At 71.4% G+C, this 46,620-nt stretch carries 36 protein-coding genes, 1 pseudogene and 1 riboswitch; of the genes and pseudogenes, 13 read left to right on the top strand and 24 right to left on the bottom strand.

Features of this window, described 5'->3' with window-relative positions; translation table 11 throughout:
• A partial coding sequence (locus KDM41_05440) for a hypothetical protein (GenBank protein ID MCB1182856.1) occupies positions 1-408 on the bottom strand: 408 nt, incomplete at its 3' end.
• A 139-nt stretch (positions 409-547) separates the two neighbouring features.
• Between KDM41_05440 and KDM41_05435 the strand changes: the two genes are divergently transcribed.
• The gene (locus tag KDM41_05435; GenBank protein ID MCB1182855.1) at positions 548-1,000 is read left to right on the top strand and encodes a YaiI/YqxD family protein; all 453 of its coding nucleotides are present in this window, start codon (positions 548-550) and stop codon (positions 998-1,000) included.
• Between the two features lie 27 nt (positions 1,001-1,027).
• Here KDM41_05435 and KDM41_05430 read toward each other — a convergent pair whose 3' ends face one another.
• Complete coding sequence (locus tag KDM41_05430; protein MCB1182854.1) at positions 1,028-1,735, bottom strand: phosphatase PAP2 family protein; 708 nt, start codon at positions 1,733-1,735, stop codon at positions 1,028-1,030.
• 158 nt (positions 1,736-1,893) lie between these two features.
• A riboswitch (TPP riboswitch) is annotated at positions 1,894-2,010 on the top strand.
• Between the two features lie 77 nt (positions 2,011-2,087).
• On the opposite strand from KDM41_05430, the gene KDM41_05425 reads away from it, so the two are divergent.
• From KDM41_05425 to KDM41_05415, 3 genes are read left to right on the top strand one after another with little or no spacing between them, the layout of a single operon-like run.
• Positions 2,088-4,322 (top strand): TonB-dependent receptor, encoded by a 2,235-nt coding sequence (locus KDM41_05425; GenBank protein ID MCB1182853.1) that lies wholly within the window; start codon positions 2,088-2,090, stop codon positions 4,320-4,322.
• Entirely contained in the window at positions 4,322-5,050 is a 729-nt protein-coding gene (locus tag KDM41_05420) for a thiamine diphosphokinase (GenBank protein ID MCB1182852.1), read from the top strand. Before KDM41_05425 ends, KDM41_05420 begins: the two co-directional genes overlap by 1 nt.
• Position 5,051: 1 nt before the next feature.
• Positions 5,052-6,434 (top strand): sodium:solute symporter family protein, encoded by a 1,383-nt coding sequence (locus tag KDM41_05415; GenBank protein ID MCB1182851.1) that lies wholly within the window; start codon positions 5,052-5,054, stop codon positions 6,432-6,434.
• Positions 6,435-6,857: 423 nt separating this feature from the next.
• Here the strand turns inward: KDM41_05415 and KDM41_05410 are convergent, their stop codons facing one another.
• From KDM41_05410 to KDM41_05395, 4 genes are all read right to left on the bottom strand, one after another.
• Entirely contained in the window at positions 6,858-7,568 is a 711-nt protein-coding gene (locus KDM41_05410) for a hypothetical protein (GenBank protein MCB1182850.1), read from the bottom strand.
• A gap of 194 nt (positions 7,569-7,762) precedes the next feature.
• A complete protein-coding gene (locus KDM41_05405; GenBank protein ID MCB1182849.1) occupies positions 7,763-10,801 on the bottom strand; it encodes a hypothetical protein in 3,039 nt (1,012 codons plus the stop codon).
• A gap of 186 nt (positions 10,802-10,987) precedes the next feature.
• Complete coding sequence (locus KDM41_05400; GenBank protein MCB1182848.1) at positions 10,988-12,154, bottom strand: acyl-CoA dehydrogenase family protein; 1,167 nt, start codon at positions 12,152-12,154, stop codon at positions 10,988-10,990.
• A 93-nt stretch (positions 12,155-12,247) separates the two neighbouring features.
• Positions 12,248-12,976 (bottom strand): hypothetical protein, encoded by a 729-nt coding sequence (locus KDM41_05395; GenBank protein MCB1182847.1) that lies wholly within the window; start codon positions 12,974-12,976, stop codon positions 12,248-12,250.
• A 175-nt stretch (positions 12,977-13,151) separates the two neighbouring features.
• On the opposite strand from KDM41_05395, the gene KDM41_05390 reads away from it, so the two are divergent.
• Both KDM41_05390 and KDM41_05385 read left to right on the top strand, forming a co-directional pair.
• The gene (locus KDM41_05390; protein MCB1182846.1) at positions 13,152-14,474 is read left to right on the top strand and encodes an efflux RND transporter periplasmic adaptor subunit; all 1,323 of its coding nucleotides are present in this window, start codon (positions 13,152-13,154) and stop codon (positions 14,472-14,474) included.
• A complete protein-coding gene (locus KDM41_05385; GenBank protein MCB1182845.1) occupies positions 14,461-17,562 on the top strand; it encodes an efflux RND transporter permease subunit in 3,102 nt (1,033 codons plus the stop codon). The genes KDM41_05390 and KDM41_05385 overlap by 14 nt, the downstream gene beginning before the upstream one ends.
• A 21-nt stretch (positions 17,563-17,583) precedes the next feature.
• Here KDM41_05385 and KDM41_05380 read toward each other — a convergent pair whose 3' ends face one another.
• A complete protein-coding gene (locus KDM41_05380; GenBank protein ID MCB1182844.1) occupies positions 17,584-18,210 on the bottom strand; it encodes an outer membrane beta-barrel protein in 627 nt (208 codons plus the stop codon).
• A gap of 79 nt (positions 18,211-18,289) precedes the next feature.
• On the opposite strand from KDM41_05380, the gene KDM41_05375 reads away from it, so the two are divergent.
• Positions 18,290-19,729: a DUF3943 domain-containing protein gene (locus KDM41_05375; GenBank protein ID MCB1182843.1), complete on the top strand. Its 1,440-nt coding sequence runs from the start codon at positions 18,290-18,292 to the stop codon at positions 19,727-19,729.
• Between the two features lie 73 nt (positions 19,730-19,802).
• Here KDM41_05375 and KDM41_05370 read toward each other — a convergent pair whose 3' ends face one another.
• Complete coding sequence (locus tag KDM41_05370; GenBank protein ID MCB1182842.1) at positions 19,803-21,554, bottom strand: alpha/beta hydrolase; 1,752 nt, start codon at positions 21,552-21,554, stop codon at positions 19,803-19,805.
• 166 nt (positions 21,555-21,720) lie between these two features.
• Here KDM41_05370 and KDM41_05365 point away from each other — a divergent pair, with 166 nt between their 5' ends.
• The 3 genes from KDM41_05365 (at position 21,721) to KDM41_05355 (ending at position 26,484) form a co-directional block, all read left to right on the top strand.
• On the top strand, positions 21,721-22,881 hold the full coding sequence (locus tag KDM41_05365; GenBank protein ID MCB1182841.1) for a twin-arginine translocation signal domain-containing protein: 1,161 nt from the start codon (positions 21,721-21,723) through the stop codon (positions 22,879-22,881).
• Between the two features lie 199 nt (positions 22,882-23,080).
• Positions 23,081-23,659, top strand: coding sequence for an RNA polymerase subunit sigma-70 (locus KDM41_05360; protein MCB1182840.1), 579 nt, complete (start codon positions 23,081-23,083; stop codon positions 23,657-23,659).
• Positions 23,656-26,484 (top strand): serine/threonine protein kinase, encoded by a 2,829-nt coding sequence (locus KDM41_05355; protein ID MCB1182839.1) that lies wholly within the window; start codon positions 23,656-23,658, stop codon positions 26,482-26,484. Before KDM41_05360 ends, KDM41_05355 begins: the two co-directional genes overlap by 4 nt.
• 100 nt (positions 26,485-26,584) lie before the next feature.
• Here the strand turns inward: KDM41_05355 and KDM41_05350 are convergent.
• Together KDM41_05350 and KDM41_05345 are read right to left on the bottom strand one after the other, a co-directional pair.
• A pseudogene (locus tag KDM41_05350) lies at positions 26,585-27,307 on the bottom strand (isoprenylcysteine carboxylmethyltransferase family protein).
• A gap of 114 nt (positions 27,308-27,421) precedes the next feature.
• Positions 27,422-27,784 carry a hypothetical protein gene (locus tag KDM41_05345; GenBank protein ID MCB1182838.1) on the bottom strand — a complete coding sequence of 121 codons (363 nt, stop codon included), beginning with the start codon at positions 27,782-27,784 and terminating at the stop codon, positions 27,422-27,424.
• A gap of 376 nt (positions 27,785-28,160) precedes the next feature.
• On the opposite strand from KDM41_05345, the gene KDM41_05340 reads away from it, so the two are divergent.
• On the top strand, positions 28,161-28,460 hold the full coding sequence (locus KDM41_05340; GenBank protein ID MCB1182837.1) for a hypothetical protein: 300 nt from the start codon (positions 28,161-28,163) through the stop codon (positions 28,458-28,460).
• Between the two features lie 243 nt (positions 28,461-28,703).
• Complete coding sequence (locus KDM41_05335; protein MCB1182836.1) at positions 28,704-29,006, top strand: hypothetical protein; 303 nt, start codon at positions 28,704-28,706, stop codon at positions 29,004-29,006.
• An 86-nt stretch (positions 29,007-29,092) separates the two neighbouring features.
• Here KDM41_05335 and hemA read toward each other — a convergent pair whose 3' ends face one another.
• The 14 genes from hemA to KDM41_05265 form a co-directional block, all read right to left on the bottom strand.
• Positions 29,093-30,484 (bottom strand): glutamyl-tRNA reductase, encoded by a 1,392-nt coding sequence (gene hemA / locus KDM41_05330; GenBank protein MCB1182835.1) that lies wholly within the window; start codon positions 30,482-30,484, stop codon positions 29,093-29,095.
• Positions 30,481-31,413: a cytochrome c biogenesis protein CcsA gene (gene ccsA / locus KDM41_05325; protein MCB1182834.1), complete on the bottom strand. Its 933-nt coding sequence runs from the start codon at positions 31,411-31,413 to the stop codon at positions 30,481-30,483. The genes hemA and ccsA overlap by 4 nt, the downstream gene beginning before the upstream one ends.
• Positions 31,413-32,891 carry a protoporphyrinogen oxidase gene (gene hemG / locus KDM41_05320; protein ID MCB1182833.1) on the bottom strand — a complete coding sequence of 493 codons (1,479 nt, stop codon included), beginning with the start codon at positions 32,889-32,891 and terminating at the stop codon, positions 31,413-31,415. Before hemG ends, ccsA begins: the two co-directional genes overlap by 1 nt.
• Positions 32,875-33,990, bottom strand: coding sequence for a ferrochelatase (gene hemH / locus KDM41_05315; GenBank protein MCB1182832.1), 1,116 nt, complete (start codon positions 33,988-33,990; stop codon positions 32,875-32,877). The genes hemG and hemH overlap by 17 nt, the downstream gene beginning before the upstream one ends.
• A 51-nt stretch (positions 33,991-34,041) precedes the next feature.
• Positions 34,042-35,415 (bottom strand): oxygen-independent coproporphyrinogen III oxidase, encoded by a 1,374-nt coding sequence (gene hemN / locus KDM41_05310; GenBank protein MCB1182831.1) that lies wholly within the window; start codon positions 35,413-35,415, stop codon positions 34,042-34,044.
• Positions 35,416-35,488: 73 nt separating this feature from the next.
• Entirely contained in the window at positions 35,489-36,523 is a 1,035-nt protein-coding gene (hemE, locus tag KDM41_05305) for a uroporphyrinogen decarboxylase (GenBank protein ID MCB1182830.1), read from the bottom strand.
• A 5-nt stretch (positions 36,524-36,528) separates the two neighbouring features.
• Positions 36,529-37,806: a glutamate-1-semialdehyde 2,1-aminomutase gene (gene hemL / locus KDM41_05300; GenBank protein MCB1182829.1), complete on the bottom strand. Its 1,278-nt coding sequence runs from the start codon at positions 37,804-37,806 to the stop codon at positions 36,529-36,531.
• A 1-nt stretch (position 37,807) separates the two neighbouring features.
• Positions 37,808-38,785, bottom strand: a complete 978-nt coding sequence (gene hemB, locus KDM41_05295) for a porphobilinogen synthase (GenBank protein ID MCB1182828.1) — start codon at positions 38,783-38,785, stop codon at positions 37,808-37,810.
• A complete protein-coding gene (locus tag KDM41_05290) occupies positions 38,782-39,519 on the bottom strand; it encodes a uroporphyrinogen-III synthase (GenBank protein MCB1182827.1) in 738 nt (245 codons plus the stop codon). Before KDM41_05290 ends, hemB begins: the two co-directional genes overlap by 4 nt.
• A 5-nt stretch (positions 39,520-39,524) precedes the next feature.
• Complete coding sequence (gene hemC / locus KDM41_05285) at positions 39,525-40,463, bottom strand: hydroxymethylbilane synthase (GenBank protein ID MCB1182826.1); 939 nt, start codon at positions 40,461-40,463, stop codon at positions 39,525-39,527.
• A gap of 375 nt (positions 40,464-40,838) precedes the next feature.
• Positions 40,839-43,679, bottom strand: a complete 2,841-nt coding sequence (locus KDM41_05280) for a PKD domain-containing protein (protein ID MCB1182825.1) — start codon at positions 43,677-43,679, stop codon at positions 40,839-40,841.
• Between the two features lie 116 nt (positions 43,680-43,795).
• Positions 43,796-45,127: a hypothetical protein gene (locus KDM41_05275; GenBank protein MCB1182824.1), complete on the bottom strand. Its 1,332-nt coding sequence runs from the start codon at positions 45,125-45,127 to the stop codon at positions 43,796-43,798.
• Positions 45,124-45,414, bottom strand: a complete 291-nt coding sequence (locus KDM41_05270) for a hypothetical protein (protein ID MCB1182823.1) — start codon at positions 45,412-45,414, stop codon at positions 45,124-45,126. Before KDM41_05270 ends, KDM41_05275 begins: the two co-directional genes overlap by 4 nt.
• Before the next feature lie 39 nt (positions 45,415-45,453).
• Positions 45,454-45,678, bottom strand: a complete 225-nt coding sequence (locus KDM41_05265; GenBank protein ID MCB1182822.1) for a hypothetical protein — start codon at positions 45,676-45,678, stop codon at positions 45,454-45,456.
• A gap of 175 nt (positions 45,679-45,853) precedes the next feature.
• Here KDM41_05265 and KDM41_05260 point away from each other — a divergent pair.
• Positions 45,854-46,620 (top strand): hypothetical protein (locus KDM41_05260; protein MCB1182821.1); only part of this gene is annotated, 767 nt, incomplete at its 3' end.

Here is a 46,620-nt window from a genome sequence, read left to right as displayed (position 1 = left end):
CGCGTCGGCGACTTCCATGCGCTCGCCGGGCAGGGTGGCCGTCTCGAGGGGCACGCGGTAGGTGGTGCGCAGGCGTTCGAGCCCGGCGCGGATCTCGGCCACGGTGGCCGGGGGCAGGGCGGTTTCGCCGAAGCCGGCGGCCAATTCCTGGAGTTCGTCCTCGTAGGTCCGCTCGAAGGCCTTGCGGTCGAGTTCGAAGCCCGGATTCAGGACGGTGCGCGAATGCTCGCGGATGCGGATGCTCGCTTCCATCAGGTGGTCGGCCGTGCTCCAATAGGGCCCGACGAGCTCCTCGGTGGTGCGGGTCGTCGCCGTGATCTGGCGGTCGGCGACGAGGGTCGTCAGGGCCAGGAGGGCGACGATGGCGCCGAACGCGGCGATCAGTCGGGACTTGATGGTCGGGAGCATGCGGTGACCTCATAGCATCGAAGATGGGCATGTCATGGCGATCGTCTTGGTTATCGCGCATCGACTTTCAGAATTAAGGGAAAACTTTAGTTTGCACCGAGGGCCCGAACGGAAGGTTCAGGCAGGAAGGAAGCCGCTGTTGCTGCACGTGTACATCGATGCCGACGCCTGCCCGGTGAAGAACGAGGTCTACAAGGTGGCCGGGCGCTACGGGCTGGGCGTGACCCTGGTGGCCAACTCCTGGATGAACCACCCGGGTGGACCGTCGGTGCGCCTGGAGGTGGTACCGGACGGTCCGGACGCCGCCGACGACTGGATCGTCGCGCACGTCGAGCGCCACGACATCGTGATCACGGGCGACATTCCCCTGGCGGCGCGTTGCCTGGACAAGGGGGCGCGGGTGCTGGGACACAAGGGGCGGGAGTTCACCGACGCCAACGTGGGCGACGCCCTGGCGGGACGCCATCTGGCGACCATGCTGCGCGACCAGGGGGTCATGACCGGCGGGCCGCCGCCCTTCGCGCCGAAGGACCGCTCGCTGTTCCTGCAGAAGCTGGATGAGTTGGTGAACGCGGTCAGGCGGGAGGCCTGAGGATGGGCACCGGTCCGCGGGGCGTTCTCAGAACCGCCAGGCCAGCCCGATCACGTCGCCGCCCACGACCACATGGTCGAGGAGTTCCAACTCGCGGCGGTGGTCGATCACGGCCCAGCCCGTGACCAGGCCCAGGACCGCGCCGGCGATCACGTCGGACAGGTAGTGGCGGTTTTCCTCCATGCGGCCGATGCCGGCGAGGGTGGCCGCCACGGTGGCGCCCAGTCCCGGCCCCCAGCCGGCGTGGTGCCAGACCGGGGCGACGGTGCTGAAGGCCGACGTCGTGTGGCCGGAGGGGAACGAGTAGGGCCCGCCCGACGGCCGGGTGCGGTTCACCGAGACCTTCAGGACCCAGCAGAGCGCCGCCGAGTGCACGAAGGCGCGGGCCAGGTCGGTGCCGGTCGTCGCCATCCCCTCGTTGCCCGTGGCCCGGCCGAGTCCGATGAGCGCGGCCGAGCCGCCCCCCACCACCAGGCCGCTGCCGTAGAGGTTGCCGAAATCGAGAAAGGGGTCGAGGAAGGACTTGTCGAGGGCCTCCTTCAGGGGCGGGAAGTTCTCGTCGGTCTCCTCCCAGGCCCAGGCCGCGAGGCCGGCGCCGAGTCCGAGCGTCACCAGCGAGCGTGTCGAGGTGAACGACGAGAAGTCGAGGCCGAGGGTGTTCTCGAGGGCCGATGGCTGCGGCAGGGAATCCGCGGGGGCGGCGGCGGCCCGGGCCGAGCGAAGCGGGGCCGACACGGCGGCGAGCATCGCGACGACGAGGAGGATCCGGAGTGGGTGGCGGGTCGGGATGGGATCTCGCTTTCGTGATGGCGGCTCGCGGGCGTCGAACCTATCGGCTGCGCGGGGGATCCGCTTAAGTTTTTGACTCCCGGCCCGGCGGGAGCTATGGTCGTGGCGACCGTTAGGGGTGGCCGTCCCGCCGAGACAATGCCGGGGCATCGAAGGCCTGAGAAACACCCTTGGAACCTGAACCGGATCATGCCGGCGTAGGGAAACGGGCCGCATGCGGCGCTTCCGAATCGACGGGAGCGCCTTTTTTGTTGCCTTGCGACTCCCACCGGCTGGCGAACCTTACGAGGTGCCAGACATGACACGCAACCTGCTTTTCGCCGTGGCCGTGGCCATGGCCGCGGCGCCCTGGACCGGGGCCGCCGCCCAGGACGACCGCACCTACCGCGACGCCGACGTGGTCGTGACCGAGTCACGCTACGACGGGAACACCCGCCTCAACGTCACCGACATCTCCCACGCGGAACTGGAGCGGCGCGAGCCCGATCTCGAGCTGCCGCTCCTGCTGCAGGGCGTGCCGGGCGTCTTCGCCTACAGCGACGCCGGCAACGGGCTCGGCTACTCGTACCTGAAGATCCGCGGCTTCGACCAGCGCCGGGTCGGCGTGCTCTTCAACGGGATCCCCTTCAACGACCCCGAGGACCACCAGATCTGGTGGGTCGACCTGCCCGATCTCGGCGCCAGCATCCAGGACATCCAGGTGCAGCGGGGCGTGACCAATGCCGTGGGCGGCATGACGGCCATCGGCGGCACCGTGAACATCGTCTCGCGTGATCTGGCGGCGAAACCCGGCGGCATGGCCTCCCTGAACTTCGGCAGCTACGGCACCCAGCGGCAGATGATCCGGTACCAGACCGGCGATGTCGCCGGCAGCGGCTTCCGCTCGTCCTTCCGCCTCTCGCGCCAGGAGAGCGACGGCTACCGCGATCGCAGCGGCCACGACGGCTGGGGCTTCTTCTGGAGCGGCCAGTACGACACGGAGAACACCTCGACCCGGGCGAACATCTACACCGGGCGCGAGGTCACCCACCACGCGTGGGACGCCGTGCCCGAGTCGCTGCTGCGCGAGAACCGGCGCGCGAATCTCGAGACCTATCACAACGCCGTGGACGACTTCCGGCAGCCGCACTACGAGCTGCACAGCACGTGGTACCTGTCCGACACGGTGCAGCTGACGAACCGCGTCTATCACATCCGGGGCGAGGGGTTCTACGAGAACTACAAGTGGGGGGCCGATGCGGCGGCCTTCGCCCTGGACACGCTGCCGGGCGTGACCGACTCGACGACGCTCGACCTGATCCGGCAGAAGTGGGTGCGCAAGGAGCACACGGGCTGGGTGCCCCACCTGCAGTGGGACCAGGGCGAGGGCCGGCGCCTGCTCGTGGGCGGCGACTGGTACACGTTCCACTCGGACCACTGGGGCGAGGTGCTCTGGGCCGAGGGCTTCACGCCGGACGACTTCGTCGACGGCTTCAAGTACCACCAGTACACCGGCGACAAGGACGCCTGGTCGCTCTACGCGAACCAGCGCTGGACCGCCGGCGCCCTGACCCTGACCGGCGAACTGCACTACCAGCACAAGTCGTACGAGTTCATGCAGGAGGAGGTGGGCAACTTCACCGGCGCCGACCGCCACCAGTACACCGCCGACTGGGACTTCTTCAACCCCAAGGGAGCCATCAACTTCGATGCCGGCCCGGTGGGGGGCGGCGCGCTGCAGATGTATGGCTCGGTGGGTGTGAACCACCGCGAGCCCACCGACGGCGAGCTCTTCGACACCTGGCTGAGCGGGTCGGACCTGGGGGTGCGGCCCCTGTTCGCCGACAGCCTCCACGTGCACAGGGCCGACGGCGGCATCGACTACGTCAGGTGGTCCAACCCGGACGTGAAGGAGGAGAAGGTCGTCGACTACGAGCTGGGCGTCTCCTGGCGCACGCCGCGGGTGGCGTTCTCGCTGGGCGGCTACTTCATGGACTTCACCAACGAGATCGTGCCCTACGGCGGCGTGGGCGAGGACGGCAGCGGCATCCGCGGCAACGCCGGCCGGACGGAACACAAGGGGCTCGAGCTCGAGGTGCGGGCGGTCGCGGGCGAGCGGCACGCGTTCGTCCTGGCGGCGTCGCGCAGCTGGGACCGCTTCGAGGAGTTCATCTTCCACGACTGGGACGGGACCGTCTCCGACTACTCCGGCAACCGCATCGCGCTCTTCCCCGAGAGCCTCGTCATGGCCGACTGGTCGGCGCAGTGGTCCGGCCCGCTCCGCACCCGCGTGCGCCTGCGCCACACCGGCGAGCAGGCCCTCGACAACTCGGGCGAGCCCGGGCGGGTGATCGATCCCTGGACGACGGTCGACCTGTCGCTGTGGGCCGAACTGGGCGCCCTGACTCCGGCCCTCACCGGCTGCCGCGGCTTCGTGCACCTGCGGAATGTTGCTGACACGGAGTACGAAACGTGGGGATACTGGTACGGTGAGAACCACTACACCCCGGCCGCGGGGCGCAACTTCGTCGTCGGAGTCGACTGCAGCTTCTGATGAGCACCTACGAACCCGTCCAGGGCGGCGCCGCCTGCCCGATCTTTCCCAAGCGCGGTCCGCGGGCCGTCGTCCTGTGCGACGGCCCGCCGCCGCCCGACGAACTGCTCGCCTACTGGCTGCAGGGAGCCGAGCTCTTCGTCTGCACCGATGCGGCCGGGCACCCGTACCACCACCTGCCGCGCGTCCCGGACGTCGTCATCGGCGACTTCGATTCCCTGGCCGGACGCCTGCTCGGCGGCCGCGAAGGTCCGCGCTTCCTGCAGGTGGCCGACCAGCACACCACCGACAGCGAGAAGGCCCTGCTGTACCTGGCCGCCGAGGGCTACGAGGAGGCCGTGCTGCTCGGGGCCACCGGCTGGCGGCTCGACCACACCCTGTTCAACGTGCAGCTGCTCGAGCGCTTCGCCGACCGCCTGCGGCTCTGCGTGGCCGGTCACCACGCCGACACGGTGCGGCTGCGTCCCGGCACGAGCGTTTCGTGGGAGATCCCGCTCGGCACGAAGTTCTCGGTGCTGCCCCTGGCCGGACCGGTGCCCGGCGTGACCATCGAGGGGGCCGAGTTCCCGCTCCTGGGCGAGACCCTCGTGCCGGGCGGCATGGCCACCATCGGCAACCGGGTCACCATGAGCCCGCTGCTGATCACGGTGGGCGACGGGCCGCTGCTCGTCTCGGTCGACCGCGAAGTGGGCCCCGCGTACGTCGAGGACGAGGCGGACGGCGAGTGAGATGACCGCCGGCTCCGATTTCCTCGCGGGCCTGGTCTACCTGGCCTTCCTGCTCTTCGTGGTGCTGCGGCTCTTCCGCCGTCCGGCCACCGGCGCCACCGACTACATCGTGGCCGGACGCCGCCTCACCCTGCCCGCCTTCACCGCCTCGCTGGTCACGACCTGGTACGGCGGCATCCTCGGCGTGGGCGAGTACACCTGGTCGTACGGGGTGAGCAACTGGCTCGTGTTCGGCGTGCCCTACTACCTGTACGCCGCCGTCTTCGCCCTCGTGCTGGCCCGCCGCGCCCGGCGCAGCGGCGTGCTCACGGTGCCCGACCTGCTCGAGACGCACTACGGCCGGCCGGCGGCCCTGCTCGGCGCCGCCGTGCTCTTCGTGATGACGGCGCCGGCGGCCTACGTGCTCATGCTCGGGGTGCTGCTGGCCTTCGCCACGGGGCTGCCGGTGTGGGTGGGCGTGGTGCTGGGCACGGCCCTGTCGGTGAGCTACGTGTTCCGCGGTGGCCTGCGCGCGGTGGTGGCGACGGACATGGTGCAGTTCGTGCTCATGTTCGCGGGCTTCCTGGTGCTGGTGCCCGTGTGCGTGGCGCGCTTCGGCGGGGCGGCGTTCCTGCGCGGCGCGCTGCCGTCCGGCCATCTGGCGTGGGACGGCGGGCTGGGCTGGCAGGCCGTGGCCGTGTGGTACGTGATCGCCCTGAGCACCCTGGTGGAGCCCGCCTTCTACCAGCGCTGCTACGCGGCGCAGAGCGAGGCCACGGCCCGGCGCGGCATCCTGCTGGCCATCGGGTTCTGGATCTGCTTCGACTTCCTGACCACCACCGCCGGGCTCTACGCCCGGGCCCTGCTGCCCGACCTGGCCGATCCGGTGCAGGCCTTCCCCGCCCTGGCGGCGCACGTCCTGCCGGGGGCGTGGCACGGGCTCTTCACGGTGGGTCTGCTGGCCACGATCATGTCGACGGTCGACAGCTACGCCTTCATCGGGGCGATCACCCTGGGGCGCGACGTGATCGGGCGCTGGCGGGGCGAAACCGGCGAGGACGCCGGCCTCGGCGTGATCCGCTGGAGCCTGCTGGGCACGGCGGCGGTGGCGATCGGCCTGGCGCTGTGGTCGGGGTCGGTCATCACCCTGTGGAAGCTGCTCGGCTCGGTGGGCACGCCGGTGCTGCTGCTGCCCCTGGGCCTGGCCCAGCTGGGGCGGCCGGTGGGGGGGCGGCGCATCGTGTGGACGATGGCGGCGGCGGGCCTCGCGGCGGGAGGGTGGATGGTGCTCGGGCGGGGGTCGTCGTGGCTCGGCGTCGAGGCGATCTTCCCGGGTCTGGCGGTGTCGGTCGTCGGCGTGCTCGTGCTCGCTGGGCGCCCCGGGGACCGCGGCCCATCCGGTTGACGGGCCGCGGTCCCACCTCTCCCCCTCGGCTATTTCGATTCCAGGGACGCCGCGCGGAAATGCGGCTCGCCGGCGGCCGGACGGCCCGCGCCGCTGCGAGCGGCTCGCCGCATGTGATCGGGCGCGATGGGGCGTAAGAACCGGATGGATCCCCACAGGAACTCGGACATGACGTTCCCCTTTGAACGACACGGAGATGCGCGGGTGCAGCGAGCGGAAGGGTTCGCGGGACCGAGCGAGGTCGAGGACGAACTTCCGGATGGTGCGGCAGCCCCGGCTCGACCCTCCGGACCGCCCGGCGTGGGCGACGCCGGCTCCGGGCGAAGGGAGCCGACGGGAAGGGAGCCGCCGCCGGCGCTCCGGACGCCGGCGGCTGCATGAGAGTACGGATCCGGGGCGGGGGAGGCAATCCCCGCTGCGGGCTCAGCCCTCGAGCGCGGCGAGATAGCGGGCCAGGTTCACGGTGTTGGTGGTCATGGCCTCGCCCAGGGCGTGCTCCTCGGCCAGGGAGATGGCCATGTCGCCCGACCAGATCTCGTCCGGGTCGACGTCGGTGACCGACACCCGCGCCTGGGACGAGAACGTCACCAGTCCGGTGCGCACGTCGAGCACCATGCACTCGGCCTCGCACCACACGCGCGACTTGTCGCTGCCGAAGATCGGACTCTTGCGCAGGATCGTCGTGCGGCTGTCGAAGAGCAGCAGCCAGTCGGCCTGGTAGCGGGCCGCCGCCGCCCGCAGGGTGCCGGGCTGGCGGACGTGCGGCACGAGCATGGTGGGCAGGTACGAGACGTCGCACACGCGCGGGCTGGCCATCAGCTCGTCGAAGGCGTCGTGCACCCGCGGCATCTCGTCGGGGCGGTTCGCCAGGACGATGCGGCCGTCCCGTTCGCGGCGGTGGCTGAGGTGGATCATGCCGATGCGGATCCGGGGCGGCAGGTGCAGGTCGGTCTCGAGCATGCGGGCGATGTCGAGGTCATCGATCTCGGCGGCGTCGTCGGCGAAGAGGGGCGCCGTGGGATCGTGGGCGCGGCCGCCGGCCGGCCGTGGCGCCCGGGTGCCGACGGTGCTGCAGCCGGCGAGGGAAACGATGAGCAGGATGGGCACGAGCAGGGCCAGGACCAGACGACGCATGACGGACTCCTCGGTTGCGGGATGGGGGACGGAACGCGGTCCGTCCTGCAAGGCCCGCGCCGGGGCTCGAGTGGTTCAATCTGTTGATTGGTATGTAGTTATGTCGACCATCGTCAAAGCGTGGCCGCCCGGACACGGGGGATGTGTCCGGGCGGCCACGGGTCGGAGCCGGCGGTCGGGCGCCCGGTCGGGCGCTATTTCACCAGCGCCATCTTGTTGATCTGCACCTCGCCGCCCATGCGGGCCTCGGTGAAGTACACGCCCGAGGCGACGCCGGCGCCGCGGTCGTCGGTGCCGTCCCAGGTGACGAAGCCGCTTTGTTCGACGCGGCCGTCGACCAGGGTGCGCACCAGGCGGCCGCGGATGTCGTACACCTTCAGGCTGAGGTGGCCCGCCGCCCGGATGGTGTAGTCGACCCGGGTGGCCGGGTTGAAGGGGTTGGGGTGGTTGGCCACGTGGAAGCGTTCCCGGGCCGGGACATCGGCGATGCCCCCGAGGAGGCTGAACCTGTCGAAGACGTCGCGCAGGATCCGGTCGCGGGCCGAGAGCGGGTAGGGCGCGTAGTCGTCCGGGTCGGTCCAGACGAACATCAGGTCGTAGGGCAGGGAGATGACCAGGTCCGTCTCGTCATGACGGTTGAAGGTCGCCGCCGAGAACGAGTAGCTCCCGCTCGAGCCGTTGGGATCGGTGAATTCGGCGAGCCGTTCGGCGCCGGGGCGCGTCTGGACCGCGTCGAAGGTGTTGATGGCCGGGCAACTGCCGTAGGCGATCCAGCTCGAGACGTTCGAGAAGACCGAATTGCCGGGCACGGCGCGGACGACCGGTGTCGACTGGTTGGCGATGAAGTAGCGGAGGTCCGCAGCGTAGTTGTTCACGCCCATGACGTTCACGGCGAAGGCGAGGCCATCGGCCCCGGCGTTGTACACCAGGTCGGAGACGAGGTTGTCGCCGGTCAGGAAGAGCTGGCGTTCACCGGCGTCGAGCCAGGACATCAGCGTGCCGATGTCGTCGCCGGCATCGCGGAGGAAGTCCCCGTTGCTGAGGGTGGTCGTGCCCAGGTTGCCGGAGGTGTACAGGATGGCCCTGTACCCGTCGAGGGAGGGCCCGGACGTGCGGCCGCCGAGGCCGTTCCCGACGCCCGACGACGGTCCGTTGGTGTAGTAGATGTCGTACTCTTCGCCCGCGTTGAAGCCGGCGAACCGCAGCGCGGTAGTCCATTCGTCCTCGCCCCCGCGGTTGGCGAAGTCGTTCCACAGCAGGACCTCGGGGATGCGCTTCGAGTAGAACGCTTCCCTGATGGTCGGCAGCGCGTGCACCACGAAGCTCGAGTGGTAGGCCAGGGGCTGGGAGAAGTCGCCGAAACCGGACAGATCGCCGGGCAGGGTCTGATAGCGGATGTCGCCGCCGGCGTCGTCGGCGGCCCGCACGTAGTAGTGGAGCACGTCGCCGGGGAAGAGGGTGCCGGTGTCGGGGAGATCGAACGCCCAGGCCTTCTCGTCCGGCACGCCGCCGGAGCCGACCGCGGGCGATCCGGGGACCGATCCGGAGGTGGGCGTGGTGCGGTAGGCGTCGAAGACGGGATTGGCGTTGATCACGTAGTGGAGTTGCGGCGTGCCGGACAGCACGGCGCCGGGTCGGGCCGGTACGATGTCGCACACGATGGAATCGCCCGGATCGTTGCGCAGGTGACTGGCCAACGAGATGTTCCGGGCCATGTCGAAGCGGACGTGCATGCTGCCGAGATCGCCGAAGTCGATCGCGTCGATCTCGGGGAACGCGTCCTGGGCCAGGTCGATCTCCCGGGTGGTCATGGCGGGCCCGGACAGGGGAAAAACCTTCACCGAGACGTTGTCCAGATAGGGCGCCGGGTAGCCGTCGTCGCCCGAGTAGCCGAAGAGCCAGCCCATCTCGTAGGCGCCCATCTGCACCTGGATCTCGTCGCAACCGCGGTTCAGCAGGGTCGTGACATCGTTTCTCTCGCGCTTGTAGCCCGGACCGCCGAAGTAGATGACCTGCCGGTCGACGAACGGCTGTTCGTCCAGGATCTGGACGCCGTAGCCGGCCGAATTGTCGGTGTCGGCGGACCGGATGCCCCAGAGGTAGAAGATCCCGGGCGCGTCGATCGAGAGATCCTCGTGCATATAGACGTCGAACTCGAAGAGGGCCCCGGTGGAGGCGGGATCGGGCCAGGCCATGACCGGCGAGCGGATCGAGTTGGCCAGATGCGCCGCCGGCCCGGCCAGGCCGCCGGTGGTGCTGACGATGTAGCCGGCGGGCCCGTAGCACCAGTTGATGCACAGGGAGCCGCCCGTGCCCGGCACCACCACGCCGTCATCGATGAACGCGACCTGGGACGAGTAGTTCGTGACGCAGGCGTCGACGTCCTCGAGACTGTGCCAGAGCTTGGCGAAGTCACCGACGGCCGTCGGCGAATCGAGGAACCACGCGCCGAGCGTGCCGTCCTGGAAATTGGTGAAGTCGACGATGTCGGCCTGGCCGACCTGGCTGACGGTCACGGTGATGTCGTCGACCTGGCAGGCGCCGGCGGTGGGGAAGCTGCAGTCCTCGTCCGACCAGCCGCCCTCGGACTGGAAGCGGAAGACGACGTGCACATCGGTGCCGTCGACCAGTTCGGCGGCCTGGTAGGTGAAGCTCTCGTCGACCGCGACGGTGGCCAGCCCCGACCAGGTGCCCAGATCGGTGAAGGCCGGGGAATCCGCGACCCTGACGCTGAGGTAGGTGTAGTCGTAGCCGGGCTCCGTGTCGTTCATCAGCGCGGCGGTGACGCGCACCGTCGCGGCCGCACCCGGATCGTGCACCGCGATCCGCCGGGAAAGCAGGTCGTGCCAGTTGTTGCCGTAGCCGCCGGCCGGGTCGAGGGTGCCGTCGCAGCTGGGGAACGAGAGGTCGCCGCACCAGGCGGCCAGGTCGCCGGCCAGGGGCTGGTTGTAGTCGCTCACCTGCCAGTGGTTGACCGGCGGTTGCGTCTCGTCGAACGACGTCCAGCCGTTCCAGCCCAGCTCGAAGTCGCCGACGTAGGGCGCGCCGGAGTCGCGGGGCCCCATGAGCCGGATGGTGTCGACGACGGCCTTGGCCGTGGCGGCCGAACCGCCGTTGATGATGCGCGGGTCCCGGGCGAGCACCGGGCGATCGTCGGCCCGGGCGTCGGCTGCGGAGAAGCCGGACAGCAGCAGGAACAGGCTGCAGGCCAGCACGTTGGTGCGGATGGACATGGAATTCCCCCTTGATGCGACGGAGATCGGGCCGGCATGGGCCCGCGGCGCACCGCGCGCCCCGGCAGAACGGCCGGGCCCGATAAACGGAGACGGCGGCTGGGCCGCCGTCCCGCTCGCATGATCATAGGGGGCCGCAGGGACGGAAGCAACTCCCACCGTTCCGGCAGGAGGTCGCGGCCGCGCCTACCGGAACGCCGCGATTCCCGTGATCTCCGCCCCCACGATGAGGGTGTGGATGTCGTGGGTGCCCTCGTAGGTGATGACCGACTCGAGGTTGGTCATGTGGCGACCGGGGGAGAACTCGTCGGTGATGCCGGCGGCGCCGAGGATGTCCCGCGCGGTGCGGGCGCAGTCCAGGGCCATGGCCACGTTGTTGCGCTTGGCGAGGGAGACCAGGGGCACGTCGTTGATGCCGTCGTCCTTGAGGCGGCCGAGCTGCAGGCACAGGCCCTGCGCCTTGGTGATCTCGGTGAGCATCACCACGAGCTTCTGCTGCACGAGCTGGAACCCGGCGATGGGCTTGCCGAACTGCTCGCGCTCGCCGGCGTAGCGCAGGGCGGTGTCGTAGCAGTCGGCGGCGGCGCCCACCACGCCCCACGCGATGCCGTAACGGGCCTGGTTCAGGCAGCTCAGGGGCGCCTTGAGCCCCTTGGCACCGGGCAGCCGGTTGGCGTCGGGCACGAAGACGTCGTCGAAGACGAGCTCGCCCGTGTCGCTGGCCCGCAGGCTGTACTTGCCGTGGATCTCGTTGGTGCTGAAGCCCTCCATGCCGCGCTCGACCAGGAAGCCGTTGACGCCGTCGGGGGTGCGGGCCCAGACCACGGCCACGTCGGCCATGTTGGCGTTGGTGATCCACAGCTTGCTGCCGTTGAGGCGCCAGCCGTCGCCGTCGCGCTCGGCGTGGGTCTCCATACCGCCGGGATCGGAGCCGTGGTTGGCCTCGGTCAGGCCGAAGCAGCCGATGAGCTGGCCGGAGGCGAGTCCGGGCAGCCACTTCTCCTTCTGCTCGTCGGTGCCGTAGGTGGCGATGGGCCACATGACGAGGCTGCCCTGCACGGAGCAGAAGCTGCGCAGGCCGGAATCGCCCCGTTCGAGCTCGGCGCAGACCAGACCGTAGATGGTGCCGCTCAGGCCCGGGCAGCCCGGCCCCTCCACGTGGGTGCCCAGCAGGCCGAGGGCGCCGAGCTCGGGGATGAGCTCGGTGGGGAAGGTGCCGGCGCGAAAGTGGTCGCGCACCAGGGGCATGAAGCGGTCGCTGACGAACTGCCGCACGGTGTCGCGGATGCCGCGCTCCTCGTCGCTCAGGTTGCGGGAGAAGCGGTAGAAGTCGGGGGCGGAATACTCGGACATGGGGCTCGCCTCGGGCTGGGGAGTGTCGTTTTCGGTCCGGGGAGGATAGGTGCATCGGCGCGCGGGGGCAAGGCGCGGGCAGGTCTTCCGCGCTCAGCCCCCGGCCCAGGCCACGATCCGCACCAGCAGACGATCGACCGCCGGCGTCCGGAAGTCGGCTCCGTCGTAGTTCCCCGCCATGCCCCACGAGACGATGTGGCCGCGGCCGTGGCGTCCGGTCACGACGGCCGGCTCGCCGTCCGCGCCGAACACGGCGACGCGGGCCTGCTTGGCGGCCGTGGTATCGGGTTCGAGGACGACCTGCGTCCAGTCGGGGCCGGTGACGATGGCGTCGGGCAGGCCGCCGGCGAGTTCGTGCGCGGCCGCCGGGTGCAGGGTCTGGGCGGCGTAGGCGTAGCGGTTCGAGACGCCCACCGGCAGGATCCCGGCCAGGACGGCGTTGCGGGTCGCGTAGTAGTGGAACCATTCGGTGACCACCAGGCCGCCGCCACCGGCGACCCAGCGCACGAGGCGCTCCTGTTCCGCCGGGGGCATGCGGTGGTCGTAGCCCTGGGCGCAGGGGAGCACGACCACGTCGATGCCGTCGGCGTCGCGCCCGAGCCCCTCGTACCACGGGCCGCCGCGCACCGTGTCCCAGCCCGCGGCGCCGAGCGCGGCGAGCATGGCGTTCTCGGTGCCGCCGTCGGCCAGAATCAGCACGCGGCCGCGGGGACCCGGGTCGGGGCCGCGCTGGCAGCCGGCGGCCAGCGCCAGCAGGCAGGCCGCCGCGCACGCCGCACGCAGCACGGGCGCGAAGGGACGGTGGCGGGGCGAAGGGTCCATGGGGTCTCCCGGTTCCGGCGCGGCGGTGGGGTTTCGTCCACATGCGGCAAGGGCGGGCCGATGCGCAGTCCCGGGTGAAGATTGTGGTGCGTCCGGCCGTTCGCTGCTAAGCTGGGGGAGACCTCCGCACTCGCCCGCAACGTCCCGAGTGTCTGCAGCACAACAGGTTGTGAAGATGACGAGACCCGCGTTCCCGACCCGGACCTCCCGCCATCGCCCCCGTGGCCGCCGCCCCGCCGCCGGCGCCTGGGTCCTGGCCGGCCTCCTCGCGGTCGCCGGTTGCGGCGACGAGGCCGCCACCGGCAAGCAGGGCGGCGCCCTCGTGCCCGCCGTCGAGGCGGTGCGCGCCCGCGAAGGCAACCTGCCCCTGACCCAGCGCCTGAGCGGCGTGGTCGAGGCCCGCAACCAGATCGACGTGCATCCCGAGATCAATGCCGTGGTGACCGAGGTGCTCGTGTCCGACGGCGCCACCGTCGCGGCGGGCGACCCCCTCGTGCGCCTGCGGGCCACCGAGTTCGAGAAGCGCCTCGTGCAGGCGCGGGCCGACCACCGCATCGCCGTGGCCCAGCGTCGGCGGGCCGAGGCCCAGGCCAAGGAGGCTCGCGCCGACTACGAGCGGCTGCGGTCGCTGGCGGCCGAGGACCTGGCGAGCACCGCCGAACTCGAGGCCGGCGAGGCCCGGGCCGAGTCGGCGGAAGCCGAGATCGAGCTGGCCGGGGCGCGGGTCGACCAGGCCCTGGCCGTGGTCGAGGAGGAGGAGGAGAACCTCGGGCGCACGGTGGTGCGCGCGCCCATCGCCGGCGCGGTGGGCAACCGCGGCGTCGAGCCCGGCATGCTGGCCGGACCTTCCACGCGCCTGCTCACCCTCGGCCAGCTCGACAGCGTGCGGGTCGAGGTCATCCTCACCGACCGCATGCTGGCCGATGTGGCCGAGGGCCAGCGCACCGAGATCCTGTTGGGCGACCGGGCGGTGGCGGCGCCGCTGGCCCGCATCTCGCCCTTCCTGAACCCCGTCTCTCACACCGCCCGCGCCGAGATCGATCTGGCCAACCCCGACGGCCGCCTGAAGCCGGGCATGTTCGTGGCCGTCGACGTCTACACGGGCGAAAGCGAGACCGCGACCCTCGTGCCCCTCAGCGCGGTGTACGAGCATCCGACCCTGGGCGTCACGGGGGTCTATGCCGCCACCGGGGCGGTGGCCGACGCCCCCGCCGCCGGACCGGAGGCCGCCGCGTATCTCTCGCCGCCGGTGGCCTTCCGCTTCGTGCCCGTGGAGATCGTGGCCGAGGGGCGCATGGAGGCCGCGGTGCGGCCACTGGCCGCAGGCGACTGGGTCGTCTCCCTGGGACAGAACCTGCTCGGCGGCGAAGAGGGGCGGGCGCGGGTGCGCCCGGTCGACTGGAGCCGGGTGGAGCGCCTGCAGTCGCTGCAGCGCGAGGACCTGATGCGCGAATTGAACGCGCGTCGCGAAGGGACGGGCAGCGGTGCGGATCACTAGCCTGGCCGTCGACCGCCCCATCGCCACGGCGATGGTCTTCCTGATCATCATCGTGGTCGGGATCATGGGCTTCCGCTTTCTCCCCGTCGATCTGCTGCCTCCCGTCGAGTTCCCCCAGCTCACCGTGCGCACCAACTACCCCAACGTGGGGCCCGAGGAGATCGAGCGCATCGTCACCGACCGCATCGAGAACGCCCTGGCCGGCGTGCCCAACGTGGAAGAGATGCGCTCGCGATCCCTCGAGGGCGAGAGCCGCGTCACCCTGGAGTTCACCCAGGGCACGAACGTCGACGAGGCCTCCAACGACGTGCGCGCCGCCATCGACCGCATCCGCGACGACCTGCCGCCCGAGGTCGAGTCGCCGCGCCTGTGGAAGTTCGATCCGGACAACTTCCCGGTGGTCGTGATCGGGGCCTACAGCGAGATGGGCATGGAGGAGATGACCCGCATCCTCGAGCGGGAGATCGCCCAGCGTTTCGAGAAGATCCCCGGCGCGGGCTCGGTCGACATCCGCGGCGGCGTGTACCGCGAGATCCAGGTCCGGCTCAAGCGCGACCGCCTGGCCTCGAGCCGGCTCGGCGCCAGCGACGTGCGCGCGGCCCTGCTGCGCGAGAACCTGACCCTGCCCGGCGGCGACATGCGCGAGGGCACCCGCGACATGTACGTCCGCACGCGGGGCGAGTACGTCTCGCTCGACGAGATCCGCCGCACCATCATCACCATGGTCGACGGGCACCCGATCCGCGTGGGCGACGTGGCCGAGGTGGTCGACGGCTACCAGGACGTGGCGCGCCTGGTGCAGATCGACGGCAAGCCCATGGTGCGCATGCTCGTGCGCAAGCAGTCGGGGGCCAACACCGTGGCCGTGGCCGAAGCGGCGCGGCGCGAGATGGAGCGCCTCAACGCCGAGCGCGACGACGTCGAGCTGATGCTCATCGTCGACCAGAGCTCGTTCATCCAGGACTCCATCGACAACGTGCAGCAGTCGGCGGTGTGGGGTGGCCTGCTGGCGGTGCTGATCCTCTACCTCTTCCTGCGCAACGGCTCGACCACGTTCATCATCGCGCTCTCGATCCCCATCTCGCTCATCGCCACCTTCGGCCTGATGTTCTTCAACCGCTTCACCCTGAACCAGATGAGCTTCGGCGGGCTGGCCCTCGGCATCGGCCTGATCGTCGACAACGCCATCGTGGTGCTGGACAACATCGTGCGCCTGCGCGAGCAGGGGAAGAGCCTGCGCGACGCCGCCCTGACGGGCACCGGCCAGGTGGGCGGGGCGATCATCGCCTCGACCCTGACCACGACGGTGATCTTCCTGCCGGTGGTCTTCATGCGCACCGTGTCGGGCATGCTCTTCCAGGAGCTGGCCCTCGTCGTGGTCTTCGCCCTGCTCTGCTCGCTGCTGGTGGCCCTGACGCTGGTGCCCATGCTCTCGCGGCGCTACCTGCGGCTCGGCCGCGGCGAGGCCGTGGGCGGCGGCGGCCCCCTGGCCGGTCTCGGCGCGGCCCTGCGCCGGCTGGAGGACGGCTACGCGGCCCGCCTCGCGACGCTGCTGCACCATCGGACCGTGATCTTCGTCGCCACGGGCCTGCTGCTCGCCGGTGCCGTGGCCCTGTGGCCGCGCCTGGCGGTCGAATTGGCGCCCCAGACCGACGCCGACGAGATCGACGTCAGCCTCGAGATGGCCCAGGGCACGAACATCGCCGTGGTGAACGAGTACCTGCACGAGCTCGAGACCATCGTGCGCGAGGCGCTGCCGGAAGGCCAGGTGCGGCACCTCTCGATCGAGATCCGGCCCGGCGACGCCGAGGTGGAGATCTCGCTGAAGGGGGCGGGCGAGCGCTCGCTGCCGAGCGCCGCCATCGCCGACCACATCCGGCGCGAGACGGCGGGGCGCATTCCCGGCGCCGAGATCCGCGTGCGCGCCCAGTCGGGCCTGTGGATGCTGCGGCGGCTGTTCGGCTCGGGCGAGGCCGCGGTGCAGGTCGAACTGCGGGGCTACGACCTCGACCTGGCCGACCAGGTGGCCCAGGAGCTCAAGGACGTCATGGCCACCGTGCCGCGGGTGCAGGACGTGCGGGTGAGCCGGCGCGAGGGCCGTCCCGAGCAGAACCTGGTCGTGGCGCGGGACAAGATCGCCAACCTCGGCCTGTCGGTGAGCGACATCGCCGAGGTGGTGCAGACGAACGTGGGCGGCACGCGGGCGGGCGTGTATCGCGAGGGGGGCGACGAGTTTCCCATCACCGTGCGCCTGCAGCCGGAGGACCGCCTCTCGACCCTCGACCTCGGATCGGCCTCGGTGCGGACGCCGTCGGGGCGTGTCGTCCCGGTCTCGGCGGTCGTCGATGCCGAGCGGCGCCGCGGGCCCACCGAGATCGAGCATGTCGACGGCCAGCGCGTGACCTACATCACGGCCAACCTCGCCGCCGGAGCCGCCCTCGGCGACGTGGTCGACGACCTGCGCGCGGCCCTGCGCGCGGTGCCCCTGCCGCCCGACTTCACGGTGCTCTTCGGCGGCGAGTACGAGGAGCAGCAGCGGGCCCAGCGCGACTTCACCCTCTCGATCATCATGGCCATCGTGCTGATCTACATGGTCATGGCGGCCCAGTTCGAGCGCTTCCTCGATCCGGTCATCGTGATGCTGGCGGTGCCCCTGGCCCTGATCGGCGTCGTGCCGACCCTGCTGCTGACGGGCACCTCGCTGAACGTGCAGAGCCTGATGGGGATCGTCATGCTCATCGGCATCGTGGTGAACAACGCGATCGTGCTGGTGGACTACATCAACCTCAAGCGCCGCGAGGAGGGCCTCGACGTGACCACGGCGGTCATCGAATCGGCGCGCCTGCGGCTGCGCCCGATCCTCATGACGACCTCGACCACGGTGCTGGGCATGCTGCCCCTGGCGGTGGGCGGGGGCGCCGGCGGCGAGATCCAGGCGGCCCTGGCCCGCGCGGTGATCGGGGGCCTGACGGTCTCGACCCTGATCACGCTGCTGGTGATCCCGGCCGCGTACACCGGCATCCACGCCCTCCGCGAGCGTCGGGCCGAAACAAGGGACCGCACTCCCGGGGAAGTGCGGTCCACATAGCGCTCGGGGAGTCGGGCGGGGTCAGTCCCAGTACCAGCCCATGTTCAGGGTCACCGGGTAGAAGGTCGCCGTGTCGGTCAGGTCGCCGCCGATATCGAGGTGGTTGACGCCGATGCCGAGGCCGGCCGACATGTTCTTCACCAGCCGCCATTCGTAGCCCACGTTCAGCTCCCAGCCGAAGCCCCACTCGGTGGTGCGGTCGCCGTGTCCCTGCTCCTCCGTGTCGGAGAGCTCGACCTCGGTGAAGTTGGCCCAGCCCCAGCCGGCGCCGCCGCGGACGACGAAGCCGCCCCAGGCGCTCTGCGGGTCGCCGGGATACCACGACGCGGCGAGCAGGATGTTCTGCATGGCGTAGCGGTACTTGAGGGGGCGCGCGCCGGTCTCGTACATCCAGCCCGCATAGGAGGCGCCCACCGAGAACTTGCGGCCGAACATGTGGCCGAAGCGGATCTGGGGCGAGACGCCGTCCTCGGTCTCGCCGGAGGCGCCGTCCGGCGCGGTGGCTTCGCCGCGGGCCCCGCCGTAGGAGAGGCCGAGGACCCAGCCGTCCCGCGCGTGGGGGCTGAGGGCCAGGGCGGGCGCGGCGGCAGCCAGGCAGGCGGTCGCGGCGACGGCGGACAGGATCAGGCGGTGCGCTCTGGAATACATGGACTCCTCCTCGGGTCTGGCCGGATGTTAGGCCAACTTCCCGGTGGCGGCAATCCCGAAAGGCCGCTAGGATCCGGCCATGATGACCTCGTGCACACGACCCAGGCGCGTCCGGGCCCTCGCGGGCCTCGTGATCGTCGCCGCCCTGCTCGCGCCCCTCGTGGCCCGCGCGCAGGCCGCTGCCGCCCCCGCCGACCAGGACCAGCTGCCGCCCGCCCTCGCGGGCATCGAAGGGGTGAGCGAGGACGGCTCGCCCAACTTCGGGCGCGCGGCGGTCGAGGTCTTCGGCCTCAACGCCCTGGTGTGGTCGTACGACCGCTTCATCCGCGAAGGGGGGGAGAACCCCGTCTTCCGCATCGGGTTCAACTCGTGGCAGGAGAACCTCGAGACGGGCTGGACCTGGGACGACAACAACTTCACCACCAACCAGTACGCCCATCCCTACCACGGGAACCTCTACTACAACGCGGCCCGCAGCAACGGCTACACCTTCTGGCAGTCGGTGCCGTTCGCCTTCGCCGGTTCGCTCATGTGGGAGTACTTCGGCGAAGTGCACAATCCGGCCATGAACGACTGGATCTCCACCAGCATGGGCGGCATCGCGCTGGGCGAGATCTTCCACCGCCTGGCGACCACCGTCCGGGACAACACGGCGACCGGCTCGTCGCGCAACTGGCGCGAGCTGGGCGGCTTCGCCATCGACCCGGTGGGCGGCCTGAACCGCATCATAGACGGCGACTGGAGCCGAGTGCACGCGAACCCCGCCGACCGCTTCCCGGTGAACTACCGCACGAACATGGACCTGGGCCTGCGCACGCGCGGCGAGGAACAGATCTGGAACGCCGACACGACCGACGTCTACGTCCAGTTCGAGTTCGAGTACGGCGATCCGTTCTTCGGCGACCTGGGCCAGCCCTACGACAACTTCGACTTCGAGGTGCAGCTCAACTTCGGCGACAAGACGGCCATCGGGCGGGTCACCGGCAGCGGCAATCTCGCCGGCACCTTCCTCAAGGAGACCGACGATTCGGCGCACATCGTCGGGGCGTACCATCGCTACCAGTACGTGAACACCAACGCCCTGGAGTTCGGCGGCCAGGCTCTCACCGCCGCCCTGCTCTCGCGCTGGGAGTACGACAACGGCTTCGAGTTCCGCAGCCGGGTCGAGCTGGGCCCGATGATCCTCGCCGGGGCGAGTTCGGACTATGAGAGCGTGTCGGGGCGTTCGTACGACTACGGTCCGGGCACGGCCTTCGATCTCGAGCTCCAGCTGCGCCGCGGCGGCTGGACGTGGGCCGAGCTCGACGTCAGCCACGCCTGGATGCACGCGATCAGCGGCAACGCGGCCGACCATCACCTCATCTCGACCCGGCTCCGGCTCGGCGTGCCGATCCGCTACAACATCGGGCTGGGCGCCGAATTCCTCGTGGTCAACGCCGAGCGCAAGTACCGCGACTACGACGACATCAGCGTGCGCAATCCCCAGATGAAGGTCTACACGAGCTGGGCGTTGAACTAGCCGGCGTCGGCACCGGCAGCGAAGAGGGCGGGCCCCGCGGGGTCCGCCCTTCGCATCTCCCCCGGCGCGACGGTCAGCGCCCGGTCGTGCTCCTGATCCAGGTCGAGACGGCCTCCAGCGCCGCCGGCGCCATGGTCTCCTCGCTGCGCCCGTACTCGCTCATGGCGCCGGTCGTCGCCGTCTGGAAGAGGTGGTTCAGGCCCGGCAGCTCGCGCACCTCCCACTGCGGGCTCCTGCCGCCGGACAGGGCCTTCTCCACCGCCGGCAGGTTCTGCGCCGGGTCGACCTGCAGGTCCAGGCCGCCCCACAGGGCGAGGACGGGGCAGGGCACGGCCGCGATCACCGCGGCGGGGTCCTGGGCCAGGAACCAGCGGAACCACGGCGTGGCGAACTGGTAGGCGAGCCCGGTCAGGGCCGTGGTGTCGGGGTCGGCGCCCGCCTCGCGGGCCAGCAGTTCGGCCTTGATGCGGCCGGCCTGCTCCGCAGGGTCGGGCTCGGCGTCCATGGCGGCGAAGGCCGTCTCGAAGCGGGCGAGCTCGGCCGTGATCCGGTCCTCGGGAGCACCGTCGGCCCGCAGCAGGAGCGCGGTCTGGTGGGTGAGGATCTCCCGGCCGGACACCCCGGGCCCGGCCAGCATGACGATCCAGCCGAGGTCGCCCCGCCCGGCCGCCACCATGGGCGCGACCATGGCGCCCTCGCTGTGGCCGACGATGCCCACGGCCGTGCTGTCGATCCCGGCCCGGCGCCGGGCGAAGCCGACGGCGGCGGCCGCGTCGGCGGCGAAGTCGGCCGTCGTGGCGGTGGAGAAGTTGCCGGTCGAGCCGGCCACACCGCGGTCGTCGCAGCGAAGCACGGCGATGCCGGCCCGGGCCAGGTGGTCGGCGAGCACGAGGAAGGGCTTGTGGCCGAGCAGCTCCTCGTCGCGGTTCTGGGGGCCGGAGCCGCTCACGAGCACCGCCGCGGGGAACGGCCCCTCGCCCGGCGGCAGGGTCAGGGTGCCGGCGAGGGTCACGCCCTCCGCACCGCCGGCGAAGCTCACCGCGACCTCGGTGTAGGGGAAGGGCGGCTGGGGCTCCTGGGGCCTGTGCAGGCGCGTGGCACCGGCCGTGCGGCCCAGCACGAGGGGGTACTCCTGTCCGGCCTGCACCCACTCGCCGCGCAGGGTGTCGCCGGCGGCGTCGAGGGTCCCGCGGAAGTGGGCGCCGGCCGAGGGGAAGCGGAAGACGACCTCGCGGTCGGCGTGCAGCTCGGCCAGGGCCGGGATGCCGGACTCGCCCTGGTCGAGGCTGTCCATGGTCACGCCGAGTTCGCCGTCGTCGTCGGTCAGGTGGAACTGCAGGCGCAGCTCGATCACGTTCACGTGCAGGGCGCCGATCCAGGTCCCCGGCAGCCCGGCGGCCCAGGGGTGGACGGCCAGGGCGGCGGGGAGCGGTGCCGCGACCGCGGCCGGCGCCGCGGCGTCGCGGGTCAGGACCAGGGGCAAGTCCTGGCCCAGCTGCGACCAGCGCCCGGCGAGGGTGTCGCCGTCCGTCGAAAGGGTCCCCGCGAAGACGCCGGAGATCGACGGCACCCGCACCCGGACCTCGGCGCCGTCGACGACGATGCGCGCCGGGATGGCCGACGACGACTGGTCGAGGCTGGTCATGCTCGCGGCCAGGCCCGTCGCCGCGGAACCGGTGATGTCGAAGCGCAGGCGCAGGGTCGCGCCGCCGGCCTGCAGGCTGCCGAGCCAGACGCCGGCGGGATCGGGCGCGGCGGCGGCGGGGCCGGCGGCGGCGAACAGGAGCAGCAGGGCGGCGAGCGGGAGCAGGTGACGGCGCGGCATCGGGTCCCTTCTTTCGCACGGTGGGGCGGCGGCCCCGGGACTCGACCCGGACCCGGGGCCAGTGTACGCTCGCCCCGGACGAATTGAAACCGATTCTCAGCCGGTGCGTAGGGGGTCCATTCTCCCGCGACACGACCGCCTCCCGCGACCAGCCGAAAGGACCGCCATGACCCTCCGCTCGACCCGCCGCACGTTCCTGAAGACCTCGGCCCTGACCGGCGCCGCCCTGGGCCTCGGCTCGCTGGCCGCGCCCTGGTCCGGCCGGCTCTTCGCCGCCGAGCCCATGAAGGTCCTCATCCTCGGCGGCACCGGCCAGACCGGTCCCCACCTCGTCGAGGCCCTCCGCGCCGGCGGCCACACCGTCACCCTCTTCAACCGCGGCAACCGCAGCGAGACCCTCTTCCCGGACGTGGAGTGCCTGATCGGCGATCGCGATCCGGAGAAAGCCGATGGTCTGGACGCCCTGAAGGCGGCCATCGACGGCGGTCGCACCTGGGACGTGTGCATCGACATCTGGCCCCACATCCCGAAGATCGTCGAGACCACGGCCGATCTGCTCAAGGGCAGCGTCGGCCACTATTGCTACGTGTCGTCCATCTCGGTGTACGTCGACAACTCGGTGCCCGACGCCGACGAGTCCGCCGCCGTGGGCGAGGCCCCGAACGCCGACGAGACCGAGTTCACCTGGGACCTCTTCGGCCCCTTCAAGGCCGAGTGCGAGAACCGCATCCGTCGCATCTATCCGGACAACCACACCATCTTCCGGCCCGGCCTGATCGTGGGCCCGCGCGACTTCAGCTTCCGCGGCGGCTACTGGCCCGTCCGCGTGCGGCGGGGCGGCGAGGTGCTGGCCCCCGGCGACGGCGCCACGCCGATCCAGATCATCGACGGTCGCGACCTGACCGCCTTCCAGGTCCGCTGCATGGAGAACCGCACCGGCGGCACCTTCGACGTGACCGGTCCCGAGCCGAAGAACAAGCTGACCATGAAGGCCTACCTGGAGGAGTGCCGCAAGGCGACCGGGTCGGACGCCACCTTCACCTGGGCCGACAACGCCTTCCTCGAGGAGCACGAGGTCTCGGCCTGGATGAACATGCCCTGCTGGCTGCCGCCCGAGGGCGAGTACGCGGCCTTCGGTCTGCGCAGCTGCGCGAAGGCCGTGGCGGCGGGCCTGGTCTACCGGCCCTACGCCGAGACGATCCGGGACACCCTGGCCTGGTTCGACGAGCTGCCGGACGACCGGCGCGAAGGTGTCACCAGGCGCGCCGGCCTGCCGGCCGAGAAGGAGGCCGAGGTGCTGGCGGCCTGGCACGAGAAGCACGGCTAGGTCCCCACGGAATCCGCCACGGCACGGCGCCCCCACCGGGGCGCCGTGTTTTTTCGGCGCCGGGACGTGGCGGGATCGCACCTCAGCCTGCGTAGGTCCCGGTGCCGGCCGCATGCGCGTCCGGATTCGCGAGGACAGCCGTCCTGAATTCGATTATCATTCTCCCGAGGCTCCCGTCCCTGTTCCGGAGGTCCCACCCATGTTCGAGAACCAGGTCACCATGCACCTGCAGTCGTTCCGCGACGGCGACCAGTCGGCCCTCGACCGGATCGTGCCCCTGCTCTACAAGGACCTCAAGCGCATGGCCGCCGGCCAGCTGCGCCGCGGCGCGCCGGCCATGACCCTCGGGGCCACCGGCCTCGTGCACGAGCTCTACCTCAAGCTGCTGGGCCAGGAGGGCCTGGACAGCCGCGACCGCGACCACTTCCTGGCCATCAGCGCCCGCGCCATGCGCCAGGTGCTGGCCGACGGCGCCCGCCGGCGCACGGCGGCCAAGCGGGGTGGCGGTCAGGCCATGGTCACCTTCGAGGAGGACATGGCGCTGGCCGACGAGGACGCCGCCTGGCTGACCGATCTGGACGACGCCCTGACCCGCCTCGCCCAGGTGAACGAGCGCCTGGCGCGGGTCGTCGAGTGCCGCTTCTTCGGGGGGCTGAGCGAGGCCGAGACGGCCGCCGCCCTGGACTCCTCGCTGCGCACGGTGCAGCGGGACTGGATGCGCGCCCGGGCCTGGCTGCAGGCCGAGCTCGGCAGCGCGCCGGAGGTGGGCCCCAGTTGAGCGATCGCCACGAGCCGCCGGATCCCGGCCCGCCCGACGGGGCGCCGGGACCGGACCTGCGCCGGGCCGACGAGATCTTCGATCGCGCCCTCGACCTCACGGGCCGTGCCCGTGAGGTTTTCGTGCACGACGAATGCGCGGGCGACGCGGCCCTCGCCGACGTGGTGTGGCGCCTGCTGCGGGCCTGCGAGGAGCCCGACGCGGCCCGGGCCCTGCACACGGGCGGCGCCCACGCGGGGGCCTTCGCCGCCGAGCTCGAGCGGGGGGCCGAGCTGGCCGCCGCGAGCCTGGTGGGCGAGTCGATCGGGCCCTACCGCATCGTCTCGGAGCTCGGTCGCGGCGGCATGGCCGTCGTCTACCTCGCCGAGCGCCAGGGCGACGACTTCGAGCAGTGGGTCGCCCTGAAGCTCCTCCAGACCGGCATCCCCTCCGCCGAGATGCTGCGGCGCTTCCAGCTCGAGCGCCAGATCCTCGCCCAGATCACCCACCCCGGCATCGCCGGCCTCCTCGACGCGGGGGCGACCGGGCGCGGCGATCCCTTCCTGGTCATGGAGTACGTCGACGGCCTGCCCATCGACGTCTACTGCGACGAGCACCGGCTGACCGTGAAGGAGCGCCTGCGCCTGTTCATCCGGGTCGCCCGCGTCGTGGCCCACGCCCACCGCAACCTCGTCGTCCACCGCGACATCAAGCCCTCGAACATCCTCGTCACCGGCGACGGGCACGTGAAGCTGCTCGATTTCGGCATCGCCAAGCTCATGGACGACGACGCGGGGGTGACCCGCTCGGTGATGCGCGCCATGACCCCCGCCTTCGCCAGCCCCGAGCAGATCTCCGGCGGCCGCGTGAACACCGCCACGGACGTCTACCAGCTGGGCATGCTGCTCTACACCATCCTGACGGGCCGCTGGCCCTACACCGTGCCCGAGGGCGACGATCTGGCGGTGCTGAAGGTGATCGCCGAGAAGCGGCCGCTGCGGGCGAGCACGGTGATCGGCCCGGGGCGCGACGGCCACACCGTGCCCGGCGCGGCGGCCCTGTCCACGGTGGAGCTCGAAGGCACGCGCCGGGTGTCGCTGCGGCGCCTGCGCCGCGAACTGGCGGGCGACCTCGACACGATCCTGGCCATGGCCCTGCGCAAGGAGCCCGAGCGGCGCTACGCCTCGGTCGAGCAGTTCGTGCAGGACGTCGAACGCTTCCTGGCCGGCCAGACGGTCAGCGCGCGGCCGGACACGGTCGCCTACCGGGCGCGGAAGTTCCTCCAGCGCAACGCGGCGGCGTCGGTGCTGGCCACGGCGGCCGTGGCCGCCATCGTGGGGCTGACGGTCCACTACACGGCGCGCCTCGGCCACGAACGCGACATCGCGCGTCTGGAGGCCGCCAAGGCCAACCGCACCGCGGCCTTCATGCGCGAGCTCTTCTCGGTCTCGGCGCCGGACCGCGCCCGCGGCGAAGCCATCACCGCCCGCGACCTGCTCGACGCCGGCGCCGCCCGCATCGCCGGCGAACTGGCCGACCAGCCGGAGATCCGGGCCTCCCTCGAGACCACGATCGGCGAGGTGTACGGCGAGCTGGCCCTTTACGAGGAGGCCCAGGCCATCCTCGACGACGCCATCGCGACGCTGCGGGCCCATCCCGGCCCCGACGGGACCTCCCTGGCCGACGCCCTCTTCGCCCGCGGCCGCGTGGCCGAGCGCATGCGCGCGCCGGACGTGGCCGAGCCGGCCTTCGCCGAGGCCCTGGCCATCCGCGAGGCCGAGCTGGGCCCCGCCCACGGCAAGACCGCCCTGGCCCGCGACTGGCTCGGCATGTCCGCCTACCGCGACAACCGCTTCGCCGAGGCCGAAAGCCTCATGACGATGGCCCTGCCCGTGCTCGAGACGGCCTTCGGCCCCGGCAGCCTCGAGGTGGGCAACTGCCTGAACCACCTGGCCCTGGTCAAGCGCGAGACCCGCGACTACCCCGCCTCGCGGGAGTATTTCGAGCGGGCGCTGGTCGTCCTCGACCGCACCGCCCCCGAGGGCAGCCCGGTCCCGGCCGCGGTGCGCGTGAACTACGCCGTCGTCGTGCGCTACGAGGGCGATCTCGAGCGGGCCGAGCAGCTGCTCAAGGAGGCGCTGCCGATCCTGTCCCGCATCTATGGCGAGACGCACCCGAACATCGGCGTCGTGCTGACGAACCTGGCCAACCTGAACCGCGATCGCGGCCACCTGGACGAGGCCGAGGAGCAGCAGCGCCGGGCCCTGGCCGTCTGGAGCGAGTCGCTCGGTCCGACCCATGTGCAGATCTCCTGGTGCCTGAACAACCTGGGCCTGATCGAACGCGAGCGCGGCGATCACGCGGCCGCCGCCGCGAACTTCGCCGCTGCCGTCGCCCTGGTCGACACCACCCTCGGCCCTGACGACCCGGAGAACTCCGTGCCCCTGAAGAACCTCGGCTTCGAGCAGCTGGCCCTGGACGAACCGGTCGCGGCCATGGGCAGCTTCGAACGCTCGCTGCGCATCTACGAGGCGGTGTACGGACCGGACCACAGCTACCTGAGCAATTCCCTGCAGGGCCTCGCCGAGGCCCAGCATCGCCTCGGCCGCCACGCCGAGGCCGCCGCCACCCTCGATCGCGCCTTCGCCGTCGGCCGCGACTCCGACCTCCTGCACGAGAAGATCGAACCCCTGCTCGACCGCGCCCGCTGCCTCGACGAGATCGGCCGGTACGAGGAAGCCTCGACCATGATCGACACGGCCGAGGCTCTCGTTGTCGGGTCCGAGGTGGCGGAGAAGGCGGCTCCCCTCATCGCCGAGGCCCGCACCGGCCTCGCGCGTCGCTGACCTCCTACAGCCCCAGCTGCACCACGATGAAGGGCATGGCCAGCCAGAGCAGGCCCTTGATGGCGAAGAAGGCGAAGCCGGCCTTGGCGAGCTTCTTCGGCCGCAGCAGGGGCAGCAGCATGGGCACGGCGCGGCGGTAGGCGGCGTAGCGGGTGCCCAGGGACGCGATCAGGTCGCGCTCCTCGAACTGGATCCCCACGACGATGTAGCCCAGCACGCCCACGGCGAAGAGCAGGTGGGTGACGGTCATGTCCGGCGTGGCCCACACGGCGAGGGTCAGGCCCAGGTACAGGGGGTGGCGGATCCACTTGTAGAGCGTGGGCGTCTGGAAGGCCAGGGGCGTGTACTCGCGGCCGCGCAGGTGCAGCCACACCTGGCGCAGGCCGAACAGGTCGAAGTGGTTGATCAGGAAGCTCGAGTAGTACACGCCCACCCAGCCCACGAGGCTCAGGCCGAACAGCAGGTAGCGGGCCCAGGCGGCCTCGACGTGCCAGATGGTGCCGCCCATGGGCTGCCACTGCCACATCAGGAGGCCGAGGGCCACGGCGGAGAACAGGCAGTAGGTGCTGCGTTCGATGGTCTGGGGCACGATCTTCGTCCACAGCCGCTTGAAGCCCTGCCGGGCCATGACGCTGTGCTGCACCGCGAAGACGCCGAGCAGGCCCAGGTTGGTCAGGACGGCGCGCAGGGTGTCGGCCGTCGGCGCGGTGTCGATGGACTTGGGCACGCCGATGTTGGCGAGGAAGCCGGCGGCGTAGACGAGCGAGGCGACGGTGGCGGCGTAGCAGACGACGCCGTACAGGAACGCGGCGATGCGGGTCATGGGGATCTCCTCCAGGGGATCGGGTGGACAGGGTTGCTTGCCCCGTCCTACGCGATCCCCGGACGGAACCCGCCACTCCGCTGCGAAAAAAGCCGGACGCGCCGCCGTCGCCGCTCAGCGCCTGCGGGGCGTGTCCCGGCCGCCACGGCCGCCGCCCCGGTCGGCGCGCACGCCGCCCCGCTCCACGGGAGGCTTGTCGCGGGTCGGCGTCGTGTCGGCGGCGACTTCGGTCTTGGTGCGGGTGTCGTCCCGCGGCGTGCGCTCGAGCGGCCGGTCGCGTTCATGGTCGCCGCCGACCTGGCCCGGGGGCGGGGGTGGCGGTTCCGGGCACGGCAGGACGATGACGACGTCGGGCAGGCGCGGTGGCGGGACGCGATCGCGGGGCGCGGTGTAGGGCGCGCAGCCCGCACCCAGGCAGGCGGCCCCGGCGCAGACGGCCAGGACGAAGACGTGTGGTCGGCAGGAGCGGTCGGACATGAGGAAACCCCCTCGATCCGGTCGGTCGTGGACACCGGTTCAGGGGGTTGGCGCACGGGACGGCGGCGTCCGGAACGGGCTCGCCGGCTGGGTGCGATCCGGAGACCGCAGCCGGTCGGCGACCGTGCAGATCGTGCGAAGGCTGGCAGCCCCCACAGCATAGCAGATGGCGCGGCGGGTCACAAGGGGGCCGGCGTCGGCACCGCCCGCCGAAAAAAATCGTGGCGACGGTCACACTCGCCGCCGTCCCGCCATATCCCTTCCGAACAGGTCGCAGGAGAAGGGCCGCACGACGGCCCGCCGCACGGAAGGGACTCCTGCCCGCACCGCCAACGACGCCGGGCGACCGGCTGCACATAGACGAGAGGATACCGCCATGAAGAAGAGCACCCTGATCACCGCCTTCACCGCCGCGCTGCTGCTGGCCGGCGCCGCCGCCGCCGCCGAGTTCGATCCCATCGCCGACGCCGAGAACTGGGTGGCCGGCGGTCTCGAGAGCACCCTCGTCACGGCCGGCTTCGATGCCGTCCTCGACGCGGACTACCTGGCCGGCCAGGAGCCGGTCATGTCCGTCTCGCGGCCCTCGCGCAACCTCGCGAGCGCCGGGGACATCGGGTTCAACGGCCTGGCGGACGCCGATCACCTCGCAGGCGTGTGCCCCGACGCGGGCTGGTGATCCGCACGGTGTCCCTCCCGAGCGGAAGACAGCGCCCCGGTCAGGTTCGACCGGGGCGCCGTCGCATATCCTTCGGGAATATTCACCGGTGCGCCGGCGCCGCGACGAATATTCTCGAACGCCGGCGGCCACAGCGCCCGGGACGGCCTCCTGCCGCCCGGATCGCGCCTGGCACCGGTATTGCGACTGGAGGGCAACGACAACGCCGGGCCACCGGCATCACACGGACGAAGGGATGCCCCCATGAAGACCCTGACCACCATCCTGGCGCTCACCGCCACCCTGACCCTGGCCGGAGCCGCCGCCGCCGCCGAATTCGACCCCATCGCGGACGCCGAGAACCACGTCGTCGGCGGGTTGGACGCCACCCCGGTCAAAGCCTCCTTCCATCCGCTCCTCGACGCGGACTTCCTGGCCGGCGACGGCGGGAGCCAGCCGGTCGTGATGGAGGGGAGCGGCCGCCCCGACGCCCTGGTCAAGGGCGACCTCAGCTGCCTCGCCGACGCGGACTACCTGGCGGGCGCCTGCCCCTACGCCGGCTCTTAGGCCGGCCGGGAACCCGTAACAACTAAGGCGCCCCGGTCCAAAGCGACCGGGGCGCCTTCACGTCCGCAGCGGGCCGGCGCCACCGGTCAGTCGTCGTTCTCCCCGAAGATCCGCCGCAGCGTCTTCAGGTCGCGCTCGCGCTCCTCGCGCGAGTCGGCCGCCTTCAGGGTCGCCATGGAGCGCCCGAGCACCTTCTTGATGAACTGCTGCAGGCTGGCGTCGACGGCCGCGGCCACCTCGTCGCTCTGCTTCTTGCGCACGAAGCCCACCTGCTTGTCCTTCAGTTCCTCGAGATAGGAACGGAACTCGGCCACCGTCGGGCGCAGGTCGACGTCGTCGAGCCACTGCTGGAACTCGACGATCTCCTCGCGGATGATGCGCTCGGCCTGGGGGACCTGGCCCTGCCGCGCGGCCAGGTTGCCCTCGATGATCTCGTCGAGGTCGTCGAGGCCGAAGACGAAGGCGCCGCGCACCCGCGCCACGTCCGGATGGATGTCGCGCGGCACGGCGATGTCGAGCAGGAACAGGGGTTTGCCCTTCCGCCGGTGCACCGCGATCTCGACCATGTCGGGCGTGATCACGGGCTCGGTGGCGCCGGTGGTGCTGAGGATCACGTCGGCGTGGGCGAGGGCGTCGGTCAGTTCCTCCCACGGGCGGGCCTTGATCGTGCCGTCGTTCTCGAGCGGGGGCATGGTGGCCGGATCGACGCCGCCCTCGCGGGCCGTGCGCCCCAGGCCGGCCAGCTTCTCGGCCATGAGGGTCTCGGCCAGGGCCACCGCCCTGTCGTGGCTGCGGTTGACCACGGTGAGCTCGCCGATCTCGTGCTGCAGGAAGTGCCGCGCCGCGAGGGCGCCGGTCTCGCCGGCCCCGACCAGGGCCGCCCGCTGGTGGCTGAGGTGGTCGAAGAACTTGCGCGCCAGCTCGACCGCGGCGAAGGCCACGCTCACGGCGCCGGTGGAGATCTTCGTCTCGGTGCGCACGCGCTTGCCGGCGCGGAACGAGCCCTGGAAGGCCCGGAGCAGGCCCGGTCCCACCTCGCCGCGGCCGCGCGCCAGGCGGTAGGCGTCCTTCAGCTGGCCCGAGATCTGGGGCTCGCCCAGCATCATGCTCTCCAGGCCCGCCGACACGCGGAACAGGTGCTCGATGGCGGGCAGGCCGTCGAGTTTCTGGGCGTAGGCGCCGAGGAAGAGGTTCGTGTCCAGGCCCACGGTCTCGAGGCCGGCGCGCAGGATGCCGTCGGCGTCGTGGCCCTGCCGCACCTCGAGGTAGATCTCGGTGCGGTTGCAGGTCGAGACGGGGATCACCGACACGCAGCCCGGGATGCCCACGGCCGGACGACCCTCGCCGGCCGGCTGCTCGCTCATGACCTGCATGAGGGCGACCGCCTTGTCCTCCTCGATGTGCGCCTTCTCGCGCACCTCGGTCGGGGCGTACTTGTGGTTGATGCTCCGGACGTGCAGGGTCGTCAGATGGGTCATCCCCGACCTCCGGGCACCTGCAGGTGGTCGGCAGCGGCCGGTCCCTCGCGCAGCAGGCCCGTCTCGGCCCGCGCCGGATCGGGCCGGAACTTGTGGAAGCTCGGGAAGAAGTGCTGGATGGCGCCCATGGCGGCCATCACCGTCAGGTAGCCCACGACGGCCATGATGTTCATGCGCCGGCCCCGCCAGCCCAGGAAGTGGTAGCCCGCCAGGCCGGCCACGTAGGCCAGGAAGATCACCCAGGTGGCGAGGATCTTCGGATCCCACGGGCTGAGCATGGCGGCCATCTCGGGGCTCACGCGTTCGGCCAGGTCGTACATCCACAGGTGGCCCAGGCAGAGGGCGAGGAAGAGCAGCGGCAGGCCCAGCTCGACGCCGCCGATGCTCATGCGCTCGAGGATGTCCAGCGACGGCAGCCGCCGGAAGAGCAGGCCGAACTGGCGCCGCATGAGCTGCCGCGCCAGGATCAGGTACAGGATGGCGTAGAGGAAGCTGAGGCTCAGGGCCGTGTAGGCCAGGAGGATCAGCACGGCGTGGCCGGCGAAGCCCGGATCCGAGAGGAACGGACTGGCCTCGTGCACGGGACGCGTCAGGGCGCTCGAGAGGAAGCGCAGCAGGAAGGCCATGCCGGTGATGAGGAAGCCGGTGTTCTTCGCCCCGAGCCGCTTCTCGATGACCAGATAGGTCGCGAGCAGGGCCCAGGCCAGCAGGCCCATGAACTCCAGCGGGCTGCCCATGGGCAGCCGCTGCAGTTCGAAGGCCTGGTGGATCTCGGCCGCCAGGTCGAGCACGACCGCGGTCAGGGCCAGCCGGGTCGCCAGGCGTCGCGCCAGGGGGTGGTCCTTGAGGAAGAGCCACATGTAGGTGGCCCACACCACGAGGTACACCATGGGCAGCAGGACCAGGAAGACCGAGTGGAGCACTCCCATCACACCACCTCCGCTGCGGCCGCGTCGGGCCGCGCCAGGGCCGCCAACACGCGGTCGGCGGCGAGTTCCGCTTCCTTCAGGCAGTAGTTCACGGACACGCCCCGGTACGAGCTGCCCGTCAGGTGCAGGCCGGGCTGTCCGGCCGCCAGCTCGTCGAGCCGCGCGAGGCGCGCCAGGTGCCCGCGCGTGTACTGGGCGATCGCGCGCTCGTGCCGGATCACGCGCACCATGGCCGGTGCGCCCTTCAGGTGCAGCAGGGGGCGCAGCTCGCTCAGGATGAGGTCGGTCATGGCCGCGTCGTCGAGCTCCATGACGCCGGGATTGCCCGCGCCGCCGGCCATGCAGCGCAGCAGCACGTGTCCCGCCGGGGCGCGGCCCGGGAAGATGCTGCTCGTCCACAGGGCGCCGAGCAGGTCGCGGTTCTCGCGGCCGGGCACCAGGAGTCCGAAGCCGTCGAGGTCGTGCCCCACGTTCTCGCGGCGGAAGCCGAGGGCGATCACGGCCATGGGCGCGTAGGGGATGCGATCGAGGACTTCGGTGAGCCGCTCGTCCACGGCCCGCAGGTGCCGGGCCGCGGCGTGGGCGGGCGAGGCCTCGACGACGGCGGCGAAGGGCCCCTGGGCGGCGCCGCCGACGTGGACGGTCCAGCCGTCGCCGTCGCGCGTCAGGGAGGAGACATCGGCGTCGGTCAGGACCGCGGCGCGCGGGTCGTCGGCCAGGGTCCGCGCCAGCGTGCCGACGAGCTGGCCCATGCCGCCGCGGAACGAGTGCAGGGTGCCGCTGGGCCCGGCGTCGGTGGCCGACTTCTTCTCGCGTTTGCGCTGGCGGCCCAGGGCGATCATGGCCCTGAAGAGCCCGCCGTGGTCCCGCTCGAGTTCGACCATGCGGGGGAAGGCCGCGGCCAGGCTGAGCTCCTCGGCCTCGCCTCCGAAGATGCCCTTCACCATGGGGTCGAGCATGATCTCGGTGAAGGCCGGGCCCAGGCGCCGGCGCCCGAACTCGGCGATGGTCTCGTCGGTGGCCGGATCGACGGCGGCCCGGCCCAGGTCGCGCCGCGGCGGCACGAAGAGCTCGCGGGCCATGCGCAGCTTGCCGCCGAGGGGCAGCAGCCGCGAGCCGAGGAAGGCGCCGGGCGAGGTGGGGATCTCCTGCAGGCGGCCGTCGACGAGGAGGAAGCGCCGGCGGGCGGCGTCGCTGCTGCGCACGAGGTCGTCGTCCAGACCCAGCCGTGCGACGAGGCGCAAGGTGGCCGGCTCGTTGTCGAGGAAGCCGTTCGGTCCCCACTCGAGCTGCCAGCCGTCCTCGCGGATGGTCTGCAGGTTGCCGCCGGGCGCGGGGCCGCGCTCGAAAACCGTGACGGCGATCGCGGCGCCGGAGGCGTCGGCGCGGTCGAGCAGGTCGAGGGCGGTGGCCAGACCGGCCACGCCGCCGCCGATCACGGCGATCCGCCGGGGCGCGCGCTCAGGAGTCGGCTGCAAGGGACTCCACCTCCGGGGCGAACGCCTCGTCGAGCAGCAGGGCGGTCAGGCCGTCGAGCCACGTGGCGTTCAGGTTCAGGGCGGGCCCGCGCCGGAAGTCGGCGATGCCGGCCGCGTGGGCCGTCTCCTTCAGGTCGATGCCCAGTTCGAGCATGGTCTCGATGTGCTCGCAGGTGAAGCTCACCGGCTGCACGAAGAGCCGCCGGAGCCCCTCGCCGGCCAGGCGCGGGGTCTCTTCGGCGATCTCGGGGCCGAGCCACTTGATGGGGCCGACCTTGCTCTGGAAGACGAGCTTGCTCGCGGCGCCCCCGGCCATCAGGGCGTCGAGCCAGGCGCCGTGGCCGGCCGCGGCCACCTCGCGCCGCACGACCGCGTGCACGGCGGCCACCGTCTCGAGGGTGCGGTCGAGGTAGGGGTCGCCCTTGCGGATGAAGCTCTCGGGCATGGAGTGGGCCACGTAGAAGAAGCCGGTCGTGGCCGGATCCTCGCCCGCCGCCGCCCAGGCCGAGAGGTTGCGCACCGCCGGGGCCGCCAGGGCCCTGACGTAGCCGTCGAGCAGGTGCCAGTCGGGCACGATGTGCACGGGCGCGTCGGGGTGTCCGCGCCGCAGGCCGTCGAGCACGAAGTCGAGGGTGCTGCCGTTGGTCGACCAGCTGAACTGGGGGTACATGGGCACCACGAGGTACTGCTCGGCGCCGGCGGCGCGCAGCTCGCGGGTCGCGGCGTCGGGGAAGGGATGCCAGTACCGCATGGCGATGCCCGGGATGGTGCGGCGTCCGGTCCGCGCGAGGGCCGCGGCCACCCGCGCGGCCTGGCGGCGCGTGATCGGCAGCTGGGGCGTGATCGAGTCCCTGGCGATCCGGGCGTAGTCGCCGGCCACCTTGGGGGCGCGCTTCTTCGCGATCCGGCCGCCCACGAAGCCGGCGATCAGGCGCGGCAGGGGGAAGATCTCCGGGTCGGCGAAGAGGTTGCGCAGGAAGGGCTCCACGGCGTCGGGGCCGTCGGGGCCGCCCATGCCGCAGAAGACCAGCCCGGTCACCCTGCGGGGATCGAGCCGGTCGCGTCCGTACTTGTCGATCGAGCGCTTCTGATTGGCCAAAACGTTGAACCTCGTCCCTGACCCTGTGCCGAGGATTGATCGTCGTCGTCGCTAGACGGTCTTCGAGAAGATCGCCTTCCCCTTGTCCAGGTACGCGTCCATGGTCATGGCCACGTTGCGCACGAAGTAGCGGCCCTTGGGCGTGATGCGCAGGCCGGTGTCGTCCATCACGCAGAGGCCGTCCTCGATCAGCGGCGGCAGCGCGGCGAGACTCTCCTCGAGCAGCTCGTTCACCGGCGCGCCGTACTTCGCCTCGGTCAGCGACCAGGGCAGCTCGAGGTTGCACATCAGGTTCAGGATCGTCATCCGGCGCAGCTTGTCGTCCTCGCTGAGCTTGTGGCCCTTGACGATGGGCAGCGCGCCGGCGTCGACGGCCTGCTCCCAGGGCGACATCTCGGCCGCGTTCTGGACGAAGCGGTCGCACACGTCGCCGATGCCGCTCATGCCGAAGGCGAGCATGTGGGGGGCGGGTTTGGTGGCGTAGCCCATGAAGTTCCGGTGCAGCTTCTTCTCGCGCAGGGCCACCGAGAGCTCGTCGTCCTTCTTCGCGAAGTGGTCGATGCCGATCCAGGTGTAGTCGGCGTCCTGGAACATGTCGACCGTCAGCATGAAGAGCTGGAACTTGTCGTACCCCTCGAGCATGATCGTCGTGTCGACCTTCTCCTGGTTGGGGCGCACCCAGGGCACGTGGGCGTAGCTGAAGCACGCCACGCGGTCCGGCGCCATGGCCAGGATGCCGGTCAGGGTGTCCTGGAAGGTCTCGCGGGTCTGGCCGGGCAGGCCGTAGACCAGGTCGACGTTCACGCCCGCGAAGCCGGCGTCGCGGCAGCCCGCGTACACCTTCTCGGTGCGCTCGCGGGCCTGGTTGCGGCCGATGGCCTTCTGCACGCCCACGTCGAAGTCCTGCACGCCGAGGCTGATGCGGCTGAAGCCGGCCTGCCGGAAGAAGGCGACCTGCTCCGGCGTGGCGATGCGCGGATCGACCTCCAGGGAGACCTCGGCCCCCGGCTGGAAGGCGTAGGCGTCGCGGAAGAGCTTCAGCGCCCGCTCGGTCTGGGCCTCGTTGAGGAAGTTGGGCGTGCCGCCGCCCCAGTGGAACTGCACGACCTTGCGGCCGGTGCCGATGATGTCGGTCACCATGGCCAGCTCGCGCTCCACCCGGTCGAGGTACAGCTCCACCGCGCCCCTGGTGTGGTCGACGATCATGTTGCAGCCGCAGTAGTGGCAGGCCTTGGCGCAGAAGGGCAGGTGCAGGTAGATGGCCAGTTCATCTTCCGGACGATCAGCGGCCAGCTCGCGCAGGGCCTCGCGGTAGTCGTCCTGGCCGAAGCCCGGCTGCCACGCCGGCACCGTGGGGTAGCTCGTGTAGCGCGGGCCCGGCTTGTTGTACTTCTCGACGAACTCGGCAGGGATGTGCAGGGACATCTTCGGTGCCTTTCTGTATCGCGAACCCGCCCGGCACCTGGTCGGCGTGGGGCGAGTGGTCGTCTCTCCGGTCCTAGACCCGCCGGAAGCCCTGGACCGTCTCGACCAGGGTCTCCACCGCGTCGATGGGGGCCTTCGGCAGGATGCCGTGGCCCAGGTTGAACACGTGGCCGCGGGCCGCCGTGCCCTTCTCGCAGATCTCCAGCGCCCGGCGCCGGATCTCGCTCTTGTCGCCGTACAGCACCAGGGGGTCCAGGTTGCCCTGCACCGCCTTGCCGCCCATCTCGTCGATGGCCCGGCTCAGGTCCTGGGTCCAGTCCACCCCGAAGGCCTCGACGTCGAGGTCGCGGATCAGGTGGTTGAACGGCGCGCTGCCCTTCAGGAAGTAGATGCGGGGCACCCCGGTGTCCTTCAGGCCGTCCATGATCCGGCGGACGACCGGCAGCACGTGCTTGGCGTAGTCGGCCGGGTGCAGGATGCCGCCCCAGGTGTCGAAGACCTGCACGGCGTCCACGCCCGCCTCGACCTGCATGCGCAGGTAGTCCAATGTCTGCTCACCGAGCTTGTCCAGCAACTCCTGGAGCAGCTCGGGCCGGCTGTACAGCATGGTCTTGAGGTTCTCGTACTCCTTCGAACCGCCCCCCTCGATCAGGTACGAGGCCAGGGTGAAGGGGGAGCCGGAGAAGCCGATCAGGGGCGTCTTGTCGCCCAGTTCGGCCTTCATCAGCTTGATGGCGGCGGCCACGAAGTCGGTGCCCTCGCGCGCGTCGTACGTGCGCAATGCCCGGATCTCGCCCTCGCTTCGCACGGGCCGTTCCAGTTTCGGGCCGCCCTGCGAGAAATCGAAGGGGGCGCCCATGGCCTCCAGCGGCGTCAGGATGTCGGAGAACATGATCGCCGCGTCGAAGCCGAAGCGCCGGATGGGCTGCAGGGTCACCTCGCAGGCCGCCTCGGGCGTCCGGCAGAGCTCGTTGAACGAGTACTTCTCGCGCACCTTCATGTACTCGGGCAGGTAGCGTCCGGCCTGGCGCATGACCCAGATGGGGGTGCGGTCGGTGGGCTCGCCGCGGAGGTTCTTGAGGAAGATGCTGTCCTTGACGTTACTCACGGTACTCAACTCCAGGACTTGAAGGTGTCGTTGACGGCGCTCACCGTCAGGTCGATGTCGTCGTCGGTGTGGGCGGCGCTCACGAAGGCGACCTCCCAGCCGGACGGGGCCAGGTACACGCCGCGGTCCAGCAGGTCGCGGTGCAGGCGGCCGTAGATCGCCATCTTCGTGCCGTCGATGGCGGCGAAGCTGCGCGGGGCCTCGTCCTGGAACACGGTCCAGATCAGCGAGCCCTGGCGCACCACGGTGGCCGTGACGCCGTTGTCCCGGGCGGCCTTCTCGAGACCCTCCTGCAGGCGGGCGCCCTTGCGCTCGAGCTCGTCGTAGAAGTCGGAGGTGGCGGTGCGCGTGAGGGTGGCGAGGCCGGCGGCCATGGCCACGGGGTTGCCGCTCAGGGTGCCGGCCTGGTAGACCGGACCGTTGGGGCTGACGTGGTCCATGATCTCGCGGCGCGTGGCGTAGGCGCCCACGGGGAAGCCGCCGCCGATGATCTTGCCATAGGTGCCCATGTCCGGGGTGATCCCCAGGACGGGCGCGGCGCCGCTGCGGCCCACGCGGAAGCCGGTGATGACCTCGTCGAAGATGAGCAGGGCGCCGTGCTTCGTCGTCAGGTCGCGGCAGGCCTGCAGGAACTCGGGCGTCTGGATGAGCAGGCCCGCGTTGGCCGGGAACGGCTCGATGATGACGGCGGCCACCTTGTCGCCGTTGGCGGCGAAGAAGGCCTCGAGGGCCGGCACGTCGTCCAGCGGCAGCACCGCCGTGCTGTCGGTGAAGCCCGCCGGCACGCCGGCGCTGCTGGGGGTGCCGAAGGTGGCCAGGCCGCTGCCGGCCTCGACCAGCAGGCTGTCCACGTGGCCGTGGTAGCAGCCCACGAACTTGACGATCACGTCGCGGCCGGTGAAGCCGCGCGCGAGCCGGATGGCGCTCATGACGGCCTCGGTGCCCGAGCTCACGAAGCGCACCTGGTCGAAGTGGGGCATGCGCAGCAGGAAGGCCTCGGCCAGTTCCACTTCGCGCCGCGACGGGGCGCCGAAGCTGGCGCCCTCGGTGATGGCCTCGACGGCGGCCAGCTCCACGTGCTTGTCGGCGTGGCCCAGGATCAGCGGACCCCAGCTCAGGCACCAGTCGATGTACTCGCGGCCGTCCTCGTCGACGAAGCGGCAGCCCTTGGCGTGCTTGAAGAAGACCGGGTCGCCCGGAACCGACTTGAACGCCCTGACCGGCGAGTTCACCCCGCCCGGGATCACCTTCTGTGCCCGCTCCCACCAGTTCGCGTTGCTCATGTCAGATCCAGCCCTTCTGCAGCGCCTCGCGCCCGTGGTAGGTGATGATCAGGTCGCTGCCGGCGCGGCGCATGGCCAGCAGGTTCTCCCTGACGATCGCGGCCTCGTCGACCAGGCCGTTCGCCGCCGCGTTCTTCACCAGCGAGTACTCGCCCGACACGTTGTAGCACACCACCGGCACCAGGGCCTCGGCCCGCACGCGGGTGATGATGTCGAGGTAGGCCAGGGCCGGCTTGACCATGACCATGTCGGCGCCCTCCTGCAGGTCGAGCAGGGTCTCGAGCACCGCCTCGCGGCCGTTGCGCGGGTCCATCTGGTAGGTCTTGCGGTCGCCCTGGGGGGCCGAGTCGCAGGCGTCGCGGAAGGGGCCGTAGTAGGCGCTGGCGTACTTGGCGCTGTAGGCCAGGATCGCCGTGCTGGTCAAGCCGTTGTCGTCGAGCAGGTCGCGGATGGCGCCCACGCGGCCGTCCATCATGTCGCTGGGCGAGACGATGTCGCAGCCGTTGCGGGCGTGCATCAGGGCCATCTTCGCCAGCTGCTCCACCGAGGCGTCGTTCACCACGGTGCCGTTCTCCAGGAAGCCGCAGTGGCCGTGGTCGGTGTAGGCGCAGAGGCACACGTCCGAGATGGTGATGACGTCGGCGCCGAACTTCTCCTTCAGCGCGCGCAGGCCGGCGGCCACGGGGCCCTTCTCGTCGAGGGCCGCGTTGCCGTGGTGGTCCTTCTCCGCGTTCTCGGGCACGCCGAACAGGAGGTGCGACTTCAGGCCCAGTTCCATGTCGCGGGCGACCTCGTCGACCAGCTTGTCCACCGAGACGTGGTTCACGCCGGGCATGGAGCCGATCTCGTGGGAGATGCCCGTGCCGCCGACCACGAAGTGGGGCGTGATGAGGTGCCGGGCCTCGACACTGGTCTCGGCCGTCAGTTCGCGCATGGCGGGGCTGTTCCGCAGGCGGCGGGGGCGTTCGTTGAGGTTCATGACTGCCTCTCCGGTTGGACGGGTTCAGATTCCGGCGCGGGCAGGGGTTCGAGTCCCGCGGCCCGCACCATCGCCTCGAGGTCGGGCGTGTCGGCGACGGCCGCATCGAAGCCGGCCGCGTGGCACGCCGTGGCGGTGGTGGCGCCGATGGCCACGCACCGCGGTCTGTCGTCCCGGGCCGCGGCGAAGGCGCGCACGGCCGAGGGGCTGCAGAAGAAGAGCACGTCGCCAGGGCGGATCTCCGCCGCGGCGATCTCCGCCGCGGGCACCGGGCCGGTGGCGTAGAGGGGCAGCCCGGTCACCGTATGACCCGCCGCCGCCAGGATCTCGAAAGGAGCGGTGATCCGCCGTTCGGGTCCGGGCATCAGGATCCGCGCGGGGGCGTCGGCCGTGGCGACGAAGGCCGCCGCGAACTCGGCGCCGTCGCGCAGGCCGGGATCGAAGGCGACGGTCCAGCCGGCCTCGGCCACGGCCCGGGCCGTGCCGTGGCCCAGGGCGCCCAGGCGCGCCTCGCCCAGGCGGGGTGCCAGGCCCGCGAAGGCCCGCACGCCCTGGGGCGAGGTGAACAGAACCCAATCATAGCCCGCGAAGTCCGTTTCCGCCGGGGCGGGCAGGGCGGTGTACGCCACCAGGGGCAGCACCGCGCAGTCCCGTCCCGCCGCGGCCAGCCGATCCTCCCAGGGGCGGTTGGCTTCGCGTTCGCGGGTCAGGACGATGCGTGCGGTGTCCGCCAAGGCCGTCAGCCCTTCCGGTAGGCCGTGATCTCGCGCCAGGCCCGATCGGCCAGTTCCTCGGGATCGGCGCCGTCGGCGCTGAACCGCAGGGGCGCGCGCTCGGAGGCCGCGTCGTCGGCGTAGTAGATCTCCAGGTGCCAGCTGTCGCCGGCACCCTGGATGTTGGCGCCGAAGGGAATGTGGCAGCCGCCCTCGAGTTGGTTCAGGAGCCGGCGCTCGGCCAGGACACCCCGGCCGGCATCGCCCACGTCGAGCCGCTGGAGTTCGGCCTCCCAGGCGTCGCCCGCGCGGCACTGGATGCCCAGCATGCCCTGGGCCGGGGCGGGCACGAAGGCGCGCACGTCCAGGGGGCGGGTGTCCAGGTCGGACACGTCCAGCTCCAGGCGGTGCACGCCGGCCCGCGCCAGCAGGATCGCGTCGTACTGGCCCTCGCGCAACTTGTTGATGCGCGTGGGGACGTTGCCGCGCAGGTCCTTGATCACCAGGTCCGGGCGCAGGTCGCGCACCTGGCCCTGCCGGCGAGCGGCGCTGGTGCCGATGACGGCGCCGTCCTTCAGGGGCAGCACCTCGCCGGCGGCGGCCCGGGCGGGATCGATGGCCTCCGGGCGGGCCAGCAGCAGTTCGCGGGGGTCTTCCCGGCCGACCAGGGCGCACAGGGCCAGGCCCGGCACCATGTCGGTGGCCAGGTCCTTCAGGGAGTGCACGGCCATGTCCACGCGGCCGTCGAGCTGGGCGTCCTCGAGCTCCTTGGTGAAGAAGTTCTTCCCCTCGAGCTTCGAGAAGGGCACGTTGTCGATCCTGTCGCCCCGGGTCTTGATGATGGTCAGGTCGGTGGCGACGCCGAGATCGGCCAGCAGCCCCTTGATCGTGTGGGCCTGCCACAGGGCCAGGTCGCTCCCGCGGGTGCCGATGCGACAAATCGTGTCTTGCCGTGTGTCTGCCAAGATCGCTCTCCTCGTTCGAACCTGCCGTTTGCCGCCGGATATTAAGGCTTCCGGCTCCGGCCCGTGTCATCCATCGGTCATAAGTTGTTAGAAAAATAACCTATTTTCAAACAAAACCGTCCGGATTCCGGAGAAAATCCTACTCCATGTTGGGCAGTTTGGCGAAGCTTATTCAGGACAACGGGTTGAGAGCACATCGGCGGAATCCTTCCCCGGGGCGGCGGGGGCCGGGTCGGCCGGATCCGGCCGGAATCCGCTCCCCGCGGGGGGGGCTCACGGAAACGGCCGCCGGAAACCGAAGTCTCCGGCGGCCGTCGGCGGATACCCGCGCCGTCCCTCCCCTCAAATGGCGGGCGGCCGGGATCCGGACCGGGACTACTTGAGCAGCGTCACCCGCCGCGTGTCGGTGCGGCCGGCGACCGTCAGGCGGGAGAAGTAGACGCCCGAAGGCAGGTCCTCCGGCCGCCACACCACCTCGTGCCGTCCGGCCGCCCGGTCGGCGTCGACGAGGGTGGCCAGCCGCCGGCCCGAGACGTCGTAGATCTCGAGCCGGGCATGGCCCGGCCGCTCGAGGCTGTAGACCAGCGTCGTGCTCGGGTTGAACGGGTTGGGGTAGTTGGCCCCGAGGCCGAACCGCGCCGCGACCCGGTCGCCCACCCCGCTGGCGCCGTTCACCTGGATGGCCGCCGCCACGGTGAGGGTGTCGGCCGTGCAGCCGTTCGACACGATGAGGGTCACGTCGAAGTCGCCGCTCGCCGTGTAGGTGTGGACCGGGCTGGCCACCGAGTCGACGGCACCGTCGCCGAAGCTCCACAGCCAGCTCGTCACGCCGCCGGTCGACTGGTCGGTGAAGGTGATGTCGGCCGGATAGGCCACCAGCGTGTCCGACCAGGCGAAGGCCGCGACCACCGGCCCGCCGCCGACGGTCACCGCCCCGGCCACCGTCAGGGTGTCGGTCCCGCCGGCGTTGGTGGCCACCAGGCTCACGTCGTACGTGCCGGGCACCGTGTACTCGTGGCTCGGGTTCTGCAGCGTGGAGGTGGCGCCGTCGCCGAAACTCCACAGCCAGCCCGTGGGAGCGCCGGTCGAGGCGTCGGTGAAGGCGACGGTCACCGGTGCGCAGCCGCCGCTCGGGTCGAAGCCGAAGTCGGCCACGGGGCCCGGCGGCGCGGTGACCACGAGGAAGTTCGGATCGACCAGCGAGTCGGGACCGCAGGCGTTCGTGGCGATCAGCTTCACGTAGTACACGCCCGGGACGCTGAACGCGTGCGACGGGTTCTGCGCCGTGGACGTGTTGCCGTCGCCGAACACCCAGAGCCAGGTGTCCGGATCGCCCGTCGATTCGTCGGTGAAGGCGACGGGCGTGCCCGCCGGCACGAACTGGGTCGACTTGGAGAAGGCCACGCCGGGCGTCTCGCCCACGACGATGTAGCCGGTCTTCGTCAGGATGTCGTCGCCGTCGTCGCTGGTCACCGCGAGGGTGACGTTGTAGGTGCCGGCGGCCGTGTAGGTGTGGGTCGGGTTCTGGTTCCCGCTCACGCCGCCGTCGCCGAAGGTCCAGGTCCAGGTGTTGATGGTGCCGACCGACTCGTCGGTGAACGTCACCAGCAACGGCGCGCAACCGGTGGTGTCGCTGGCCGAGAAGGCCGCCACGGCGCCGGGGTTGACCACGGCGCCCACGGCGGCTGCCGCGTCGACCATGCCGTAGCCCGCGTAGCGGTCCCAGCCCACCACCGACTCGACGCTGACCACGTCCTGGGCCGTGTTCACGAGCTGGTTGCGGATCTGGGTGGGGGAGAAGCCGGGGTTGGCCGACTTGATCAGGGCGCACACGCCCGCCGCGTAGGGCGTCGCGCACGAGGTGCCGTTGAACCAGCCGCTGTAGGAGCCGGGGTCGTAGCCCGCCGCGCCCTGGATGTCGGTCGTCGGCAGGATCGTCGGCGCGATGACGTCGACCGCGCCCTGGTGGTCGGCCACGGTGGAGCCGTACGACGAGCCCCACCAGCGCTCGCCGTCGCAGGTGTAGCCGTTGGGGTCGGTGCTGACGCCCGGGTTGACCTCGCCGCTGCTGCTCGACGAACGCTTCCGCTCGCCGCAGGGCGACGCGGCGCCCACGCCGATCACGTTGGGGTTGTAGGCGGGGTACTCGATCTGGGCGTTGTTGTTGTTGCCGGTGGCCGCGAGCATGGTGCAGCCCAGGGAGAAGGCGTAGGCCACGGCCGCGTCGGTGGGCGCGTAGGCGGTGGTCGCCGCGCCGAAGCTCATGCTCAGGATGTCGGCGCCGTTGTCGGCGGCGTAGTAGATGGCGTTGGTGATGGCCGAGAAGCCGAGGCTGCCCGCCGAGTTCGCCACCTTCAGGGGCATGATCGTGCAGCCGCCCGCCACGCCCGCGACGCCGATGATGTTGTCGGCGATGCCCGCCGCCACGCCCGCGCAGGCGGTGCCGTGGCCGGCGGCGGCGCTGTCGTCGGCCGGGTTGTTGTCCAGGTCGCCGAAGTCGTAGCCCGTGGTCTGCACCAGGTCCGGATGGCCCGGATCGACGCCGGTGTCGAGAATGGCGATGACCACCGCCGGGTCGCCGTAGCCCTGGGCGCCGTTCCACGCCGCCTCGGCGTTGGCGTCGAAGCCCGGCGTGCCCACGGTGCCGGGCAACGTGTGGCCGTAGGTCCCGCCCCAGTCCAGGTCGTTGAGCTGGGCCGTGTTGTTGTGGCCCCAATTCATGCCGTAGTAGGTGTCGTTGGGGGCCACCGACGGGAACGCCACCAGATCGGGCAGGGCCTCGGCCACGGCCGGATCGGCCGCCAGGGCCCGGGCCACGGCCGGGACGTCGCTGCCGCGGGCGAGGTCGAGCACGAGCCAGCGGTTCGTGCCGAGGCTCGCGGCGAGGGCGGCGTTCTTCACCGCCGGGAAGGCGATGCGGGCGCCCGTGACCCGGGACGCGTCGAGGGCCTCGTCCAGGGAGGCGATGCCGGTGCGCAGCGGACCCATGGCCTTGTCGTTGGGGCGCGGGAGGCTGGCGATCTGATAGCTCTCGGGCGTCAGCTGGATCAGGACGCGGTCGGGCAGCCACTGGGGGACGGCCGGGGCGTCGGCGACGAAGCCGTCCTGGACCGGCGCCCAGGAGCGCGGCCCCGCGGGCAGTCCGTCGGCGGCGCCGGCGGCGCCGACGGCCAGGAAGAGGGCACACGACAGCATCAGGAAGAACGGGACGCGCATGGTCGACCTCGCAGGGGGTAGGGGTGCCGGGTGGCGTTGCAGACTCATCGTTTTCGGCATCATGCCGCAAATCCTTCACACAAGAATCACGAGCGGCCGCAATCCGCCCCTGCCGTTCAATCCGCGGGCAGGTGGCGGAAGACCCAACTCCGCTCGGAACCGCCGGCGTAGCGGTCGCCGTCGCGCACGTCGATCCACAGCCGGTGCAGTCCCGCGGGGAAGCGCGGCGGAAAGGTCCAGGTGACGGTCGTGTCGACGGTGGCGGCGATCGGCTCGCCGTCCACGAAGATCTCGTAGGTCCGGCCGGGGGCCGTGGCCAGCCAGCGGAACGTGGCCGCGCCCGAGAACGACGGGATGCCGTCGGTCGCCCCGCCCGGGATGATGACCTCGGGCAGCACGAGCAGATCGTCGACCTCGGCGGTGTCGTCGCGGGCCACCGCGTAGCCGTGGGCGCCCTCCTGCAGGGGGAGCAGCACGCCGTCCTGATAGAGGTAGCCCGGTTGCACGACGTAGTTGCCCGCGGGCAGCCCCGTGAAGAGGTAGCGCCCGGTGCTGTCGGTGCGGGTGACGCGCCCGGGCAGGCCGAAGCCCGACTTGTTCGCACCCAGGGTGCCGAAGCCGGTGATGCCGCCCAGGCCCACCGCGACGCCGGCCGCCGGTTCCGCCTCCCGGAACACGCGGCCGGTGAGGGCGCCGGTGTCGGTGGGCGCGACGGGCTCGAGCTCGATCCGCAGGCCGACCACGTCGAGGTCGCGGTCGCCGGTGGCGAAGCGATGCAGCCAGGCGATGGGCCGGTAGCCCTCGCGGCTGATCACCAGGGGCTGCAGCTGCTGCAGGTTGCCCGTGGTCGGATCGATCGTGATCCCGATCTCCTCGACGCTGAAGGCGCCGTCGGGCCCGGTCATGTCGCAGTCGGGACCCGAGACGCCGCCGTAGGCCAGCAGCCAGGGGCGGTCCCCGAGGAAGACCTGCGAGAGCGGTGCGCCCGTCGCCGCATCGACCACCGTGCCGCGGAAGCGCGGCAGGCCGTCGCTGGGGAGTCCCCGCTGCAACTCGACGAGCACCGTGTCGGGTGCGCCGGCGCCGGGCAGGGCGCTCCACCAGTCGCCCTGGCGCGCGATGAGCCACTCGTCGCCTGCGAAGACGAGCACCCGTGTCGTGTTCGTGGCGGCCAGGGGCCAGCGGGTGCAGCCGGCGGCGTCGGTGCGGGCCGGATCGGCCAGGGGCCGGATGGCGGCGCCGTCGCACACGGCCACCTTCAGGCCGGCGACGGCCGTGTCGGCCCCGGCGTCGACCACGCGCACCACCAGGCTCGGCGCGGGGGGCGGGGCCGTCGGCGCGCGCACTTCGTCGCCGCAGCCGGGGGCCACCAGGGCCAGTCCCGCGAGCACCGCGAGCACCGCGGCCGGCGCGAGGCGCGCGCCGCGCCGCCGGCCGCCGGGTGTCATCGGGCCACCTCGAGCAGGAGCGCGCGCAGCGAGTCGTAGTCGGCGGGGCGGGCCAGGTCGTGCACGGTCAGGTTGAAGACGGCGGCCGGCCGGTTGTTCCGGTCGAGCACCACCACGTCGCGGTAGGTCACCTTCCACTTGTTCCACACCTGGTCGTCGAGGGTTTCCTGCAGCCAGGGCAGATCGCGGCCCTGGCAGACGAGATCGTTGGCGCTCTCGTGCCCGAGCTGGTTGACGCCGAGGATGTGCACGGCGGGCGGCGACGACATGGCGGCCAGATCCTGCATGAGCGAATCGAGGAGACCGAACTGGCTCCGGCAGTAGCTTCAGGTGGCGTGGCCGAAGTACCAGGCCGAGACCTCGTCCAGGTAGTCCCGCGGCGAGACGGCCGCGGCGGACGTGGCCGAGGTGGGGTTCACGTCCAGAAGGCTGAAGTCGGGCAGCGCCCCGGACAGGTCACGGGGCGCGGCCGGGTCGTCCTTGCAGCCGACCGACAGGACGAGGACCAGGCCGAGGGTGGCGCAGAGGGCGGCGGGGGCGAAGGGGCGCATGGTTGTCTGCTTCCGCTGTGGTGAGGGCGCTCGCGCGCCCGCAGGCGGCCGGTCGCCGTTGACTTGGGGGCGGTGCTGCCGCACAATCGCCCGCTGGGTCCCGGGCCCCGTTCGGCGCCGCCGGCGGCGTCCGGGTGGGCCCATCACTCTAACCCGAGCGAGCCGACAGCGTCAAATGGCCCCGCCGCGCGTCATCCCCGTTCCCTTCGCCACGGACACCCTCGACCAGCTGGCCGCCGACCTCTCTGCCCTGCCGGGGGCGGCCGGCGGCGACCTCGCCGCTGCCCTCGTGCTGCTGCCCGGCAGCCGCGCCTGCCGTGACCTGGGGCACCTGCTGCTGGAGCGGGCGGCGGGTGGTGTCGTGCTGCTGCCGCGCATCGTCACCCCGACGCGCTGGGCCCTGGAGATGGCCACGGCCACCGGCCTGGACGCCGACCGGATCCCCGACGACCGCCTGCGGCCCCTCGTGCTGGCGCCCCGCCTGGCCCGGCTCCCCTGGCTGGCCGAGCGCCCCGAGAGCGCCCCGGGCCTGGCCCGCGAACTGGTGGCGTTCTTCGACGAAGCCCGCCTCGCCGAGCGGCCCGAACTGCTGGACGCCGACGGCCCCGACGCCGCTTCCCTGCCCGGCGTCCGCCCGGCCGAGGCGCCGGTGGTGGCCCAGGACCTCGCCCGCGTGCGCGAGGCGTGGCGCCTGTACCGCGAGGTCGTGCCCCGCGACGGCGTCGATCGGCTCGTGGACCTGTCGCGCGCCCTGCGGCGGCAACCGCCCGCACCGCGGCAGCGCCCGCGCATGGCGCTGGCCGCGGGCTTCGGGCGCATCGACGTGGTGCGGGGTCGGCTGCTGCGCGCGGCCCTGGACACCGGCGAGGACGGCCGCCTGTACGTGCCGACGGCGGCAGCGGGTCTGGCGCGCGCCTTCGTGGCCACCTGGGGCCGGGAGCC

The organism is bacterium (assembly GCA_020440705.1).
Taxonomy (GTDB): domain Bacteria; phylum Krumholzibacteriota; class Krumholzibacteriia; order LZORAL124-64-63; family LZORAL124-64-63; genus JAGRNP01.
The sequence above is the reverse complement of the archived record's forward strand: the minus strand, read 5'-3'. Positions and strand labels throughout refer to the sequence as shown.

Coding starts and splice junctions, on each gene's coding strand:
- KDM41_05365 (MCB1182841.1), top strand. CDS start 21,721: ATGACCCTCCGCTCGACCCGCCGCACGTTCCTGAAGACCTCGGCCCTG.
- hemA (MCB1182835.1), bottom strand. CDS start 30,484: ATGACCCATCTGACGACCCTGCACGTCCGGAGCATCAACCACAAGTAC.
- KDM41_05340 (MCB1182837.1), top strand. CDS start 28,161: ATGAAGAAGAGCACCCTGATCACCGCCTTCACCGCCGCGCTGCTGCTG.
- KDM41_05360 (MCB1182840.1), top strand. CDS start 23,081: ATGTTCGAGAACCAGGTCACCATGCACCTGCAGTCGTTCCGCGACGGC.
- KDM41_05335 (MCB1182836.1), top strand. CDS start 28,704: ATGAAGACCCTGACCACCATCCTGGCGCTCACCGCCACCCTGACCCTG.
- KDM41_05390 (MCB1182846.1), top strand. CDS start 13,152: ATGACGAGACCCGCGTTCCCGACCCGGACCTCCCGCCATCGCCCCCGT.
- KDM41_05410 (MCB1182850.1), bottom strand. CDS start 7,568: ATGCGTCGTCTGGTCCTGGCCCTGCTCGTGCCCATCCTGCTCATCGTT.
- KDM41_05405 (MCB1182849.1), bottom strand. CDS start 10,801: ATGTCCATCCGCACCAACGTGCTGGCCTGCAGCCTGTTCCTGCTGCTG.
- hemL (MCB1182829.1), bottom strand. CDS start 37,806: ATGAGCAACGCGAACTGGTGGGAGCGGGCACAGAAGGTGATCCCGGGC.
- KDM41_05415 (MCB1182851.1), top strand. CDS start 5,052: ATGACCGCCGGCTCCGATTTCCTCGCGGGCCTGGTCTACCTGGCCTTC.
- KDM41_05280 (MCB1182825.1), bottom strand. CDS start 43,679: ATGCGCGTCCCGTTCTTCCTGATGCTGTCGTGTGCCCTCTTCCTGGCC.
- KDM41_05425 (MCB1182853.1), top strand. CDS start 2,088: ATGACACGCAACCTGCTTTTCGCCGTGGCCGTGGCCATGGCCGCGGCG.
- hemB (MCB1182828.1), bottom strand. CDS start 38,785: ATGAACCTCAACGAACGCCCCCGCCGCCTGCGGAACAGCCCCGCCATG.
- KDM41_05380 (MCB1182844.1), bottom strand. CDS start 18,210: ATGTATTCCAGAGCGCACCGCCTGATCCTGTCCGCCGTCGCCGCGACC.
- KDM41_05275 (MCB1182824.1), bottom strand. CDS start 45,127: ATGACACCCGGCGGCCGGCGGCGCGGCGCGCGCCTCGCGCCGGCCGCG.
- KDM41_05370 (MCB1182842.1), bottom strand. CDS start 21,554: ATGCCGCGCCGTCACCTGCTCCCGCTCGCCGCCCTGCTGCTCCTGTTC.
- KDM41_05345 (MCB1182838.1), bottom strand. CDS start 27,784: ATGTCCGACCGCTCCTGCCGACCACACGTCTTCGTCCTGGCCGTCTGC.
- KDM41_05420 (MCB1182852.1), top strand. CDS start 4,322: ATGAGCACCTACGAACCCGTCCAGGGCGGCGCCGCCTGCCCGATCTTT.
- hemN (MCB1182831.1), bottom strand. CDS start 35,415: ATGTCCCTGCACATCCCTGCCGAGTTCGTCGAGAAGTACAACAAGCCG.
- KDM41_05400 (MCB1182848.1), bottom strand. CDS start 12,154: ATGTCCGAGTATTCCGCCCCCGACTTCTACCGCTTCTCCCGCAACCTG.
- KDM41_05265 (MCB1182822.1), bottom strand. CDS start 45,678: ATGCGCCCCTTCGCCCCCGCCGCCCTCTGCGCCACCCTCGGCCTGGTC.
- KDM41_05375 (MCB1182843.1), top strand. CDS start 18,290: ATGATGACCTCGTGCACACGACCCAGGCGCGTCCGGGCCCTCGCGGGC.
- KDM41_05395 (MCB1182847.1), bottom strand. CDS start 12,976: ATGGACCCTTCGCCCCGCCACCGTCCCTTCGCGCCCGTGCTGCGTGCG.
- ccsA (MCB1182834.1), bottom strand. CDS start 31,413: ATGGGAGTGCTCCACTCGGTCTTCCTGGTCCTGCTGCCCATGGTGTAC.
- KDM41_05270 (MCB1182823.1), bottom strand. CDS start 45,414: ATGCAGGATCTGGCCGCCATGTCGTCGCCGCCCGCCGTGCACATCCTC.